Origin of the sequence: Methylobacterium sp. E-041 (genome assembly GCF_022829665.1) — a bacterium.
In the GTDB taxonomy this organism is placed as follows: Bacteria; Pseudomonadota; Alphaproteobacteria; order Rhizobiales; family Beijerinckiaceae; genus Methylobacterium.
The window spans coordinates 110,852-168,522 of sequence record NZ_JAKSYQ010000292.1 but is presented as its reverse complement, the minus strand read 5'-3'; the positions used below and the strand labels follow the sequence as shown (position 1 = coordinate 168,522).

Below are 57,671 nucleotides of genomic sequence, written 5' to 3'. Positions count from 1 at the left end.
TCGAAAAAGGCCCGGCCGCCCTTGCGGTCCGGGCTTTTTTTGTTCGTGAAAGGATTTCGGACGACGCCGCGTGCGCCGTCCTCGTATCGGACCGGAACGCGCTCAGGCGGCGCGGGCGGCTTCCGTCGCATGCTCGGCCTGGACCAGCACGTCGAGGGCGCGCCACGGCTTCTGCATGAACACCGCCTGCGCCGGCATCCTCGCATCGCCGCCGGCATCGTAGCCCGAGGTCACCACCACCCGCACGTCCGGCCAGCGGCGCTCGACGGTGCGGGCGAGCGCGAGCCCATCCATGGCGCCCGGCAGGCGGATGTCGGCGAAGAGCAGCGCGACGGTGACGTCGTCGCGCTCCAGGATCGAGATCGCGGCCTCCGCGCTGTCGCAGGCGATCACCCCGAGGTCGGTCTCCTCGAGCACGGCGGCGGCGAGGTTGCGGACCGCGGCATCGTCCTCGACGACAAGGGCGACCGGACAAGGGGAGGGGGCGCGGTCCATGGGACCTCCTTCACGAGATGTTGCGGATGCGGGTTCGATGCCTGACCGGCGACGCGACCTCATGCGTGGGGCGCTGATTCCCGGATGAGCCATGCTGCGCCGTCCGAAGCCGGGTAACAAGAGTCCGAATTCGTCTCAAGCGCATGCCTGCGTTGCGACCGGTTTGGCGAGGATCCGTTCAGGAGCGCACAAACTCCGTGCATGCTGCAGTGCGTTAGCGAACTGTTCATCATCGACAACGAAATGTTACGGTTCGGCGACGGCGCGGCACCGAGCTTGCCCGAGGGCAGACTAGGTGAGGTTCGCGCCAGCGCGATCAGCAAGAGGTTGGCCCCAGCCATGTGCCGCTTCCTGGCCTATAGCGGTGAGCCGGTTTTCCTGTCGGACCTCGTCTGCGCGCCGACGCACTCGCTCGTGCATCAATCGTTGCACGCCGAGCAGGGGAAGACCGAGACCAACGGCGACGGCTTCGGCCTCGGCTGGTACGGCGAACGACCGGAGCCGGGCGTCTATCGCGACATCTCGCCCGCCTGGTCGGACGAGAACCTCGTCAACCTGTGCGGGCAGGTCCGCGCGCGGACCTTCTTCGCGCACGTGCGCGCCTCCACCGGGACGGCGACCGCGCGGACCAACTGCCACCCCTTCGTGAACGGCCGGCACCTGTTCATGCACAACGGTCAGATCGGCGGATACCTGCGGATCAAGCGACGCCTCGAGGCGCTGATCCCGGACGCCCTGTACGACGGGCGTCGCGGCAGCACCGACTCCGAGGCCCTTTTCCTGCTCGCCCTCTCCAACGGCCTTGCCGAGGACCCGATCGGCGCCATGGCCGAGACCTTGGCCACCGTGCGCGACCTGATGAAGGCGGCCGGCATCACCGAGCCGCTGCGCTTCACCGCGCTGCTGACCGACGGCGACGAGCTCATCGCCTATCGGTGGGCCTGCGATGCGCGGCCCCCGAGCCTGTACTATCGCCAGACCGAGGCCGGCCTGGTCGTGGTCTCCGAGCCGATCGACGGCGCCAAGGACGGCTGGCAGGTCGTGCCGAAGGGCGGCACGCTGCGCGCGCGCCGCGGCGGACCCGTCACGGTGAAGGGCCCGGAGCCGGTCAAGCGCAGCATCGCCGCCTGAGCCGGACATCCCGGCCGGTTCGTTCCCGCCGGCGCCTTGCCCCCGGCGGCGTCGAGCGCGACATTGCCTCGGTCGCCGGCCCATCGCGGCCGGCCGGGCAGGGATCGCAGGGCCGACATGTATCCGGACGTGACGCTTCACATCGCCGGCGCCTGGGTCGCCGGTTCGGGCGGCGAGACGCTGCCGGTGCTCAACCCCGCCACCGGCGAGACCATCGGGCGATGCGCCGTCGCCACCCGGGACGACCTCGACCGGGCGCTCGAGGCCGCCGCGCGCGGCTTCGCGCAGTGGCGCAAGGTCTCGGCCTTCGATCGCGGCAAGGTGCTGCGCCGGGCCGCCGACCTGCTGCGGGAGCGCGCCGACGCCATCGCCCGGATCATGACGCTGGAGCAGGGCAAGCCCCTCGCCGAGGCGCGCATCGAGACGATGGCCGCGGCAGACGTCACCGACTGGTTCGCCGAGGAAGGCAAGCGCGCCTACGGCCGGGTGATCCCGCCCCGCGGCGACGGGGTGCTGCAGTTCGTGGTGCGCGAGCCGGTCGGGCCGGTGGCCTGCTTCACCCCGTGGAACTTCCCGATCAACCAGGCCGTCCGCAAGATCGCCGCCGCGCTCTGCACCGGCAATCCGGTGATCCTCAAGGGCCCCGAGGACACGCCGGCGAGCTGCGCCGAGCTGGTGCGCGCCTACCTCGATGCCGGCGTGCCGGGCGATTGCCTCGCGCTGGTCTACGGCGATCCGGCGACGATCTCGTCGTACCTGATCCCGCATCCGGTGATCCGGAAGATCTCGTTCACCGGCTCGACCGTGGTCGGCAAGCAGCTCGCGGCCCTGGCCGGCCAGCACATGAAGCGGGCGACGATGGAGCTCGGCGGCCACGCGCCGGCGATCGTCTTCGGCGATGCCGACGTCGAGAAGGCGGTGGCGGTTCTCGGCGCCAACAAGTTCCGCAACGCCGGCCAAGTCTGCGTCGCGCCGACCCGCTTTCTCGTCCACGATTCGGTGTTCGACCGCTTCGTCGACGGCTTCACCGACCTCGCCTCCAACCTGAAGGTCGGCGACGGCCTCGATCCCGAGACGAAGATGGGGCCCCTGATCCACGGGCGGCGCCTGGAGGCGATGGAAGCGCTGGTCGCCGATGCCAATGCGCAGGGCGCCACGCTGCGCACCGGCGGCAAGCGCATCGGCAACCGCGGCAACTTCTTCGAGCCGACGGTGCTGACCGACCTGCCGCTCACGTCCCGGATCATGAACGAGGAGCCGTTCGGCCCCGTCGCGGCGATCCAGCGCTTCTCCGACGACGCGGAAGCCTACGCGGAGGCCAACCGCCTGCCCTACGGCTTGGCGGCCTACGCCTACACCCGCTCGTCGGAGCGGGCGACGCGGGTGTCGAGCATGGTCGAGAGCGGCATGGTCTCGATCAACCACCACGGCATCGCCCTGCCGGAGACGCCCTTCGGCGGGGTGAAGGAATCCGGCTACGGCAGCGAGGGCGGCTCCGAAGCGCTGGACGGCTACCTCGCGACCAAGTTCGTCACGCAGGCGAATTTCTAGGCCTCGAAGGCAGGTTCACCGCGTCTTCTCTCCCCCCTCCGCGGGGGAGGGAAGGGCGCGCTGATGCCCTCAATAATGCGGCGGTGGGGGCTCGGCGCCGCCGGCAGCCGTGCGAGCGCCCGCCTCCTCGACGCGCTCGATCAGCGATTCCACCTGCCGCCGCAGCCGGTCGATCAGCCGCCACTGCTCGGTGACGGTGCGGTTGAGGTCGTCGATGGTCGCGTCCTGCTCGGTGAGGCGCATCTCGAGATGGTCGATGCGGGCGGACTCGCTCATCGCAGGGCCTCCGGCGGATGGTCGGGCCGCTCGGCCAGCGCCGGCCCCAGCGCGATGCGGCCGTCGAAGACGAAGCAGTCGCCGGTCCAGCGGCTCTCGGCCTCCGGCACGGTCTCGAGGTATTTCAGGATGCCACCCTGGAGCAGATGGACGTGCGCGAACCCGCGCGCCTTGAGGTAGGCGCCGGCCTTCTCGCAGCGGATGCCGCCGGTGCAGAACAGCGCCACTTCCGCACCGGGATCGAGCGTCTCCGCGAACGCGCGAAACTCGCCGAAGCGCGATAGCCCCGGATCGACCGCGCCCGCGAACGTGCCGAGCGCCACCTCGAACCGGTTGCGGGTGTCGACCGCCACCACCCCTGGCCGGTCGAGCAGCGCGTTCCAGTCCTCGGGGGCGACGTAGGTCCCGACCCCGTCGGCCGGGTCGGTGGCGCCGCCGTCGAAGGTCACGATCTCCGGCTTGCGCTTCACCTTCATCCGCGCGAACGGCGGTGCCTCGGCCGTCGACAGCTTGCATTCGAGCCGATCGAGGCGGCCGCCGAACAGGTCGGGCCCGTTCAGGGCGGCGAGGAACGCCGCGATCGCCTCGGCCGAGCCTGCCACCGTGCCGTTGATGCCTTCGTGCGCCAGCAGGAGCGTGCCGGTCAGGCCGAGGTCTTTGCACAAGCCCTCGATCACCGGCGCGAGCGTTGCGGCATCGGGGAGGGGGACGAACTGGTAGAGGGTGGCGACGGTTTGGGGCATGGCGGCGGTGTACCAGGGCCTACCTATCCAGGGAATTCATGCGAGGTTCGGCCCTCCAGCCCGCGACCTCATCCTGAGGCGCCGGAGCGGAGCGGAGGCCTCGAAGGAGCTTCCAGCCGGCCGCGTGATCCCTGGAGGGCTCCTTCGAGGCCCGCTGACGCGGGCACCTCAGGATGAGGTGGGTGGTTCGGCTCGAGTTCGTGTTGCGGGGCGTTTGGCCAAGTCCTGCAGAACGGTCCAATCGCTGCGGATCAGCGCTTCCTTCTTGGCCCGCGTCCAACCCTTGAGGCGCCGTTCCATCGCGATCGCATCGGTGATCCGGTCGAACGACTCCGACCAAACCAGCTCGACCGGTCGCCTCCGGCTCGTATAACCCGGATAGGTCCCGGCCTGATGCTCGCCGATCCGGCGATCGAGCGATTCTCCGCGCGCGGAACCGACATAGTAACTGCCGTCAGCGCATCGCAGGATGTAGACGAAGGCGCTCATCGCACACCCAATTCGAACCAACGCTGTTTGGATGATCGGGCAAAGCCGTCGATCCGGCCATCCCCCTCATCCTAAGGTGCTCGCGTCAGCGAGCCTCGAAGGAGGCCTCCAGAACCCTCGACGCCTCAGGATGCGGTGGTTTGACGGAGGTCTGAAGCTCGATCACTTGACGACCGGGTGAGCCCCCGCTCAATGCGCCTCCTCCCAGTTCTCCGCTGCCCGCGCCTCGACCACCAGCGGCACGTGGAGCGTGAGCGCCGGGGCCGGGGCCTCTTCCATGATGCGCTTGATCACCGGGATCGCGCGATCCACCTCGGCCTCGTTCGTCTCGAACACCAGCTCGTCGTGCACCTGCAGCAGCATGCGGACGTTCAGGCGCTCGGCGGTGAGCGCCGCCTCCATCCGGGTCATCGCCCGGCGGATGATGTCGGCGGCGGTGCCCTGGATCGGGGCGTTGATCGCCTGCCGCTCGACGCTGGCGCGCTCGGACGGGTTGTTGGAGCGGATCTGCGGGTAGTGGCAGACGCGGCCGAACAGGGTCGTGACGTAGCCCTTGTCGCGGCAGGCGCGCTTGGTGGTGTCGATGTAGTCGCGGATGCCCGGGAAGCGCTCGAAATACTGCTTGATGAACAGGCTCGCCTCCTCGCGGCCGATGCCGAGGCGGTCGGCGAGCCCGAAGGCCGAGATGCCGTAGATGATGCCGAAGTTGATGGTCTTGGCCCGCCGCCGCAGGTCCGGCGTCATCTCGGAGAGCGGCACGCCGAACATGGCGCTCGCGGTCGCTGCATGGATGTCGATGCCGTCGGCGAAGGCCTGCCGCAGCTGCGGGATGTCGGCCATGTGGGCGAGCAGGCGCAGCTCGATCTGGCTGTAGTCGGCCGAGATCAGGCGGTTGCCGGGGTCGGCGACGAAGGCGCGGCGGATGCGGCGGCCCTCCTCGGTGCGGATCGGGATGTTCTGCAGGTTCGGGTCCGACGAGGACAGCCGTCCGGTAGTGGTGGCGGCGAGCGAGAACGAGGTGTGGACCCGGTTGGTGTCGCGGTCGGCGTGCTCTTGCAGCGAGTCGGTGTAGGTCGACTTCAGCTTGGCGAGCTGGCGCCAGTTGAGAATCTTCTTCGGAAGGTCGTGCCCGGCCTGGGCCAGCTCCTCGAGCAGGGTCGCTGGCGTCGCCCATTGGCCGGACGGCGTCTTCTTGGCGCCGGGCAGGCCCATCTTGCCGAACAGGATGTCGCCGATCTGCTTCGGTGAGGAAACCTGGAAGCGCTCGCCGGCATCCTCCTGGATCTCCTCCTCGAGACGCGCCAGGATCTGCGAGAAGTCGCCGGACAGCCGCGAGAGCATGTTGCGGTCGACGCGGATGCCGTGCTGCTCCATCCGGGCGATCACCGCGATCAGGGGCCGTTCCAGGGTCTCGTAGACGGCGAGCCGCCGCTCGGCGACGAGGCGGGGCTTCATCATCCGCCACAGCCGCAGCGTCACGTCGGCATCCTCGGCCGCGTAGGCGGTGGCCCTGTCGAGCGGCACCCGGTCGAAGGTGACCTTGGCCTTGCCGGTGCCGGCCACGTCCGAGAAGGTGATCGGCTGGTGGCCGAGATGGCGCTTGGCGAGTTCGTCCATGCCGTGCCCGCCCTTGCCGGCATCGAGCACGTAGGAGATCAGCATGGTGTCGTCGCACGGCGCCACGGTGATGCCGTAGCGCTGGAACACGAGCCAATCGTATTTCAGGTTCTGCGCCACCTTGAGCACGCTCGGGGTCTCGAGCAGCGGCCTCAGCCGACTGAGCGCGGCGTCGCGGTCGATCTGCGAAGGCAGCGGCTCCACGAGATCGGACGCCGTCGCCCCGCCGCCGAACAGGTCGTCGGCGTTCGGCGCGGCCTCGACCGCGCGGACATGGGCGAGGGGGATGTAGGCGGCGCGCCCCGGCGCGACGCAGAGCGACACGCCGACGAGGTTGGCGTGGTGCGCATCGAGCGAGTCGGTCTCGGTGTCGACTGCGATCACACCGACCTCGTGCGCTTCGGCGATCCAGGCATCGAGATGCTCGAGCGAGAGGATCGTCTCGTAGGCGCTGGTGTCGAACGGCTTGCTCGCCTCCGCCGCGCGCGCCGCGACGAGGTTCGACGGCGTCGGATCGGACGGGCCGCGGGCTTTGGGCGCGGCGTCCGGCAGGCCGAGATCGGCGAAGGGGTCGATCTCGGCGCCGTCCCCGGCCGCGGCCGCGGCGTCGGAGAAGGGGGCGTCGTCGCCCGGGACATGGCCCGGGAGCAGGCGCGGATCGGGCTTCACCGCTTCCGGGTCGACATGCAGCATCGCGGCGATGCGCCGGGTCAGCGTGTTGAACTCCATCGCCTTGAGGAAGCCGACGAGCTTTTCCGGGTCGGGCTTGGGCAGGCGTAGGTCGTCGAGCGCCACCGGCACGTCGACGTCCTCGACCAGGGCCACGAGCCGGCGCGAGAGCCGCGCCTGCTCGATGCCGGCGAGCAGCATCTCGCGGCGCTTGGGTTGCTTGATCTCGCCCGCCCGCTCCAGCAGCTGCTCGAGGCTGCCGTATTCCTTGATCAAGGCCGCCGCGGTCTTCAGGCCGATGCCGGGAACGCCGGGCACGTTGTCGGAGGTGTCGCCGATCAGCGCCAGCGCGTCGCCGATCTGGTTCGGCTGCAGGCCTTCCCACTTGGCGACGATCGCCGCCTCGTCGAGGTTGCGCTCGGGGCGGTGGCCCGGCTTGCCCTTGGAGCCGGATTCGAAATCGTAGAACCGAACCAGCGGCCCGACGAGCTGCATCAGGTCCTTGTCGGACGACACGATGATGACGCCGGCGCCCCGCGCCTCGGCCTGCCGGGCATAGGTGGCGATCAGGTCGTCGGCCTCGTAGCGCTCCATCTCGATCGCATGCAGGCCGAAGGCCCGCACCGCGTCGCGCATCAGTGGCATCTGCCGCTTCAGGTCGTCCGGCGCGTCGGGGCGGTGGCCCTTGTAGTCGGAGTAGAGCTCCTTGCGGAACGAGCCCTCCGACTTGTCGAAGACGATGCCGAGATGGGTCGGGCAGATGCCGGCCGCGCCCTCCTGAACGAACTGCGCGATCTTGGTGCAGAACAGCCGCACCGCACCGGTCGGCAGCCCGTCCGAGGGACGGAAGTTGAACTTTTCCGGCTGGTTTATCGCCTGGAAGTAGGCCCGGAAGATGAACGACGACCCGTCCACCAGGATCACTTGATCGCCGGGGCCGACGGGGGAGGCGGTTTCGTTTTCAGCGCTCATCGGCCGCTCGTAGCTGGAACGGAGCGGCGCGTCATCCGGACGTGCCTGGTGCGTCGGCACGCTGAAGCTCCGCCACGCACATGGCCAGCAGTTCGGGCAGACGCTCCTGCACGGTCCGCCAGATCTGGAGCGGCGACACGTTCGCATATTCGTGCCGGTAGATATTCCCGGCGCTTGAAACCTGCTGCCAGGGGATATGCGGATGCCGGTCTTTCGTCGCTGTATCGACGCGCCGACTGGCTTCCGAAATAATCTCGAGACAGCGGGTCACAGCATAGATGGTCCGTCGATCCTGCTCGAATTCCGCAGCGCCCATTCCACCAATGAAGTCGAAGGCGGCCTCGACGTTCTCACGAATGCCGAGGCATGCCTCGCGGCCACGCCTAGAAAGCATGGACGGCCTCTCGTTCTGCTTCAGGCTTGACATGCGCCTTGAGCATTTTGCGATTGGACACGTCCACGGATATCGGAAACAGGTCGCCGATGAAGTGAATCACCCCGACATAATCGAAGACATCGCGCACGGCGGCCTCGTCGATCTCGATCATCACGTCGAGGTCGCTGCCTGCATGGTTTTCTCCCCGCGCGACCGAGCCGAACACCGCGGCATGCCGCACGCCGAGGCGTTGCAGCTCCGGCTCATGCGCACGCAGGATATCGATGGCGGCGTCGCGATCCATGGACCGACCCTACTGCGGATCCGACCTTCGCGGAACGCGCCTCAGGTCGCAGCCCCCACCGTATCCGCCATCTTCGCCCGCCGCGTGCCGAGCGGCTGCGGCGCCCCGACCGTGGTGTCGTGGACGGTCTGATGCTCCATCTCGGCATTCACCTCCGCGCCGAGCAGCACGATCACCGTCGAGATCCAGATCCAGGTCATGAACCCGATCACGGCGCCGAGCGAGCCGTAGGTGTCGTTGTACTTGCCGAAGTTCGCCACGTACCACGAGAAGCCGAGGGAGCCGGCGAGCCAGGCGAAGGCGGCAATCGCGCTGCCCCACGTCACCCAGCGCCAGCGCGGCGCGTCGCGGCAGGGGCCGTAGCGGTAGAGCAGGGCGAGGCCGCCGAGGACGGCGACGAACAGGGCGGGCCAGCGCAGCAGCGCCAGGTACCACGCGTCCGCCGACAGGCCGACCGTGTTGAACACCACCGGCAACACCACGATCGCCCCGAGCGCCAGGATGATGAACAGCAGCGCGCCCGCGGTGAAGGCGAGGGACCGCAGGTTCAGCCAGACGAAGTTTCGCGTCTCGCGCTCCTCGTAGACGATGTTGAGCGCGTCGAAGACCGCCTTCATGCCGCCGTTGGCGCTCCAGACCGAGAGCAGGATGCCGGTGAAAAACGTGACGCCGAGGGTCGTGTCGCCCTTGGCCGCGATGCGCTTGACCTGCTCGCCGACGATGTCAATCGCGCCGGAGGGCATCACCCCCTGGAGGCTGGCGAGGTGGTCGTTGATCGTGGCGACGTCGGCGAAGAGGCCGTAGCAGGACACCAGCGCCGCCACGGCCGGGAAGATCGCGAGCAGCACGTAGAAGGTGACGCCGGCCGCGACCGAGACCAGGCGATTCTCCTTCAGGTCGCGGAACACGCGCAGCCCGACATCCTTCCAGCCGCTTTTGGGTATCTCGGAGGGGGTGCTCGCCTGCCGGCCGCGGTCCGACTCGGTTTGCGCCACCGCCCGGGCGTCGCCGCCGGAATGCGAGGGCGAGGGCGCGCGGGGACCGTCCGGGGCCGGCGCGGGCCGGTCTCCGCCGCGCCGATACGGTAGCGCGGCGATGCCGACGAGGGTGGCGGCGAGCGCCAGCGTCCACACGGCGGAATGGCGCTCGTCCAGTCCGTCTGCGCTATGGTTTCGGTCGGTCATCAATGGTCCCGTCGCGATGGCCGTCTACGAGACGGCGCGTCGCGACGACAACCGGTGGTCGCAAGGAGTGGTTTCCTCGGACGACGGGCGAATTCTCAGGCTGCCCCGTGCTATTTCACCTGAACACTGTCCACGACCTCGCGAAATTTGGCGAGCGTGCCCTCGCGCTGGTCCTCGCGCACCACCCCGAGGGCGCGGAGATAGCCGTCCGGCGCGAAGCGGATCGTCTGGGAGACGACGACCGGCGTGTTCGTCGGCATGTCGGTGGCGCGCGCCACGATCTCGTGCCAATCGGTTCCGTTCGAGCGGTAGCTCTGCGAGCGCTCGATCACGAAATCCTTCATGGTCTGGTTGGAGTACAGCGCGGCCTTGGCGAAGCCGTCGCGCTGCTCGGCCGTCGGCGGCTGCTGCACCGCCTGAGCCAGAACCAGGATCGGCTGCTCAAGGTTGCTCATCTGGTCCTTCGGCCCCTGCGTCAGCAGCACCGAGTTGCCGGCGAGCACGCGCAGCGGGCGGAACCCCGCCGGATCGGCGATGCGGAAGGGCAGCGCGTCGACCTGCTGCGCCAGCGTCAGCGCCGGCCGGATCGTCACGCCGGTGACGAGGCTGCGCATGGTCTTCTCGGTCTCGGCATCGGGCAGCGCCTGCCCGATGATCAGGCCGGTGACGGTCGGATCGCCGACGAGCAGCAGCCACTTGCGGACCGTCGGCGTGGCGCTGCCCGGTTCGCCCGGCTGCGAGCCGGTGAACAGCATGCCGTCGGCCTCGCCGATCTTCACCGGCTCGCGGGTCTCGACGGCGAAGCCCTGGTTCTTCAGGTTGGCGTCGGTGAAGGTCTGCACGAGGTCGGCGAAGGCAGTCGCCGGCAGCTCGACCACCGAGAGCGTCGCCCCGCCCTCCTTGCGCTCGAAGCCGGAGAAGCGGCGCGAGGGCGACATGTCGGAGGGCGGCTCGAACCCGAAGCGCGAGCCCGCGGGATAGACCGGCTCGGCGGTCGACGCCGGCCCCGCATCGAAGCCGAGCACCAGGGCGAGCAGCGCGAGGGCGGACAGACGGGGGCGCAGGCGCATCGAACCAGGATCTCCACAATCCGGAACGGCGCCGGACCGGATGCGATGCGTCGGCCCGCGGCCGGGTCCTGTCAAGCGGACGCGTTCACGCGTCTGCCCGGATGCCGGACCTGCGGGCCTTGGCGCGAACTTCGAACCAGTCGCCTGTCTGCATGAGTCCGCATCAACCAGGGCCCTTCGCGTTCAAGGCGCCCTCGTCACCCGCCGCAAGGTCAGGTTGCAGCGGCCGCCCGGGGGCAGGAAGGGCGGGTCCGGGTCTTCCGCCACCGACAGCAGGTCGCCGCCCGCGACGATGCGGTCGACGCCGTGGTGGATGAGGCGGGAGGGGCCGCCGATCACCAGGGCGTCGCCGGCCGTCAGGCGGATCGAGCGGGTCGGGTCGGAGCGCTTCGGGCCGCCGTAGCGGAACACCGCCGCCGCGCCCAGCGACAGGGACACGACCGGGGCCGTCAGGTCGTCCTCGTCGCGGTCCTGGTGCAGGCCCATGCGGGCGCCCGTCGCGTAGAGGTTGATCAGGCAGGCCTCGGGCGGGCGGGGATGATCGGCGAGCGCGTCCCAGGCGGCGCGTGCGGTCGCGGGCATCGCCGGCCAGGGGTCGCCGGTCTCGGGATGATCCGGCTGGTAGCGGTATCCGGCGACGTCCGAGACCCAGCCGAGCGGGCCGGCATTCGACATCCGCACCGAGAACGGTTTTCCCGTGCGCGGCATCCGCGGCGTGAACGGCGGCGCGGCCGCCAGCACGGTCGCGATCTCGTCGGAGAGGCGCCGCCGGGCGGCCGCATCGAGCCAGCCGGGATGGTGGATCAGGCCCGGCGCGAGTTCGACCGCCACGCGCTGCGCGTCACGCGTCGTCGATGTCGCGTTCCAGCACCGTCTTCGAGGCGACGGTGGTGTCGGCCTTGAGGCGGTAGACGAGCGGCACGCCGGTGGCGATCTCCAGGCCGGCGATGGTCGTGGTGTTGAGCCGGTCGAGCACCATCACCAGGGCGCGGAGCGAGTTGCCGTGGGCGGCCACGAGCACCCGATCGCCGGCCATCACGCGGGGCAGGATCGTCTCGATATAGTAGGGCAGCACCCGGGCGGCGGTGTCCTTCAGGCTCTCGCCGCCGGGCGGCGGGATATCGTAGGAGCGGCGCCACTGGTGCACCTGCTCGGCCCCCCAGCGCGCCTTGGCGTCTTCCTTGTTGAGGCCGGACAGGTCGCCGTAATCGCGCTCGTTCAACGCCTCCGAGCGGATCGTCTCGATCTCGGACAGGCCCATCTCCCCGAGCATCAGCTTGCAGGTCCGCTGCGCCCGCCCGAGGTTCGAGGTGAACGCCACGTCGAAGCCGTAGCCCTCGCTCTTCAGCCAGCGCCCGGCCTTGTGCGCCTCGTCGACGCCGCGCTCGGTGAGGTCCGGGTTGCGCCAGCCGGTGAAGAGGTTCTTGAGGTTCCACTCGCTCTGGCCGTGGCGAGCGAGGACGAGCAAGCGGTCCATCGGGGTCCGGTCTTTCTGGGGAGGCGCCCGATTGGGCAGGTCGCTGCGGCTCCTACCAGAGCCGGGCCGAGGCCCCAAGCGCGGGCCGGCCACCCGCGCCCGTCCGTGGTCGAGCGTAGCCTTACAGGCCGAGCACGTCTGTCATGCTGTAGAGGCCCGGCGGCTTCGGATGCGCCCAGAGCGCCGCCTTCACCGCTCCGGCCGCGAACAGGCTGCGATCTTCGGCGTGGTGCGAGAGGGTGATGCGCTCGCCGGCGCCGGCGAACATCACCGAATGATCGCCGACGACGCTGCCGCCGCGCAGCGTCGCGAAGCCGATGTCGCCGGCCCGGCGCGCGCCGGTATGGCCGTCCCGGGTCGAGACGCGGACGTCGGCGAGGTCGACGCCGCGGCCTGCCGCGGCGGCCTCCCCGAGCAGCAGGGCGGTGCCGGAGGGCGCGTCCACCTTCATGCGGTGGTGCATCTCGGCGATCTCGATGTCGAATTCCGGCCCCAGGGCGGCGGCGACCCGCTGCACCAGGGCGGCGAGCAGGTTGACCCCGAGCGACATGTTGCCGGAGCGCACGATGCGAGCGTGGTAGGCGGCGGCCCGGAGCTTGGCGAGGTCGTCCTCCGACAGGCCGGTGGTGCCGACCACGTGGACGATGCGGGCCTGCGCCGCGAGCTCGGCGAACTGCACCGTCGCCGCCGGGACGGTGAAATCGAGCACGCCGTCGCTGGCCGCGAACGCCGTCAGCGGGTCGTCGGTGACGGGCACGCCGAGCGGGTGGAGGCCGGCGAGCGTCCCGGCATCGTGGCCGATCGCGTCCGAGTCTTCGCGCTCGATCGCGGCCGAGAGCGTGCAGCCCTCGGCTTCCGCCACCGCGCGGATCAGCATTCGCCCCATGCGCCCGTCGGCGCCCACCACCACCAGCCGCATCGTCTTCGCCGTCCTTCGATCCGAGGATCACGGGTATAGGCTCGGTGCCGGCCTGCCAACCCGCACCTGCCGACCCGAACGTGCCCGTGCGCCGGAACACCCCCGGGTGCCATCGCGTACGGAATTCGATGCGCGATTCCGCTAGGTTGTTCAGGAACGCCCGTCCCGACGCCGACGCCAGGAGACCACCGACCCGTGCCGCATGCGACCGAGCTGATCGCCATCATCGCCCTGGGCCTCGTGATCGCCTTCGTGTTCGGCATGCTGGCGCAACGCCTGCGGCTGCCGCCGCTGGTCGGCTACCTCGTGGCCGGCATCGCCATCGGGCCGTTCACGCCGGGCTTCGTCGGCGACCAGAAGCTCGCCGGCCAGCTCGCCGAGATCGGCGTCATCCTGCTGATGTTCGGCGTCGGCCTGCACTTCTCGATCAAGGACCTGATGGCGGTGCGCACGATCGCGCTGCCCGGCGCCGTGGTGCAGATCGCGGTGGCGACCGCGATGGGCGGCGGCCTGGCGCTCGCCTGGGGGTGGGGCCTCGGCGCCGGCTTGGTGTTCGGCCTCGCGCTGGCGGTGGCGAGCACGGTGGTGCTGCTGCGGGCGCTGGAGGAGCGCAACCTGCTCGACAGCGACAAGGGCCGCATCGCGGTCGGCTGGCTCATCGTCGAGGATCTCGCGATGGTCCTCGCCTTGGTGCTGCTGCCGGCGCTGGCGCCCTCGCTCGGCGGGAGCGCCGGTACCGGCGACCATGCCACGGGCAACACCCTCGCGCAGGCGCTCTCCGGCTATCTCGGCGACAGCATCTGGCTCACCCTCGGGCTGACGCTCGCCAAGGTCGGCGTCTTCACCACCCTGATGCTGGTCGCAGGCCGCCGCATGGTGCCGTGGCTGCTCGACCAGGCGGCCCGCACGGGATCGCGCGAGCTGTTCACCCTCGCCGTGCTCGCGCTCGCGCTCGGCATCGCCTTCGGCTCGGCGGAGCTGTTCGGCGTGTCCTTCGCTCTCGGCGCCTTCTTCGCCGGCATGGTGCTCGCCGAGTCCGACCTGAGCCATCAGGCCGCAGCCGATTCCCTGCCGCTGCAGGACGCGTTCGCGGTGCTGTTCTTCGTCTCGGTCGGCATGCTGTTCGACCCCGGCATCCTCGTGCGCGAGCCGCTCTCGGTGCTGGCGGTGCTCGGCGTGATCCTGCTCGGCAAGTCGATCGCCGCGGTGGCGATCGTGCTGGCGTTCAAGCATCCGGTCGGCACCGCGCTCACCATCGCCGCGAGCCTGGCGCAGATCGGCGAGTTCTCCTTCATCCTCGTCGGGCTCGGCCTGTCGCTGAAGCTGCTGCCGGAGGAGGGGCGCGACCTCATCCTCGGCGGGGCGCTGCTGTCGATCACGCTGAACCCGTTGTTCTTCGTGCTCGCCGCGCGGGTGGAGCGCTACCTCGCCGACAGGCCCGACTTCGCGCGCCGGTTCGAGCGCCACGGCGCCGATGCGATCGCCGTCGCCGAGCCCGCTAAGCCCCATCGCGGCCACGCGATCATCGTCGGCTACGGCCGGGTCGGCAGCGGGATCGGCAAGGCGCTCGACGCCTGGGACCTGCCCTTCGTCGTGGTCGATCGCGACCGCCGGCGGGTGCTCGACCTGCGCGCCTCGGGCCTGGAGGTGGTGTTCGGCGATGCGCTGGCGCCGGGCATCCTCGCCGCCGCCGACATCGCGCAGGCCCGCCTCCTGGTGATCGCGACGCCGGATTCGCACCATGCGCGCCGGCTGGTCGAGATCGCCCGGGAGGCGAACCCGCGGATCGACACCCTGATCCGCACCCACAGCGACGCCGAGCGCCGCCGGATGGAGGAGGAGAAGGTCGGGCTGGTGCTGATGGCTGAGCGCGAGCTCGCCTTCGGCATGACCTTCTATGCCCTGCGCAGCCTCGGCCTGACCGAGGGTGAGGCCCGCCTCTTCGTCGATGCGAGCCGCGCCGACAGCCGCGCCGAGGCGCCGACGGAGGCCGAGATCGACCCATCGCCGGAACTCCGGCCGCACAAGGAGGAGCCGGCGGCGGGGTGAGCGCCGGCCGCGTCGTCCTAGGCCGTCAGCGCGCGCCCCAATTCCGCGACCCGACGCAGGTCGTCGACGAAGGTCGCGTAGGCCTCCTCCTTCGCCTCGTCCGGCAGGCGCAGCAGGTAGGAGGGGTGGACGGTGATGAAGCCCTGGAAGCGGTCGTCGAGGCGCTCGAACCGGAACGGGCCGCGGGCACGGGTGATCGGGATCTGCTTGCCCGTCAGCGCCAGCACGGCGGTCGCGCCGAGCGCGACGACGAGCTTCGGGGCGACGAAGTCCAGCTCGCGATCGAGCCACCAGCGGTAGTGGCTGACCTCGCCCGCGGTCGGCTTCTGGTGAATGCGGCGCTTGCCGCGCTCCTCGAACTTGAAGTGCTTGACGGCGTTCGTGAGGTAGCTCGCCGCTCGGTCGAGACCCGCTTCCGCCATCGCCCGCGACAGCAGCTGGCCGGCGGGCCCGACGAAGGGGCGGCCCTGCCGGTCCTCCTGGTCGCCCGGCTGCTCGCCGACGAAGGCGATGGTCGAGCCGATGCGGCCCTCGCCGAGCACGGCCTGCGTCGCGCCCGGCACCAGCGGCTCGGAACGCTTGATGATCGCGTTCAGCGCCTCGAGGGTCTTCGGCGCCTGGTCGGACATCGCCGCCACCGCCTTGGCCGGATCGCGCTTGATCGTCATCTGGGGGGCCCTTTCGATCATCTGCGTGGTTCGGGTCGCGGCCGCGCGGACGAGGCCGGGGATGGCGGCGGTCTCCGGCATGTTGTGCCAGTACTTCTTCGGCATCTCCGCCCGCATCGCCTTGAGATTGGTACGGGCCGGGTTGAACGTGCTCTCGTAATAGTCCCGCCAGCCGGCCTCGAAGCCATCGCCCTCCGGCAGCTGCGCCTTGTCGCCCGGCGGTCCGAAGGTCAGCGCCGTGCGGTCCCAATGCGCCGAGCCGTCCGGCGTCAGGATCGTCCAATCCATGGCGCGGAACCGGTCGACGAAGAACGGAGCCGCGGCCTCAAGGATGTGGTTGTCCGGCTCGAACCACGCGACGAAGCGTTCGCCCGTATCGGTTTCGATACGGCGAAAGCGCAGGAACGCGTGCATCTTGTGCAGGTCGCGGGCGATCGCCTTGCGCATCCCGTTGAGGCGGTGGACCAGCGGGTCGCTCGCCACCTCCGGCAGGTGGCGCTCGCCGCGGAGTACGCGCCAGACCAGGGTGTGGAGCAGCGCGTAGCGCTCGGGATCGCGGTGGGGCACCACCATCGGGATCAGCCCGGCCACGGGCTTCGGCAGCGCGACCGGGGGCGCGTCGGGCTCGTCGCTGGCGGACGTGCCGAACAAGCCGGGCGCATCGCCCGCCGACCACGTGACGCGATCGGGCGGAACCCCATCGGCGACCAGCCGGCGCAGGGCGGTGCGGAAGCCATCGAGATCGGCACCGGGGCGCAGGTGGATCGTGCGATGCGCGCTGTCTGTCCCTCCCCCCTCTGCGGGGGAAGGTGGCCCGCGCAGCGGGTCGGGAGAGGGGAGCGGCATTTCCGGATACGGCGCTCCCCTCTCCCGACCCTCGCTAACGCGAGGCTCACCCTCCCCCGCACAGGGGGGAGGGGAGTGGCGCCGCGCATCCATCAGAACAGGCTCAGCTGCTGCGCCGGCTCCACCAGACGGCTGCGCAGATCGAGCCGATCGGTGAGCCCACCCGGCGTGTAGTCGGCCGCGATCAGGAACGGGCGGGCGCGCTTCAGTGCCGAGGACAGCCGCGCCACGTCGTCGAGGCGCAGGCGCGTGTGGCGGCGCGCGCGGATGATCTTGTCGACCGCCCGCGCCCCGAGGCCGGGGACGCGCAGCAGCATCTCGCGGTCGCCGGTGTTCACGTCCACGGGGAAGCGGTGGCGGTTCTTCAGTGCCCAGGCGAGCTTTGGGTCGATGTCGAGGGAGAACATCCCGTCGTCGGCCGCATCGGCGACGTCGTCGGCGGAGAAGTCGTAGTACCGTATCAGCCAGTCGGCCTGGTAGAGCCGATGCTCGCGCTGGAGCGGCGGCGCCTTCAGCGGAAGGATGCCGGAGCCTTCCGGGATCGGGCTGAAGGCCGAGTAGTACACTCGCTTGAGCCCGACGCTGCCGTAGAGATGCGCGCTCTTGCGGATCAGCGCCTCGTCGGTGGTCGCGTCGGCCCCGACGATCACCTGCGTCGACTGCCCGGCCGGCGAGAAGCGCCGCCGCTCGGCCTTGGCCTCGACGATGCGCTCGGCCACCTGCGCTATCGCCCCGAGGATCGTCGCACCGTCCTTCTCGGGGGCGAGCTTCTGCAGGCTCGCCTCGGTCGGCAGCTCGACGTTGATCGAGAGGCGGTCGGCGTAGAGGCCGGCTTCCTCGATCAGCCATGGGCTCGCCTCGGGAATCGACTTGAGGTGGATGTAGCCGCGGAACCCGTGGTCGCGCCGCAGCGACTTCGCCACCCGCGTCAGCAGCTCCATCGTGTAGTCGGGCGACTTGATGATGCCGGAGGAGAGGAACAACCCTTCGATGTAGTTGCGCTTGTAGAACTCCACCGTGAGCGTCACGACATCCTGCACCGAGAAGCGTGCCCGCTCGACGTTCGAGGAGCGGCGATTGATGCAGTAGGCGCAATCGAACAGGCAGTAGTTCGTCAGCAGGATCTTCAGCAGCGAGATGCAACGCCCGTCCGGAGTGTAGGCGTGGCAGATCCCCGATCCGGTGGTCGAGCCGAGCTCGTCCTTGCCGGCCTTGCGCTTCGGCGCGCCGGACGACGAGCACGAGGCGTCGTACTTGGCGGCATCGGCGAGGATGCGCAGTTTCTTGGCGAGCGTTTCATCCATCGAACAAACAATGAACCCGGGGAGCGTGAATACAAGGCGTCGGCCGGCGTTGCCCCCGGGCGGCGATGCCGCACCCCGCCTGCCTTTCGCGGGGCGCGGCTCCGAAGACCGATCAGCCCTGCTTGAGGGTGGCCTTCAGGGTGATCTCGCAGTCCAGAACCTTCGAGATCGGGCAGCCGATCTCGGCGGCATGCGCCAGCGCGTCGAACTTGGCCTGGTCGATGCCCGGGATCGCCGCGGTCAGCGTCAGCGCGGACTTCGTCACCTTGAAGCCGGCACCGTCCTTCTCGAGCGTCACGACCGCCTCGGTGGTCATCTCGGTCGCGGCCAGCCCGGCTTCCTGCAGCTGGAACGCCAGCGCCATGGTGAAGCAGCCGGAATGCGCCGCCGCGATCAGCTCTTCCGGATTGGTCCCGGGCTTGTCCTCGAAGCGCGTGTTGAAGCCGTAGGGCTGCTGCGAGAGCACGCCGGACTGGGTCGTGATCGTGCCCTTGCCGTCCTTGCCGTTGCCCTGCCAGACAGCGTGCGCCTTGCGGTTGATCATCGAAGCTCTCCAGGGTTCGCGGTGCCGCGCACGACCGTGCGCGACGTCACCGTCGATGACCGGCCAAGTGGCGCAGGCTCCGGCGAGTTCCAGGCTCAGGCCCCGTCGGGCACCTCCTCGGCGTCGACGGTGCGGCGCGCGAGATCGTAGCCGAAGCCGGCCCGCGCCAGCGCCGCCAGATCCCGGTCGCGGTGGAGAGCGCGGATGTCCGGGCGGCGGAACGGCCCGAGCCGCCGCCGCTTGGCGTAGGCGAAGGCGGCCTTCTCCTCGATCGCCGCCGAATCCGCCTCGGGCACGGCCTCGCGCTCGGCCTCCATCGCGGTCTCGACCGCATCGCGCGACAGGCCCTTGGCCCACAGCTTGGCCGAGGCGCCGCGGGAAGAGGTGCCGCGCCGGCGCAAAGTCGCGAGCCGCGCAGTCGCGAAGCGCGCGTCGTCGACCAGCCCGGCGGAGACCGCCCGCGCCACCGTCGCCTCGATCATCTCGAAGAAGGCGCTCGCCTCCTCGCCGCGGGCCCGGGCGCGCTTCTCGACCCGCCGCCGCAGCGTCCGGCGCAGCATCTCCACCGAGGCGCTGTAGCACTCGAGGTAGTGCAACGCCGCCCGCTCGAGATAGGCGGCCGTGACGGGCGGCGCGGGCCTTGCACCGCGGGCCGCACCGGAGTCTGCAACGGTTGCGCGTTTCACGGGTTCTTCACGATCCGGACAGGTTTCGGTTTCATGGATCAGCCATGGAACCCAGGCAACGCGGCAGGATCGGTCATGGTCTCCTCCCCGCAGCATCGGCCATCCTGTTGAGACGCGAGTGGCTCCTCGTGCTGCTCGCTCTCGGGCTCGCCGCCACCGCGGCGGCGGTGGTCTACCTGTCCCGTCCGACCACGCTGACCGTAGCGGTCGGGCCGCAGGACGGCCCCGAGGCCGCGCTGATGGAGGCCTACGCCAACGCCCTGTCCCGCGCCCGCGAGGACGTACGCCTGAAGGTGGTGCGCTACGCCGACGTGCGCGACAGCGCGGCCGCGCTCCAGGCCAACAAGGCCGACCTCGCGGTGGTGCGGCCGGACGTGCTGCTGCCCGAGAACGGCCTGACGCTCGCCATCCTGCACGACGAGGCCCTGATCGTCGCCGCCTCGGAGGCCGGCGAGATCGATGATTTTCCCGACCTTGCACGCCGGCGCCTCGGCATCGTCGTGCGCCACAGCGCCGACATCCCGTTCATCACCAACCTGCTGACCTTCTACGACTTCGTCCCCGCCGCCGCCGACATCCCGGACGGCGAGGAAGCCCCGCCGGGGCAGGTCGTGCTGGTTCCGCTCAAGCCATCCGAGGTCACCGCCGCGATCGCCGAGAAGCGGGTCGACGCGGTGGCGATCATCGCCAGCCCGACCTCGAAGGCCGCGGGCGCCATGGTCCACGCCGTCGAGATCGGCCTTCCCGACAAGAAGGTCGGCCTCGTCTCGGTGCCCGACGGCGACGCGATCCTGCAGCGCTATCCCGAGCTGCAATCCGTCACGATCCCGGCCGGAACCTTCGGCGGGCGCCCGAAGCGTCCGGCCGAGGAGGTCAAGACCGTCGGCGCCTCGTATCGCCTGATGGCGCGGGGCACCGTGAGCCGGGTCGCCGTCGCCTCCGCGACGCAGCACCTGTTCGAGTGGCGCTCGCGCCTCGCGGCGGCCGCGCCGATCGTCAGGCTGATGAAGGCGCCCGACTTCGACACCACGGTCGCCGCCACCTCGGCGCGCCTGCCCAACCACCCCGGCGCGGTGGACTACTTCGAGCGCGAGCAGCAGACGTTCCTTGACCGATACGAGGACTACATCTACCTGCTCGCCTTCTTCGGCGGAACGATCGGCTCCGCCGTCGCCTGGCTCGGCCAGCGCCTCGCCCGCAAGCGGCGCGAGCGGGTCGACATCGTGCTCGACCGCCTGCTCGACGTGATGCGCGAGGTCCGGGCCGCGCCGACGATGGCCGAACTCGACGCCCTGGCGATCGAGGTGGACGATCTCGTCGCCGACGTGGTGCGCTACGCCCGCGAGCGCTCGATCGACGCGCGCACGGTCAGCGCCCTGATCCTGGCGGTGGACGGGGTCCACGCGGCGATCAACGACGGCCGACGCGGGCTTTCCGCCGGGGCCGAGCATCGCCCCGGCGGCCGCACGCGGGCCGCCCGGTCGCTCGCCCTCAACCTCTCGGCCGCCGAATAGGCGAGCCCGGGACGCGGCGTCGCCCTATCCCTCGATGATCTCGCGGATGCGGCTGGCCAGCACCTCGACCGGGAACGGCTTGGTGATCATCTGCATGCCCGGGTCGAGGCCGCCGTTGCCGAAGATCGCGTTCTCGGCATAGCCGGTGATGAAGAGGATCTTCAGCCCGGGCCGCACCAGCCGGGCGCGGTCGGCGAGCTGGCGCCCGTTGAGGCCGGGCAGGCCGACGTCGCTGACCATCAGGTCGATCCGCGCACGCGATTCCGCGATGCGCAGGCCGGCCGGCCCGTCGGCGGCCTCGAGGGCGTGGTAGCCGAGCTCGCCCAGCACCTCGACGATGAGGTCGCGCACCACCGGGTCGTCCTCGACGACGAGCACCGTCTCGCCGCGCTCGGCGCGCAGGGCCGTGGCGATCCCGGGACCGGTGCCCTCGGCCGCCGCCTCGCCGCGGTAGCGCGGCAGGTAGATCTTGATCGTCGTGCCCGATCCCAGCTCGGAGTAGATCTTGGCGTGCCCCTCCGACTGCTTGGCGAAGCCGTAGATCATCGACAGGCCGAGGCCGGTGCCCTGGCCCAGCGGCTTCGTGGTGAAGAACGGGTCGAAGGCCTTGGCGGCCACGTCCGCGCTCATGCCGGTGCCGGTATCGGTCACGCAGACGCAGATGTACTGGCCCGGTTCCACCTCCGGATGCAGCCGCGCGTAGGCCCGATCGAGGTGGGTGTTGCAGGTCTCGATCACGAGGCGGCCGCCGTCCGGCATCGCGTCCCGGGCGTTGATCGCGAGGTTGAGCAGCGCGTTCTCGAGCTGGTGCGGGTCGCAGAGCGTGAGCCACAGGCCGCCGGCGGTGACGATCTCCAGGTTGACCTGCTCCGTCAGCGTCCGGCGCAGCATGTCCTCCATGCCGGCGATCAGACCGTTGGCGTCGGTGGGCTTCGGCTCCAGCGGCTGGCGGCGGGCGAAGGCCAGTAGGCGGTGGGTCAACGCGGCGGCGCGGTTGGCCGAGGACAAAGCCGCGGTGGCGTACTTCTCGATCTGCTCGGTCCGGCCCTGCTTGATCCGGGTCTGCATCAGGTCGAGCGAGCCGACGATGCCGGTGAGCAGGTTGTTGAAGTCGTGGGCGATGCCGCCGGTGAGCTGGCCGACCGCCTCCATCTTCTGCGCTTGGCGCAGCAGCTCCTCGACCGCACGCTGCTCGGTGATGTCGCGGCCGACGATGTAGAACAGGTCGCCTTCCGGCACCGCGTTCCAGGAGATGGTGAGGCGTTCGCCGTCTTTCCGGATGACGTGGTCGACGAAGCCGTCGACGGTCTCGCCGCGGGCGAGCTGCGCGACGACCTCGGCGGTCTCGGCATGGTCGGCGGTGTCGATGATCGTCGCGAACGGCTCGCCGAGGAGTTCCTCGCGGCTCCAGCCGAGCACCCGCGTCCAGGCCGGGTTGACCGCCTTGAGGTAGCCGTCGAGCCCGGCCGTGCCCATCAGGTCGGTTGTGGTCTCCCAGAGCCGGTTGCGCTCGCGGGTGCGGGATTCGACCTCCCGCGTCAGCGCTGCCTCGATCCGCGTCCGGTCGGTGATGTCCTGCACGAAGGCGTAGAAGCCGTCGACGGCGCCGTCGCCATCCCGCCGCGGGATGTAGCGGATGTCCGCGACGCGCTCGCGCCCGTCGGGATGCGGCCACTCCATCTCGAAGCGGACATCCTCCCCGCCGAGCGCCGCGGCGAAGGCCGGCTCACGCCGCGCGAAGCCGTCCTCGTCCACGAGGTCGCGGACGGTACGGCCGATCACTTCGGAAAGCGGGCGCGAGAACCACGTCTCGTAGGCGGCGTTCGCGAAGCGGTAGGTCAGCGTCGGATCGATGAAGGCGATCAGGCTCGGGAGCGCGTCGGCCACCAGGCGAAGCTCGCGCGCAGCCGCGCGGACCGCGTCCTCGGCGTCGCGACGCTCGGTGATGTCGAAGGTCACGCCCGGGAACTGAACGGGGCGGCCGTCCGCATCGAGCACGCACTGCCCTTGCGCCGCGACCCAGCGCACGCCGTCCGGCTGGACGAGCCGGTACTCGGCCGCGAAGTCGCCGCCCGTCCGCATCGCCGCCGCGATCCGCTCCTGCACGGCGGGCAGGTCGTCGGGATGGATGCCGCCGAAGAACTCGGCGATCGGCGCGCCGGCAACGGCCCGGTCGGGATCGACGCCGTAGAGGCGGGCGAAGCGGGCATCCGCGGTGACGCGGTCGGCCGCGACGTCCCAGTCCCAGGTGCCGATGCCGTCGCCGGCCGACAGCGCGAGGTCGAGCCGGCTGCGGCTGTCCTCGCGGTCCTTTTCCGCCAGGATCTGCGCCGTGGTCTCCCGCGTGATGCAGATCATGCCTGCGACCGCGCCGTCGTCGTGGTGGACCGGCGAGTACGAGAAGGTCCACCAGGTCCGCTCGGGCTGCCCGCGGCGGTGCATCGTCAGCGGCAGGTCGCGCACCGACACGCCTTCGCCCGCGAGCGCCCGGGCGCAGAGCGGCCCGATCTCCGGCCACAGGTCCGCCCACAGCTCCGGAAACCGCACGCCGAGCGCACGGGAGACGCGATCGCCCAGCACCTCGCGATAGGCGTCGTTGAAGAAGCTGACGAGGTCCGGCCCCCAGGCCAGGAACATCGGCACCGGGCAGGCGAGCATCGTCGCGAGCGTGGTGCGGAGCGCCACCGGCCATTCCGCCAGCGGGCCGAGCACCGAGCCGGACCAATCCTTCATCAGGATCTCGCGGCCGGTCTCGCCGCCCTCGGCGAGGAAGCGGAACTTCGGGTCCTCGATGCCGATCGTCACCGGGTCGGTCTCGGCACGGTCCGGTCGCGATCCGGACGTCGGCCGAGGCGGCGTTCCTGGCGGGCGGTGGCTGTCGAAACGTCGGTCCGGAACATCGCAGGAGGGATGTCGGCAAGTCCGATGGGTGTCAACGCGGGTCCGGCGGGTCCTGCTCTCAGGCGGCGACCCGCCCTTCGAGCGGGAAAACCTTCGCCGGGTTCATCAGCCAGTGCGGGTCGAAGACGTTGCGCACTCGCATCTGCTGCTCCAGGTCGGCCTGCGTGTACTGAAAGCGCATCAGCTCGCGCTTCTCGATGCCGACGCCGTGCTCGCCGGTCAGGCATCCGCCGACCTCGACGCAGAGCTTGAGGATCTCGTCGCCCGCGGTCTCGGCCTTCTGCAGCTCGCCGGGCTTGTTGATGTCGAACAGGATCAGCGGGTGCAGGTTGCCGTCGCCGGCATGGAACACGTTGGCGACGCGAAGCCCCTGCGCCTTGCAGATCGCGCCGATGCGCTCCAGCACCACGGAGAGCTGCCCGGTCGGGATCGTGCCGTCCATGCAGATGTAGTCGGAGATGCGCCCCGTGGCGCCGAAGGCCGACTTGCGGCCCTTCCAGATCGCGGCGGATTCGGCCTCCGACTTCGAGACCCGGATGCTCGTCGGGCGGAAATCCTGCGCGATCGCCGCGATGCGGGCGAGCATCGCCTCGCACTCGGTGTCCGAGCCCTCGACCTCGATGATCAGCATCGCCTCGGCGTCGCGCGGGTAGCCGGCCTGCGCGAAATCCTCGGTGATCAGGATCGCCTCGCGGTCCATGTACTCGATCGCAACCGGGATGATGCCGGCGGCGATGATCGCCGCGGTGCAGGCGCCGGCATCCTCGACCGACGAGAAGCCGACGAGCGCCGGGCGCGCGCCCTCGGCGGCGCGCAGGATCCGGACGGTCGCCTCGGTGACGATGCCGAGCTGCCCCTCCGAGCCGCAGATCAGCCCGAGCAGGTCGTAGCCGCCGGCATCGAGATGGTCGCCGCCGATCTCGACCACGGTGCCGTCGTTCATCACCAGCGTCACGCCCATCAGGTTGTTGGTGGTGACGCCGTACTTGAGGCAGTGCGCCCCGCCGGAATTCATCGCGATGTTGCCGGCGATGGTGCAGGCAAGCTGGCTCGACGGGTCGGGCGCGTAGAAGAAGCCCTCGTGGCCGACCGCGCCCGAGATCGCTAGGTTGGTGATCCCGCTCTGGACGCGGGCGATGCGGTTCTCGAAATCGAGGGCGAGCACCTGGGTCATCTTCCCCACGCCGAGGATGATCGCATCCTCCTGCGCGATGGCGCCGCCGGCCAGCGACGTGCCGGCGCCGCGCGGCACCACGCGGACGCCGTGGGCGTGGCAATAGGCCATCACCGCGGAGACCTCGGCGGTGGTGGAGGGCAGGACCACCGCCAGCGGCATCTTGCGGTAGGCGGTGAGCCCGTCGGTCTCGAAGGCGCGGCGCTCGTCCTCCGTGGTCACCAGGGCCTCGGGGCCGACCAGCGGCCGCAGGCCGGCGACGATCGCGTCGCGGCGGGCGACGACGCCGGCATCGGGCTCGGGGAAGCGGATGGACATGGCGAAACCTCCGGATTTCGTCGATCCGATCGTCACCGCGTCAGGCCCTTCAGCCGCCGCTCAGGAGCGTGGGCCTAGACGGGTTCCGCGGCGGTGCGGGGACCGTTTGGAGATCAGTCTATCGCACTCCCGGCGGGTCCGCACCGTCGGGCGAAGGGGCGGCTCGAAGGCGACTGAGAGGCTACTGCAACGTTTGGTCGCACCGGCACATCGGCGTGAACGGCGTTTGCACCTTCGACCTGTTCCAATCGACCAAGCTCTGCCATAAGCCTGACGGCCATAGCCGTCATAATGGAGGAAATCCCGATGCGTCATGTCATCCTCGGCGCCGCCCTTGCCCTGCTCTTGCCGATCGCCGCTCAGGCGGAAGGCGATGCGGCCGCCGGCGAGAAGGCGTTCGCACCTTGCAAGTCCTGCCACAACTTCGAGAAGAACGGCGTCGGCCCGAACCTCAAGGGCATCGTCGGCGAGAAGGCCGGCGAGGGCCGCGACGGCTACGCCTTCTCCGCGGCGCTGAAGAACTCGGGCATCACCTGGGACGAGGCGAACCTCAAGGAGTGGCTGGTCGACCCGAAGAAGAAGGTCCCCGGCACCAAGATGGTCTTCCCGGGCATCAAGGACGAGAAGAAGGTCGAGGACATCATCGCCTACCTCAAGTCCAAGACCTGAGCGTTCGACGACCCGGCCATTCAGGTCAGGCCGAAGGCCGTTCCCGCTCACGCGGGGACGGCTTTTTTTCTTTGCGGTCGCCGAGTTTCGCAGGAGTCGACATTGCCGGCCCGATCAGGCGTCGGTGCCGTCGTGCAGGCCGGTGCGGAGGGTGACGAGATGGTCGAGCAGGGCGCGGCGCCCCTCGACGTCGAGGCCGGTCATGCCGCCGGCCTGATCGGGAATGCAGGCCAGCGGCTTGCGCAGGGCCCGGCCGGAATCGGTCAGGAAGATGCTGACCTGGCGCTCGTCCGCACGGTCGCGGGCGCGCCGGACCCGGCCCGACGCCTCGAGCCGCTTCAGCAACGGCGTGAGCGTCCCGGAATCGAGGAACAGCCGCGTCCCGATCTCCTTCACCGACAACCCTTCCTCCTCCCACAGGACGAGAAGCACGAGGTATTGCGGGTAGGTGAGGTCGTGCTGGCCCAGCAGCGTGCGATAGGCGCGGCCGAAGGCATGCGCCGCGGCGTAGACGGCGAAGCAAAGCTGGTTGTCGAGGCGCTGCGAGTCCGCGGACGCCTCCGGGACGATTGCGGGCTTCCTCGGCGCTCGCCGCTGCGAGCCTTGCCGAACGGACATGGGCTTTTCGACTCCGGTTGACGACGCTGGTCAAATCCCAGCACGAATTCGGTCAGGCGTAGGCACAGATCTGACGCAGTATCTCGGTCGGGCAATATCTTAGCCAGCACGGAGCGATTGCACAATCTATGCGATCATCCTGCGGCCTTTCGAGACGGACTACCCTTTCCAATCCTTAAGCGCGGCGAAGGGGCTGCCCGAGCGATCCGGCGGCGGCGGATTGAGAATCGGCTCGACCTGGGCGATCGCGTCGGCGAGCGAGAAGGCCGAGCCGGCGGGCAGCTTGCCGCCGGCGGCGTCCTTGTGGCCGCCGCCGCGGAACTTGCGCGCGGCATCCAGGGCGGTCTCGTCGTTCGAGCGGAACGACAGGGAGCCCGTGCGCTGGACGTTGCACACCCGCTTGGCGCCGCCGCGATCCATGATCAGGTCCGAGACGCGCTGGAAGGTGCCCGAATCGAGGCCGAACGAGAGCAGGGTCCCGTCCGAGAGGGGGCGGAACAGCACGTCCGAGCGCGCGAGCACGCGGGCGATCCGCATCCGCGTGGTCAGGTTGCGGTCGTCGTCGGCCTCCCCATCGAGGAGCCGATCGAGGACCTGCCGGCGCAGCGCGGCGACCCGGGTCTCGATCTCGGCGGGCGCCAGGCCTTCGTCGATCAGCCCCGAGACCGCGCGGAGCAGCGCCACGACGAAGCGGTCGTGCCAGGGGTGGCCGACCGGCACGAGGTTGCCGACGTTGTCCCAGAACACCTCGTCGAGCATCAGCCCGCCGGCGAAGGTCGGGCGCTCCTTCTTCCACAGGTCGAGGGCGTCCACGGCCTCGACCAGGGCGGTGAGATCCTCGCCGTCGCGCGTCGCGTAGAGGCTGCGGTTGGCGTGCGCCATCCGCGTGGCGCAGCAGGTCTCGTCGATCAGGACGACGACGTCCGGGTCGTCCAGCTCGAAGCGCTTCGGCGAGGCCGCCTCGTCCACCGGCTCGACCCCGTGCTGGCGCAGCTGGTCGATCGACGAGGCGTGATGGTCGAGGACGATCAGGCGGTGGCGGGCATCCTCGCCCCGCTTGCGGTTCATCGCGACGAAGCTCTTGAGGAACTTCACCGCCACCGGCTCGAGCCCGAGATCGGTCATGATCAGCGTCTCGGAGGCTTCCGCCTTCGACAGGCGCTTCAGCTCCTCCTCGACCACCGGGCCGACATCGGAGTAGCGGGGCACGTGGACGATCCGCGCGACGTCGACGTGGTTGCCGACGATCGCCACGGCGCCGTAGCCGTCGAGGTCGTGATGGGTGATCTGGGTGACGGTCACGGGGCGGTCCTCGGGAGCGATCTCGCCGCCTTATGCGGCACGGCGCGGCCCGGGGCGAGCCCTGCCGAGGCGTGCCTCAATGATACGGGTCGGCGGCGTCCCGAAGCCCGTCGCCCAGGAAGTTGAACGCCAGCACCGTCACCAGCACGGGCACCACCGGCAGCAGCAGCCAGGGGTAGAGCTGCACCGCCGAGAGGTTCTGGGCGTCGTTGAGCAGCACGCCCCAGCTCGTCACCGGCGGCCGAAGGCCGAGGCCGAGGAACGACAAGGCGGTCTCGCCCAGGATCATCGTCGGGATCGAGAGCGTCGCCGAGGCGATCAAGTGGCTCATGAAGTTCGGGATCAGGTGCCGGCCGATGACGCGGGCGGGCGAGGCGCCCATCAGCTCCGCCGCCTGCACGAAATCCTCCTCGCGCAGCGCCAGCAGCTTGCCGCGCACGGCGCGCGCGAGGCCCGGCCAATCGAGCAGCCCGAGGATGATGGTGATGCCGAAGAACACCCAGAGCGGGCTCCAGCTCGGCGGCAGCGCCGCCGACAGGGCGAGCCAGAGCGGGAGCTCGGGCAGCGAGCGCACCACCTCGATCAGCCGCTGCACCGCCGCGTCGACGAAGCCGCCGAAGTAGCCGGCGATGCCGCCGAGCAGGAGCCCGAGCGCGAACGAGATCGCGACGCCGACGAGGCCGATCACCAGCGAGACCCGCGCGCCGTAGATCGTGCGCGAGAGCAGGTCGCGGCCGAGCCGGTCGGTGCCCAGCAGATAGAGCGTCCCGCCCTCGGACGGGCAGACGAGGTGCCGGTCGCCCCGGCTGAGCCCGAGATGGGTGTAGGCTTCGCCGCGGCAGAAGAAGCGCAGCGGCTGCGGCGTGGCGGCGTCGGTGACGTAGCCGCGGCGGAAGGTCTCCATGTCGAGCTCGGCCCGGTACGGATAGACGAACGGCCCGACGAACCGCCCCTCGTGGAACAGGTGCACCGCTTGCGGCGGCGCGAACAGGTAGTCGCCGTTGCGCCTCGCCTGCTCGTAGGGGGCCAGGAACTCGACGAAGGGCACGGCGGCGTAGAGCGCCAGGAGCACGAGCGCCGAGGCGACGGCGATGCGGTGGCCGAGGAACTTCCGGAAGATCAGCCGCCAAGCCGAGGCGTAGGCCGTGCCGGAATCACGTCCGCCGCCGGCCTCCGGATCGAACGGCGCCGGGTCGACGAAGTGAGGTGCCACGGGTGCCGTCTCGGGCACCATCAGCGTGCCCCCATGCGGATGCGCGGATCGAGCCAGACCAGGATGAGGTCCGAGATCAGCATGCCGACGAGCGTCAGCAGCGCGACGAACATCAGGATGAAGCCGGCCATGAACTGGTCCTGGCTCTTCAGCGCGTCGAGCAGCAGCGGGCCGACGGTCGGCAGGCTCAGCACCAGCGAGACGAGCACCGATCCGGAGACGAGGTGCGGCAGCAGGTTGCCGATGTCGGCGACGAACGGGTTCAGCGACATCCGGAACGGATACTTGAGCAGCGCCCGCAGCGGCGGCAGGCCCTTGGCCCGCGCGGTCACGGTGTAGGGCTTCGCGAGCTCGTCGAGCAGGTTCGCCCGCATCCGCCGGATCATCGCCGCCGTGCCGCCGAGCCCGATCACGAGCGTCGGCACCGCGAGGTGGGCCAGCAGCGACTGGACCTTCGGCCAGTCCCAGGGCTTGCCGGTGAAGGATGCGTCGTAGAGGCCGCCGATCGACAGGCCGAACCAGATGTTGGCGTAGAACAGCAGGATCAGTGCCAGCAGGAACCCGGGCACGGCGAGGCCGACATAGCCAAGCACGGTGACGACCGCGTCGCCCGCGGTATGGCGATGCGTCGCCGAGTAGATCGCGATCGGGATCGCGACCAAATGGACGAAGACCAGGGCCGCGAGGTTGACCACCAGCGTCAGCCAGAGCGCATCGCCCACCACCTCGGAAACGGGGCGATCGTACTCGAACGACCAGCCCCAATCGCCCTGCAGCAGCCCGGAGAAGCCCGCCGGGCCGGGCATCAGCCCGATCCAGATCAGGTACTGCTCGTAGACCGGCCGGTCGAGGCCGTATTGCCGGATCAGCAGCTCGGCCTTGGCGACGGACACCGCCTCGCCCATGGAGCGCAGCTCCATGATCCGGTTCGTCAGGAAGTCGCCCGGCGGCAGCTTGATGATCGCGAAGACGAGGGCGGAGATCACCAGCAGCGTCACCGCCATGGTGAGGACGCGGCGCAGCACGGCGATCGTCATAGCTGGGCCTGGCGTTCGGCCGGGCGGTCCCAGAACACCTCGTCGAGGCGCTGGACGCCGATCATCGCCGTCGGCTCGAAGGCGTACAGCGCCTTGGCCGGCAGGTTTGCGAGGTGGCTCGATGCGACCACCGGCTGCAGCGCGCCCCCGACCGTGCCGATGACCCAGGTGTTCTCGGCGTGGTTCATCAGCATCTCGCGCCAGATCGCCGCCTGCCTGCCTGCGTCGTCGGTGTCGCGCCACTGGCGGTCGAGGTCGATCAGGCGGTGGACGGCCTCGACGTCGCACGCCTCGCCACTCGCCCCGTGCGTCTCGACGTGAAGGCTCCAGCGCGGCCAGGAATAATGGTCGCTCTGCGCCGGGCTCAGCTCGGTCGGCGGCATGATCGCCGTCGGCACTGCGAGGTCGAGCCCCTGCGCCGCCACCATCACCGTCATCCCGGCCACCGAGCGACGGCGCAGGTTCGTGCGTTCCTGCGGCTTGACCACGAGCTTGATCCCGACCTCGCGCCAGAACTCGCCGATCAGCAGCAGCCCGTCGAGCACCATGGAGACCTCGCCGTCGCTCTCGACGACGAGCTCGAGCAGCCGGCCGTCCGGCATCAGGCGGATGCCGGAGGGGTCGCGCCTGTCGAGGCCGGCGGCGTCGAGCAGTCTTTCGGCCGCCGCCGGTTCGTAGCCCGCATGCAGCGTGCGCATCTCGGGCGCGTAGAGCGGGCTCTCGGGGATCAGCGTGTCGTTGCCCTCGGTGCCGAGGCCGAACAGCAGGGTGTTGTTGAGGGTGCGGCGATCGATGGCGAGCGACAGCGCGTGGCGCCAGCGCACGTCGCGGTTGAGGGCGCGCCAGCCGGGATCGAGGGTCGTCAGGTTCGGGTAGAGCGCGATCTCGGAGCCGCGCGCGAGCGGCCACAGGTTGGTGCGGTAGCCGTGCGCGCGCTCGCCCTCCTTGAGGCTCGGGATGTCGGCCATCGTCAGGCCGCGGAACATCAAGTCGGCCTCGCCGGCATTGGTCTTGGCGACGAGCAGCCCGCTCGAGGCGACGTCCATGACGATGCGGTCGAGATAGGGGAGCTGCGTGCCGGCCGTGTCGACGCGGTGGTAGTAGGGGTTGCGCTCGAACACGAAGCGCGTCGCCGGCGCGCGGGTGCGGGGCCGCCACCCCTGCAGGGTCGGGGCGTCGGGATTGTTCAGCTCGTAGTTGTCGTCCATCCGGTTGTGCAGCGCCGCCCAGCCGCGGAGCTTCTGCGCCTTGGCCGCGGCCTCGGCCTTCTCGCGCCCGACGTATCGCGGATGGACCGGCTTCAGGTAATGCGCCGGGCGGTAGATCAGCGGGTCGCGCGGCGCGGCGAGGGCCGGCAGGAAGCGCGGGTTCGGCCGATCCCAGGTGAAGCGCACGGTGACCGGATCGACGATCTCGACGGTCGGCGGCTTGCCGTCGACCAGCAGGAAATCGGGCGGGCCGCCGGGGCTCAGATCCCTGTCGTTGGCGACGTCTTCCCAGTAGTAGCGGAAATCCTCCGTGGTGAAGGGCTCGCCGTCGGACCAGCGATGGCCCTTGCGCAGGGTGAAGGTGAAGCGCCCGCCCTCGACCGCGACGGCCGCCAGCACGTCGGGCTTCAACACGAGGTCCGCATCGTAGCCGACGAGGCGTGTGTAGCCGTAGACCGAGAGGTAGCGCACGTCCCGCGCCTTGGCGATCAGGGTGCGGATCGTCCCGCCGCTGGTGCCGAGCTTGCGCGCGGCGGCGGCGGGATCGACGACGAGCGGGGTTTCGGGCGGCCCTGTCCGAGGGGTATCCGCGCGGGCGAAACGCGGAGCGGCGAAAACCGTCGAGGCAGTCGCGACGCCGATCAACAATGCACGGCGCGAAATCCCGGCATCCGATGTGCGCGCCGCCTCGGCGCGCGTCTCCCTCCCCCCCTTGCGGGAAAGGGTACCTTGCGCAGCAGGGGGGGAGGGGGAGCCCGCGCTTTCGTCGTTCCGAAGCCCGATCAAGCGGCTATTCCTCGCTTCGGCGGATGCAGCGCCACGTAGGTCAGCCGGGCCGGCGAGTAGCCGGTGGCGCGGTGCAGGTCGTCGAAGGCGTGCGCGCGGGCGATGCCGGCTGCGGCCTCGCGGGCGAGCGGGTCGTCGGCCGGCTGCTCGAAGCTGCGGCCGTTGCGCTGCCAGCGGATCGGCTCGGCCCGGTCGCGCCGAGGCTCGTCGCGCCCAGCCTCGTCACGCAAGGTCTCGATCATCGCGATGGTGGGATGCGCCGGGCCGCCATGGGCATGGATGCGATGGCCGGCGGCGTCGTCGTCGAACAGAAGGCGGGTGAGGCCCAGGCGCCTCGCCTCGATCACCCGCCGCCCCTGCGAGACGTGGTCGTCGAAGAACGCGACCGTCGTCGCCGCATCGAGCTGCGACCAGTCGGCCGTCGACCAGTCGGCGGTGCTGTAATGCGCTCTCGGGTCGCAATAATGCAGGTTCGACAGGTCCGGGTCGTGGCAATGGATCGTCGCGTCCGGGCAGGCCTGCCGGATCACCCAGGTGGTGAGCCCGCGGAAGACCCCGGACTCGATGACCGTGGCCGGCGCCAGCGCGCGCATCGCCACGTAGAGCTGGAGCGCCCCGTTGAATCCGCTGCCGCCGCGGCGCTGGCGCACCGGCGCCGTCGGGATCAGCGTCCAGAACCGCCGCACCGCCGCGGGCACGTCGAGGCCGGTCGCGATGCCCGACGCGGCGAGGTCGCGCTGCAGGCTGTCGGCCGCGGAGCCGAGCAACTGGTCGACCTCGCGCGGCGAGGTCGGGCGGTGCGACCAGTCGGGGGCGGCGGGCACGAGGTCGTAGCCGAGCCGGTCGAAGAACGGCGCCAGCACGCGGCGGCGGAGCCGTTCCAGCGTGCGGGAGGGGCGGGGCGTGCTCATGCGGCCCGCCGCGCATCGGCTGCGCCGTGGCGGACGTGGTAGCCCGGCTCGATCTCGACCATATGGCCGGCCTCGTCGGGCGCCAGCCGGTAGGGCTCCGGCCAGCACCCCGGGTCGGAATGGTCGCCGGTGACCGCCGAGAAATCGAGCGGGTGGTCGAGGCTCGGGTCGGGCACCGCGGCGAGCAGCGCGCGGGTATAGGGATGGACCGGGTTGCGGAACAGGGCGGCCTTCGGGGCCTGCCCCACGATTCGCCCCCGGCACATCACCGCGATGGTATCCGCCATGTAGTCGATCACCGCGAGGTTGTGAGAGACGATGAGGTAGGTCAGGCCGAGCGCGGACTGCAAGTCCTTCAGCAGGTTCAGGATCTGGGCCTGCACCGAGACGTCGAGCGCCGAGACGGGCTCGTCGAGCACCAGCACCTTCGGATCGAGGGCGAGCGCCCGGGCGATGCCGATGCGCTGGCGCTGGCCGCCGGAGAAGGCGTGCGGATAGCGCCCGAGCGCGCCGGCTTCGAGGCCGACCATCGCCATCAGCGCCTCGGCCCGCGCCCGGCGCTCGCGCCCGCCGATCCCGTGGATCTCCATCGGCTCGGTGAGGATCTGGCGCACGGTCATCCGCGGATCGAGCGAGGCGTAGGGGTCCTGGAACACGAACTGCACGGCGCGGCGGTAGGCGAACAGGTCGGCGCCGGCGAGGGCGTGGACGTCGCGCGGGCCGGTGCCGTCGTCGAACAGCACGCGGCCGGCATCGGGGGCGAGCGCGCGCATCACCATCTTCGAAACGGTGGTCTTGCCCGATCCGGATTCGCCGACGAGCCCGAGCGTCCTGCCGGGCACGAGGTCGAGCGACACGTCGGAGACCGCCCGCACGACCCGCGGCGGCCCGCCGAACCGCCCCGAGCGCAGGGTGAAGACCTTCGAGACCCCTTCGATGCGCAGGATCGGCCCGTCGATCGCCGCCGGCCTGCGTGCCGGCGGGATCACCGCCTTGGCCGGGCGGATCGGCGTCAAGCGCTCGCCCGGCGCCATGTCGAAGCGCGGCACGGCGTGGAGCAGCGCCTTGAGGTAGGGGTGGCCGGGGTCGCGCATGACCGCGCCGCGCGGGCCGGACTCGACGAGGCGGCCGCGATAGAGCACCGCCACGTCGTGGGCGACGTTGGCGACGACGCCGAGGTCGTGGGTGATCAGCAGGATCGCCATGCCGGTCTCGTCCTGCAGCCGGGTCAGCAGCGCGAGGATCTGGGCCTGGGTCGTCACGTCGAGGGCCGTCGTCGGCTCGTCGGCGACGAGCAGGGCGGGCTTGAGGATCAGCGCCATCGCGATCATCGCCCGCTGGCGCAGGCCACCGGAGAGCTCGAACGGATAGGTGTGCAGCGCCCGCGCCGGATCGGGGAAGCCGACGCGGGCGAAGGCGTCCCTGGCCTGCGCGTCGGCCTCGGCCCGGGTGGCGTTGCCGTGGATGCGCAGCGCCTCGCCGACCTGGTCGCCGATGGTGTGGAGCGGCGACAGGCAGGTCATCGGCTCCTGGAAGATCATCGCGATGCCGGCGCCGCGGATCGCGCGCATCGCCGGGCCGTCGGGGGGCAGCGCGGCGATGTCGGTTGCCCCGCGGCCGGTGTCGAACAGGATGCGGCCGGCGCTGATCGTGGCCACCCGGGGCAGGATGCGCAGGATTGCCTGTGCGGTCACCGACTTGCCCGAGCCGGATTCGCCGACGAGCGCCAGGGTCCGCCCGCGCATCACGTCGAGCGACAGGCCGTGCAGGGCGCGGAACGGCGCACCGTGTCCGCCAAAATCGACCTGCAGGTTCTGGATGGACAGGAGCGGGCTCAAGCGATCCTCGCAGGCGCGTCGGCCGGGCAAGTCCACCACGCCGGCACCGCCCCGTCCACCGCCGGCGGCCGGAACAGATGCCGCGGGTCGCAGAGCGTTACCGCCGGATGCCGGAACAGGATCGCGAACAGGGCGCCGAGGAAGTCCCAGATCGCTTCGTCGTGGGCGAGGTGGTGGGTGAGCAGCCCGACCGGCCGATCGTTTCCCTCCGCGATGGTCCGGCACAGGGTGTCGATCAGCCGTGCGGGATCGACGAGCGAGCGCGTGCCGCGCCAGTCGATCGGGTCGATCGCGACGTCGGCCCGCATCAGGCCGGGCACCGCCGCTCCGGGCACCGACGACAGCCCGCGATAGCCCAGCGCCGGAAGGGCGGCGGCGATTTCGGGGGCGAGGCGGTTCCACGGCGGCACGAACACCGGCAGGAGCCGGTCCGCCGGAAGCCGCGCGCGGGCGAGGCGCAGGCCTTCCGCGGCGTCCGCGATCGCGAGCGGCAGGGGACGGTCGGCGCCGAACTCCGATGGTTTGCTGCCGGGTGCGGCGTGATCGGTGTGGGCCAGTCCGTGCACGGCGAGGCTGACGCGTGGCGCGTCGGCGAGACGCTCGCCGAGGGACGGCTCGATGCCTGCCGGGATCGCCGCGACGAGCAGCGGGGACGCGAAGGTGTCCGCGAGGTCGAGCAGGCGGTCCAGGGCGGGCGTCGCGGCGACGGCATCGTCGTCCCGCCACCAGATCGGCACGCGGCGGCCGCGCGCGCCGGACTCGTCGAGGACGGCGCGCAGGCGGTCGAGCGGGGTCTTCTCCGCACGGGCGCTCCGTTTCTTCGCGGCGAGGAGCGTTTCGACGATGGCGACCGTGCGCCGTGCGCCGTCGAGCGCGATGCCGTGATCTGCCGGGATCGGCGCTCCGGCTGCAGACGCGATGGCGTCGAGCAGCGTCGCCGCGGAAAGTGCGTCCTCGGGCACGATCCGGGCCAGGCCGCGGGCGGCGAGGTGCTGGGCACGCAGGCTCTGCTCGGTCTCGGCGCCTGCCGCGAACGGCACCAGCACGGCGGGCGTCCGGGTGGCGAGGAGATCCACCGCGGTGTTGTAGCCGCAGGCGCTCACCGACACCGCAGCCCGCGCCAGAAGCGCGCGATAATTCGGCTGCGCCCGCGTCAGGACGCCGTCGGCCAGCCTCGCGCGCATGGCATCGATCTCGGCCTGCGCGATGCCGTGGCCGGCAAGGATGCGCCAGCCGAGGTCCGGCCTCCGCCGCGCCGCGTCCGCGGCGGCGCGGCAGAGGCCGAGCCCGGCCGCGCTCGACCCGGCCGAGACCAGGACGCCCGCGCGGGCATCCGCATCCTCGATCGGCGCCGCGTCCTCGTCGACGTAGCCGGTGTATCGCAGCTTGGCGCGCAGATCCTCGTCCACCGGCCAGGAGGCGTCGAGGGCGACGAGATCGGGGTCGCCGTGCACCAGCACCGCGTCGTAGATCCCGGCCACGCGCGCATGCGCGATGCGGATCTTCCGCGGCTTCTCCGGCGCGACGAGCACGTCGCGGATCGAGGCGAGGATCAGCGGTCGCGGGCGCCGCTCGGATGCCGCTTCGACGAGGTCGAGGAATTCGGCTTCGAGCGCTCGGCGGCCGAACGGGAACAGCTCGGTGATCACCACGTCCGGAGCCGTCTCGGCCAGCGCCTGCCGAAGCAGCGCCCGGCGTGCCGCGAGCAGGTCGGCGCCGGCCGCGTGCCCGTCCGCGCCAAGAAGCCGCGCGAAGGCGGTGCCGACGATGTGCAGCGGCGGCAGTTGCACGAGGCGCAGGCCGTCGAGCCGCACCATCGGCGCAGGGCCGCCGCCCGAGACCAGGGTCACCGCATGGCCCGAGGCGGCGAAGGCGCGGCCGATCGCGGCGGCGCGGGTCAGGTGACCGGCGCCGAGAAGATGCGTGACGGCGATCAGCACCCGCATGCGCAGGCCTCCGCCGCTCGCTCGGGCGCCGATGCCGGACGCGGCGGCGCGATTCCCGCCGAGGCGGCGAGCCGCCCGCCGATCAGGTCGATGCCGGCATCGAGCGAGAAATCCCGCAGCAGGCGCGCGCGGGCGGCGTCCGCGAAGCGTCGGCGCCGAACCGGATCGCCGGCGAGCCGCAGGATCGCCGCGGACAACGCCGCGGGATCGCCCGGCGCGACCAGGCATCCCTCGACGCCGTCGGTGACGAATTCCGGCGTGCCCGCGAAAGCGGTCGCGAGGATCGGCAGCCCCTGCGAGGCGGCCTCCATCAGCACGTTGGGCAGGCCGTCGCGGTCGCCGGACGGCGCAGGCTTGGTCGGCAGCACGAAAAGGTCGGCCGCCCGCATCGCCGCGATCACCGCCGGCTGGGCCAGGGCGCCCCGGAAGGCGACGCGGCCGCCGAGCCCGCGATCCGCGATGCGGGCTTTCAGGTCCTCCCGAAGCTCGCCGCCGCCGATCAGGTCGAGGCGCCAATGCAGGTCCGGCGGAAGGGCCGCGAGCGCGTCGATCAGGTCGTCGTGCCCCTTCTTGGCGACGAGCCGGCCGACGTTGAGGATCCGAATCGGATCCTGCGCATCCGTGCCGTCGCGTGGCGGTCGGAGGGGCGGCGCCGGAAAGCGGGCGAGATCGAGGCCGTGATAGGCCAGCGCGACGGAGCCGGCTTCCGCTGCCGCCCGACCCGCCGACACCGCCCGCAGGCGGCCGAGGCCGTCGCGGGTGCAGGTCACCCCCCAGGCCGCGTCGGAGAGCTTGTCGGACAGCTCGCGGTCCGGCGTCGTCCAGATGTCCTTGGCGTGCGCGGAAAAGCTCCAGCTTCGCTCCGTCAGGAGCGCGGCGTAGCGCGCGACGCTGGCCGGCGTGTGGAGGAAATGCGCGTGCAGGTGCCGGACCGCCTCGGGCAGCTCCCGCGCCAGCACCAGAGCCTGCCCGAGGCGGCGGATGCGCGAAGCGGTCGGGTCGTGGAGAAGGTCCGTGGCGAATTGCCGGGCCAGCGCGACGAAGCGCCGGCGGCGGAGGCCCCAGGCCAGCCCGCGCAGCACCCGCAGGGGCGCCTCGTGCAGGTATTCGGGGAGGTAGGCCACCGGCGCCGCGATCGCGTCGTGCATCGGATGGCGGCTCGCGTCGGTCGGGCGGCGCAGCGACCAGATCGCCAGTGCGAGGCCGCGGCCCTCGAGCGCCAGGATCTCCTGCGCGATGAAGGTCTCCGACAATCGCGGATAGCCCTTCAGCACGATCGCGATGCGCGCCTCGCTCACGGCCTGTCACCGAGGGCGAGGACGGGTGCGCCAGCGTTCAGCACGCGGACGCGCTCGGCGATCCGGTCGAGGCCGCCGAGCAGGTCGGGGATCCGCGCGCGCGACGGAGGCGCCTGGTCCGGCAGGGCCCGGAGCGCCGCCGCCATGCGCATGGGGTCGCGCCCGTCCGCGCCCAGCACGGTGCGGGCGAGGCCGAGGCCTTCGGCGGCCACCGCGCGGATCTCCTGCTCGCGCCGCGGCGTGGTGCGCGGCACCAGCACCGCCCGCTTGTCGAAGGACAGGATCTCGCAGAACGTGTTGTAGCCGCCCATCGCCACGACGCCCGACGCCTTCTCCATCAGGAGCTCGATCTCGCTGTCGAAGGTGATCGCGGAGAGCCGGCCCGGCAGCCGCGCGATCCGGCCCAGGAATGCCGCCCGGCTCTTCGAGGCGAGGAAGGGTCCGAAGGCGATCAGCGCGGGAAGCGGGATCGCGGGATCGGCCTCGTAGGCCGAGATCACCCAGTCGATCAGCCCGTCGCCGTCGCCGCCGCCGCCGGGGGTGACCAGGATGAACGGCTCGGCCGCGACGCCGGGCTCGGCCCGGTCCGGTCGGGGGCGCGGCGCGGCGCGGTGGAGATAGCCGGTGTAGGTCGTCCGGTCCGAGAATTCCGCACCCACGGGAAGCGCGTCCAGCGGCCGGTGGATGCGCGCGAGGCCGTAGATCCAGATCTCGTCGTAGAACCGGCGGACCGCCTCCGAAGCGCCCTTTCGCTCCCATTCCGGCACGAGGCGGTCGGGGTCGTCGAGGACGTCGCGCAGGCCCAGCACCACACGGCAGCCGCGGGCGCGCAGGTGCTCCAGGGTCGGAAGCATCTCGCCGTGGAAGCCCGTCGGCTCCTTATCGACGATCACCAGGTTCGGCCGGAAGTCGCGGGCGGTGCGCAGGACGATGTCGGCGCGCCGGGCGACCGTCTCCTGCAGCGACGCCTGCGGGTCGAGCCCGGCATAGCTGCCGTCGGCGCGCTTGGTGACGCCGGGCACGCGCACGGAGGAGACGCCGCGGGCGAAGGCGAAGCGGGCGACCACCGTCGAGCCGGAGACGATCATCGCCTCGACCTCGCCGGTGCCGGCCAGCGCGTTCGCGATGGTGCGCGAGCGGCGCAGGTGCCCGAGCCCGAACGTGTCGTGGCTGTAGATCAGGACGCGGCTCGGGCGCATCACGGTCTCATCCTCGAACGCCCCCTCGCGCCGCCGCCATCCGCGCCCCGGCACGCGCAGCGCGTGCAGGCGCAGCGTCGCAGCCGGTCTGCGGTCGCACAAGCCGGGCCGCCATGACAATGCCTCGCGTGGGACGACACCGCATTCCGGAGTGACGGAGGCCCGAGGCTGTGAGTCCGCGCACGCTCGGGCTTCGCCTTTTCGTTGCACGATGACATGCGTGTGACGCGCGGGCTCGCGAGAGGGTATGGGAGCCGGAACGGGGGGCGGGGACGGGCGATGCGGGATCTGGAGCCGACGCTGTTCGGCTATATCTGGCGACATTCGAAGCGCGACCAGTTCGCGATCTGCGCCGTCGTGCTCGCATCGCTGCCGTTCTACTTCGCCTCGCTCGACCTGCCCAAGCGCATCGTCAACGACGCCATCTCCGGCAAGGCGTTCAAGGGCGGGCGCGAGACCGTCGACTTCCTCGACCTCATCATCCACTGGCCCGGCTGGCTCGGCGGCGAGCAGGAGGTGCTGTTCTCCGGCTTCGAGGTCGACCGCACCGGGCTGCTGTTCGGGCTCTCCGGGCTGTTCCTCACCCTCGTGCTGATCAACGGCGCGTTCAAGTTCTGGATCAACCTCAGCAAGGGCGTGCTCGGCGAGCGCATGCTGCGGCGCCTGCGCTTCGAGCTGTTCTCGCTGATGCTCCGCTTCACCCCGGACACGACGCGCGAGGTGAAGTCGTCGGAGACGGCGACCATCATCCGCGACGAAGTCGAGCCGATCGGCGCCTTCATCGGCGACGCGATCGTGGTGCCGTGCTTCCTCGGCACGCAGGCGGCGACCGCGCTGATCTTCATCCTGATGCAGAACCTGTGGCTCGGGCTCGTCGCCGGCTCGATCGTCCTCGTGCAGATCGTTGTGATCCCGCGCCTGCGCCGCGAGATCATCCGCTTGAGCCGGAAGCGCCAGATCGCGTCGCGGAGCTTCGCCGGCCGGGTCGGCGAGGTGCTGGACGGGCTCGAGGCGGTCACCGTCAACGACACCGGGCGTTGGGAGCGTGCCGAGATCGGCGGCCGGCTGTTCAGCCTCTACGACCTGCGCCTGCGGATCTACCGGCGCAAGTTCCTGGTGAAGTACCTGAACAACCTGCTCGCGCAGGTGACGCCCTTCCTCTTCTACGCGATCGGCGGCCTGTTCGCGCTGCGCGGCGAGCTCGACATCGGCCAGCTCGTGGCCGTGCTGGCCGCCTATCGCGATCTGCCGCCGCCGCTCAAGGAGCTGATCGACTGGGACCAGCAGCGCCTCGACGTCGAGGTGAAGTACGAGACCGTCGCCGCCCACTTCGCGCCGCACCGGCTGCGGCCGTCCGAGCCGGAGGGCCAGGGCTTGGTCCGGCCCCTCGGCGGCCCGCTCGAGCTGGACGGCGTCAGCCTCAAGGATCCCCTCGGCGGCCCGGCGCTCGAGCTCGGGGCCGTCAGCCTGCCGATGCCGGTGCAGGCCGCGATCCTCGCCCCCGCGGGCGGCCTCGGCCACGTGGTCGCGCGGCTCGTCGCCGGGCTGCAGGCGCCGCAGGGCGGAACGGTGCGGATCGGCGGCGCGGACGTCGCCACGCTGCCGCAGGCCCGCCGGGCCCGCGCGCTCGCCTATGCCGGGCCGGAGCCGGTTCTGTTTCCCGGCACGATCCGCGACAACCTCGCCTACGGCCTGCGCCGGCGCCCGGTGATCCGCGACGACGCCGGCAGCCCGGAGCGTGCGCGGCGCCGGCGCGCGGAGGCGCGGCGGACCGGAAACCCGGTCGAGGATGCGAGCGATCCTTGGATCGACTACGCCGCCCTGGGCCTGGCGGACGCCGCCGCCCTCGACGCGCGGATGCTCGACCTGCTGCAGCGCCTCGGGATGGGCGACGACCTCTACCGCTTCGGCCTCAGCGCCTACAGCCTGGTGCACCACGAGTCCGAGCCTGGGCGCCGGGTCGTCGCCGCGCGCCGGCACTTGCAGCAGCACTTCGCGGCCGCGGGCATGGCCGACCTCGTGATCCCGTTCGATCCGCGCCGCTACAACGAGCAGGCGACGATCGCGGAGAACCTCCTGTTCGGCGTGCCGACCGTTCCGGAACTGACCGGGCGCAACCTCGCGTCCGAACCGCGCTTCCGCGCTGCCCTCGACAAGCTGTTCCTGCTCGACGATCTCGCCCGGATGGGCGTGGCGATCGCCCGGAACCTGGTCGACATCTTCCGCGACGTGCCGCCGGGCCATCCGCTGTTCCGCAGGTTTTCGCTGATCGCGCCGGACGAGCTGCCGGTCTTCGAGCAGCGGCTCTCGGCCCTCGGTGCCGACGAGGCGCCGCCGGCGGCCGACAACGAGGCGTTCCTCGCCCTCGCCCTGGCCTACGTCGAGCCGCGCCAGCGGCTCGGCCTCCTCGATGCGCCTTATCGGGCGCGGCTGGTGGCGGCGCGCTACACGGTCCGCGAGGCGCTTCGACGGGAGGACGGCACCGAGGACGTCGAGCCCTACGATCCCGAGCGAATCAACCGGCACAGCTCGATCCTCGATGCGCTGCTCTTCGGGCGGATCAACACCGCGCGGATGCACGGCGAAGCCGAGATCCAACGCCAGGTCCGCCTCGTCGTGCAGGAGTTCGACCTGGAACGCCGCATCCGCCTGCGCGGGCTGGATTTCCCCGTCGGCAACCGCGGCCGCCTGCTCACCCCGCGCCAGCAGGCGCTCGTCGACCTCGCCCGCGCGATCCTGCGGCGGCCGGAGATCCTGGTGGTCGACGGAACGATCCCGCATCTCGACGGCGGCGCATCGGCCCTGATCGCGGCCGTCACCAGCGGCGGGCCGCAGATCAGCCTCGTCGCGGTCGCGGCGACGGAAGCCGAGGCGGCGCCGTTCCCGGTTCGTCTGCGCTTCGACACGACCGGTTCGGTCCGCGTCGAGACCGCGCCGGAGCCGGAGGTCTCGGTGCCGACCGCGCGTTCGGCCTGAGGCGGCGCGTGAAACGCCGGCTTTCTGCCTGGAATTTCCGTGTTGGAAACCGATTCTGCACTGTCGTCTCGACAAAATGCCGAAGAAGCGTCATGGAATACGGTACGCGTCCGCGCGTTCCTGTCCAAATCCAAGAGAATCATACGCCGCATGTTGCGCAGCCGTGTGCGACGGTCCTTTACCGTCGAGGTCAAGTCGAAGAACCGCCACTCCCTGTCCTGGCCGGATGATCCTACCCCGGCGCCCCTGAACTGGGCCGCGCTCGATCCGGCGCCCGAGACGCCGTCGCCGTTCGATACGGTCTGGCCCGACCAGGCCGCCGCCCCCGCGCCGCCGGTGCCGGCGGAGAAGCCTCGGCGAATCCTGCAGAGCCTGATCGTGGCGGAGCCCGAGCCCGAGGTGGCTGAACCCGTGATCGAGCGCGCGCTTCGGCTTCCGCGCGTGAAGCGGGTGAAGCCTCCGCAGATGCGGTCCGAAAGCCCGCGCGCCGAAGCCGGCCGTTCGGATCAGGCACGATCCGAAATGGTGCGCCCCGATGCGATCTGGTCGTTCGCCGACATCGCGGACGCGTCCTCGGAGCCGGCCGTCGCTGCCCCGGCGATCCCGGCTCCGCCGGTGACCGCCGTCGCTCCGGTCGCCGCAGCGCCTGTCGTGATGCGCAGGCCGACGAAGTCGCGATCGACCGAACCCGCCCTCGCGCCGGGCCAGCGCTGGAAGCGGCGCCTGCCGCGCTCCTGCCGCTAGCCGACGTTCGTGCGAGCCGGGCGCCGGCTCGCTCCATGCGACGGCACCCGTCGCACGAACGTCCTGTGATCCGGGGATCCTGGTTGCGGCCAGGCGCGGGGCGTCAAGCCGCCCGGCGCACGGCGTAGCGATAGCGGCGCCCCTCCGCGTCGAGCAGCTCGCTGTCGGAGGTCTCGCGCCAGACCACGTCGTCCTCGGGCCGCGCCGCATCGGTCAGCTCGGTGCCGCGCACGATGCTGAGCGCGATGCCGAAACCGTAATTGGTCGCCGTCGCCTCGGTGATGGCCGAGCCGATGTCGGCCTCGTCCGGCAGGCAGGCGAACAGGACGCCGTCGGCGATGGCGAGCGTGTAGGTTCCCATGGCGCGCTCCGCGGTTTTCGAAGCGCCGGACCGTATGAGCTGTTTCCGGCCGTGGAAGGGCGAGGGGTGGGATGCTGCAATGCGGCGGTCGGCGGTTGCCCGCGGGAGCCGCATCGATCCCCCGAACGCAGGTGCGGAATGTCACGCCGCCGGCTTCGGCCGCGCACGCGATCGTGTAGACCGTCCTCGCCCGACCCCATGATCGCCGAACGCCGCGCACGCCCATGACGGACCCGCTTCTCGACCGGCTCACCGACATCCTCGGACCCGACGGCCTCGTCGTCGGCAACGAGCTCGCGAGCCGACCCGCGAGCTGGACCCGTGCCGACGAGCCTTGCGCCGCGGCCGCGCTCGTCCGCCCCCGCAGCACCGAGCACGTCTCGGCGGTGCTCGCCGCCTGCCACGCGGCGGGGCGCGCCGTCGTCCCGCGCGGCGGCGCCACCGGCCTCGTCGACGGCATCCTCTGCGCGCCCGGGGACATCGCCCTGTCGCTCGAGCGCATGACCGGGATCGAGGCGCTCGATCCCTTGGCGATGACGATGGTGGTCCGCACCGGCACCACGCTCGAGGCGGTGCAGGCGGCAGCGGAAGTGGCGGACCTGTTCTTTCCCCTCGATCTCGGAGCCCGCGGCTCGGCGACGATCGGCGGCACGATCAGCACCAATGCCGGCGGCCTGCGGGTGCTGCGCTACGGGATGATGCGCGAGATGGTGCTCGGCCTCGAAGCGGTGCTCGCCGACGGCACGATCGTCTCGTCGATGCGGCCGCTGATCAAGAACAACACCGGGCTCGACTTGAAGCAGCTCTTCGTCGGCACGGAGGGGACGCTCGGCGTCGTCACCCGCGCGGTGCTGCGCCTGCGCCCGGCGCCGGCCGGCTACGCCACCGCGCTCGTCGCCTGCGCCGACGTGAACGCCGCCGCCGCCATTCTCGCCCGCGCGCAGCGGGCGTTCCAGGGCCGGGTGTCGTCCTTCGAGGGCATGTGGCCCGACTTCTACCGGACGATGACCGCGCCCGGCCGCTTCACCCCGCCGCTCCCCCGGGAGCACCCGTACTACGCGCTGATCGAGGTCGAGTGCGTGCCCGAGGAGGAACCGCGCTTCTTGAGCCTGCTCGAGACCCTGATGGCCGAGGCGGTCGTGCACGATGCCATGGTCTCGGCGTCCGAGGAGCAGCGCCGCGCGCTGTGGCGCATCCGCGACCGCGTCGAGATGCTGGTCGAGGCCGGGCTCGGCCGCCCGTTCGACGTCAGCGTCCCGCTTTCGGCCATGGCCGGCTACGTCGCCGAGGCGCGCGCGCGGATCGCCGCGATCCACCCGGACGCGGCCAGCGTCGCCTACGGGCATGTCGGCGACAACAACATCCACTGGAACACCGCGCGCCTGCCGGACCCCGCCCTCGAAGCAGAGGTCGAGGCGGCGATCTACGAGCCGCTCGCCGCGCTTCAAGGCTCGGTCTCGGCCGAGCACGGCATCGGGCTAGAGAAGCGCGGCAAGCTCGGGCTCTCGCGCTCGACCGCCGAGATCGCGACGATGCGCGCGGTCAAGCGCGCGCTCGACCCGAGGAACATCCTCAATCCCGGCAAGATTCTCGCGAACCCCGCCGGGTGACGGGCCTCAGAACCCGACGCGGTCGCCGCCCTTCAGCGACAGCATCTCGCGGGCATCGTCCGGCGTCGCGACCTCGAGCCCCAGCCCTTCGATGATCCGGCGGACCTGGGCGACCTGCTCGGCGTTCGACTGCGCGAGCCGGCCCGGGCCTGCCCAGAGGCTGTCCTCGAGCCCGACGCGGACGTTGCAGCCCATCGCCGCCGCCATCGCCGCGATGTTCATCTGATTGCGACCGGCGCCCAGCACCGACCAGCGGTACTGGTCACCGAACAGCCGATCGGCGGTACGCTTCATGTGCATCACGTCGTCCGGGTGCGAGCCGATGCCGCCCTGCAACCCGAACACGGTCTGGATGAACAGCGGCGCCTTCACCAGGCCGCGGTCGAAGAAGTATTTGAGATTGTAGAGGTGGGCGGTGTCGTAGCACTCGAACTCGAATCGTGTGTCGTTGCCGGCGCAGGTGGTGAGGATGTGCTCGATCTGCCCGAACGAGTTGCGGAAGATGATGTCCTTGTTGGCCAGATACGTCCGCTCCCATTCGTGCTCGAGATCCTTGAAGCGGTCGAGCATCCCGAACAGGCCGAAGTTCATCGAGCCGAGGTTGAGCGAGGCGACCTCCGGCTTGAAGGTCGCGGCCGGGCGCACGCGCTCCTCGATGGTCATCGTCGGCGCGCCGCCGGTGGTGATGTTCACCACGCAGCTCGAGCGCTGCTTGATGACGGGCAGGAACTTGGCGAAGGCCTCCGGCGTCTGGTCGGGCTCGCCGGTTTGCGGGTTGCGGGCGTGCAGGTGGACGATGGCCGCGCCCGCCTCCGCCGCGCCGATTGCGGCGTCGGCGATCTCCTCCGGCGTCACCGGCAGGTAGGGCGACATGCTCGGCGTATGGATCGCGCCGGTGACGGCGCAGGTGATGATGACTTTTCGCGCGCGCGCCATGGCAGCGTCCGTCCCTGTCTGTTCGCGGACCGCTTCGGGCCCTTCGCTGCGATGGTAGCGCTGCCGCCCCGTGCGGGCCAAGCCTCGCTGAGCAAGCCTCGCTGAGCAAGCCTCGCCGAGCCGAGCGAGGGGATCGGCCCGCACTCAAGCCGGGCGCGATCCGGCCGCCGGCCGTCTCAGCCGGCGCCAGCCCATCGCCATGCCCGAGCCCGCGATCACCGATCCGGCTGCGAGCAGCAGCAGCATGACCCCGTCCCAGGCGGGCCGGTGGCGCAGGAGGATGCCGAGATCGAAGGTGTGCAGCAGGTCGAAGCCCCAGCGCTCGACGCGGCCCGACCGGTCGAGCCGGTTCAGGATCTCGCCGGTCTCGGGATCGATGTGGAACCACGTCGCCGCCGGGTCGTCGAACACCACCCGGAGCACCGGCAGGCGCCGGGCGCGATGGTGCGAGGTCCAGTAGAAGTCCTCGCGCTCGAGCCGAGAGGTCGTCATCGATCGAGCCTCCGGGACCAGGCGACGCGCGGCGGCGTCCAGCCGGTCGGGCGCGACCGGCGCCGTTCCGCAGCAGGCGATCTCCCGTCCGTCGCGGCAGGCGATCACCGCGAGCGGCGCACCGCCGAGCCAGGTGAACCGCACCTCCGCCGCGTCCGTGCAGGCGCGCTGGCGGATCGCGGCGCGGTCGAGCCCGGTGCGGGCGCCGGGTGCGTCGGCGTAGCGTTCGAGCATCGCCTGCGACGGGCTGGAGGAGGAGAACCAGCGGTTCGGGTTCATCGAGAGCCAGCCGCTGACGATGAAGCTCAGCAGCGCGAGCCCGCCGATCAGGCCGCCGAGATGATGCCAGCGCGCGAGGCCGCGATAGGGCGTCACCGCGCCGGAGCGATAGCGTCGGACGATCCGCAGCCGCAGGAGCCCGAGCACGAACCCGGTGACGGCCCCGACCATCGCGATCCCCGAGACCCACACAATCACCGTGCGCCACAGCGCGGCCTGCGCCCGCAGCGGCGCGACGTAGAGCCAGTGCGGGACGGCGCCGAACCAGTTCCAGAACCGCTCGTGCGCCGTGGTGTCGAGCACCACGGCACCGGTCGGCTGCGAGACGTAGAGCTCGGTGCCGTCCGCATCGCCGAGCGCGATGCGGTGGAGCGGGCGCACTGCATCGTAGCGCTGATGCACCGTCCACAGATCGTAGGCGAGCGTGTCGCGGTAGGCCGGGCGCAGGCTGCGCGGATCGTGGCCGGCGATGGCGAGGGCCTCGTCCGGTGACGCGGGGCCGATCGCCCGGCCGTCGACCGCGGAGACGGCGCGGCGGGACCCGTCCCAACGCGCGACCCGGTAGACCGGCTCGGCCCCCCGCATCGACAGGCTCAGCGCCCGGGGAAAGCCGGGCTCGTCGGCCAATGCCGCGTCCGGCGAGACCCGCACCGCGTCCCAGGCGATCGCGGGCAGCCCGGCTCGGCGCTCGGGCTCGGTCAGCGACGGGTAGGCGACGTACATCATCACCACGCCGCTCACGAACCACGTCGCGAAGAACAGCCCCGTGACGATGCCGAGCCAGCGATGGCCGAGATGCAGCCACCGCTTCCCCGTCTTGCCGAGCTTAGCGAGCTTGGCGAGCATGCGCGCCGCGGAGGCCATCTCAGAACGCCGTCGTGAAGGCGACCTCGAACGAGCGCGGGCGCCCGAGGAGCCAGTTTGTGCCGACCCCGTCCACCGCGTTTCCGCTGATCGCGTAGACCTTGTCGAACAGGTTGAAGACGCGGAAGGACAGGCGCGAGGCCGGCGTGACCTGATGGTCGAGGCCGAGGTTGACCAGCCCGTAGGCCGGGCGTCGCGCGGTGTTGCCGAAATCGCTGAACACCTCGCCGACGTACTGGAACCCGACCCGTGCTTCCCAGGTCGGCGCGAAGGCGTAGTTGAGCCAGAGGTTGGCGACCCGCTCGGGCACGTCGATCGGCCGGTTGCCGGCGTACGAAATCGTCGCGCCGTTCACGGCCTGGTCGAAGGAATCGTACTGCGCGTGCAGCAGGGCGAGGTTCGCGTCGACCCGCCAGAGCGGCGTGACCTGCAGCGAGAGCGCCGCCTCGACCCCGTAGGAGGATTGCCGGCCGACCTGCGTCGAGACGTTCGGCTGGCCCGGCACCGCCGAGATCAGGTTGTCCTTGACGATGCGGTAGCCGGCGAGCGTCCACTCGCCTCGGCCGTCCCAGAATACGCCCTTGGCGCCGAGCTCGACCTGCTCGCCGGTGGAGAGCTTGAAGCCGGCCAGCGATTGCGACAGCGTGATCAGGCTGTTCACCGGGTCCGTGGCGGTGGCGACCTGCGCATAGAGCGCGGTGTCCGGCGTCGGGTTGAACACCAGCCCGAAGCGGTAGCCGAGGCCCTGGAAGGACTTCTCGAACTGCGCGTTGCTCATCAGGTTCTCGCGCTGCAGGGTCGAGGCATCGAACCGGACGCCGGACAGGAACGAGAGCTGGTCGGTGAGGATCAGCCGGTCCTCGGCGAAGACCGAGGCCTGGTCGGTGCTCGTCGCGTAGGCCGGGCTGGCGCGGCCGTTCAGCGGGAACGAGCCCGGGTCGTAATCCGTCAGCGGAACGCTGGTGACGAGGCCCGATCCGACGGTCGAGAAGTTGTTGATGTGCCGGAAGTCGATGTGGTTCACGTCGAAGCCGGCCAGGAACTCGTTGCGGAAGCCGAACAGCGTGCCCTTGAACGCGGCGTCGAACCGGTTCCCGACCTGTTCCTGCTGGTGGTAGATTTCGGTGTAGTCGCTCCGGTCGACCAATCGCGTCGATCGGTTGAAGCTGTAGGTCTCGACGTCGAGCCAGTGGCGCCGGCTCTGCAGCCGGTAGGCGGTGTTGCGCACCGTGATGTCGGCGGTGGGCGTCCACTCCGTCTTGAGCTGGGTCCAGTTGTCCGCCCAGGTGATCTTGGCGTCGCGGACGTTGTAGTTCTTGAACCGGATGAAATCCGGGATGCGCCCGTCGACCAGCGGCGTGCCCCAGTAGCGCGCCGGCTCCTGATAGCCGAGGTCGTGGCTCAGGGTGAAGGCGAGGTCGGGCGTGGCCTGGAGCAGGATCGCGCCCGAGACCGCGAGGTTGCGGAAGTCGCCGTCCGGGCTGATCCAGCCGCCGGCGCGGTTGCCGCTGACGTTAAGGCGATAGGCCACCGCGTCGCCGATCGGGCCGCCGGAATCGAGGGCGAGCCGCGCGATGCCGTCCGATCCGACGCCGGCCCGCACCACGTTGATGGGCGTGAAGGTCGGCTTCTTCGTCACCACGTTGATGACGCCGCCGATCGCCCCGTCGCCGTAGAGCACGGAGGCCGGCCCGCGCAGCACCTCGATGCGCTCGACGTTCCAGGTGTCGAACGGGAAGGTCACCGTGTTGGCGCCGACGAACAGCCGCGTGCCGTCGTAGAGCTGCTGGATCGAGTTCGGCCCCGAGAACCCGCGGCTGGTGAAGGCGCCGTTGCCGTTGCCCGGCGAGGCGATGGTGGTGATGCCGGTGGCGTTCTGCGTCACGGCGTCCGCGATCGTGTCCTGGCCGCGCAGCCGCGCGGTCTCGCCGGAGATGACGTCGACGCTGCCGGGGGTCTCCAGCGGCGTGAGGCCGAGGCGGCTCGCGCCGCGGTCGGGCGTGCGCAGGTTGAGGCCGACCGGCGCGGTGCGGCTCAAGCCGACGCCGTCGCCCGCGACCGTGAGGGTGTCGAGCACGACGCTCGCCGATTCGCCGGCGACCGGCTGGGCGCCGGCCTCTCGCGGCGGAGCGAGGATGACGAGCGCCGTGCCGGCGAGGAGCGGGCAGCGCATCGCGCGCCCGAGGGAACGAGCGGTTTGCAGAAGAACGAGCATGGATCGGATTCGGCTCTATCGGCGCGACGCGACGGCCTGCCCGACCCTCGATCTACATCGAATGTAACAATGTTACAATTAGGCGATCGGCCGAACGCGGCTCGGCCGCCGGCGCACGGATGCCGGGCGGCTTCCTGTGCGTCGTTCGGCGCGGGTCTCGCGGTCGGCAAGGGCATGGAAGGGACGTGCGGACGCGTGTGGTGGCACGTCACCGCGAACGAGGCCGCCCCGCATGCGCCGCGCGGGCCCATGCGTCTCGACACCCGTCGAGGCACCCCGCCCGACGCGTTTCGCGTGTGACCACGACTGACGGCAGGTCTCCTGGCTCGCGGGTCGCTGCCCCTCATCGTCTTCCCAGGCGCCGTGACCCAGTGACGTGTTGATGGAGGCTCGCCGCTTACAGTTGCGGGGGCAGCCGCGGCATCGGAAAGGCTTCTCGGAGCCTCGTCCTCACCGCGTTCCCTTTTGATCCCCGAGGGGAACCGTCCCCGCCAAGTGGCTTCCGCGGTCCCGAAGAGTCAACGGCCGGAATCACGCTCCTGTGAAGTGTGACCCGGCGGCGACAGCGACGGCGCGCACGGTGGCGCTAGGTCGAGACATGCGATCCGTCCTGCGCCGACGCCTCGACGACGACGCTCGGCGGCAAGGTTCCTCCGGCGCCGCCGAGGACGGAGCCGAGGTCGCCCGGCAGGGCGGTCTCCGCGGTCAGCTCCGCCGGCTCGCCGCCGGCCGCGTGCTCGTCCGCCACCAGGGCGACCGCGCCCAGTGCGATCAGGCCGAGGCTCGCCGCGTGCCGGGCGATGGCGGTGCTGTCGGCGGCGATGACGAGGTGGCTCCCGGCGGCCGCGACGACCTGCGCCAGCGCCTCGATCTCGCGTATGCGGTCGGCGTCCCGCGACACGTTGCGGATGTAGACCGCCTTCACCCGGCCGGGATGGTCGGCGACGATCCGGCCGTAGACCTCCGGATCGTGCTGCCCGCTGTCGCCGATCAGCACGAAGGGCAGGTCGCGATACAGCGACAGCATGTGGACGATCAGGGCGCGCTTGTGATCCTCCGCCCGGCGGGGGAGGGGGTGCTTCCACGACAGGCCCCATTCGCGCAGGAACAGGATCGGGCCCACCGGGATGCCGTGGATCGTGAAGAACTCCGACAGCATCTCGTACAGGCCCCACGGCGCGCGCGAGACGTAGAGCATCGGGTTGGCCTCGATGCCGTCCGGGCCGACGTAGAGGGCCCGGTAGAGCGCGGCGACGCCGGGGAAGGCGACGCGGTTCTCGGCATCCTCCACGAACAGCCGCCACAGCATCTTGGCCTTGTTGGCGACGCCCGTGCGCATCACCGTGTCGTCGATGTCGCTGACGACGACGCAGCCGGTGGCGCCCGGCGGCACGAACACCTGCCCCCGCGCCCGCACCGGCAGCTCCGCCTCGAGCGTGAGGTCGACGTCGTGCCAGCCATGGTCGCCCGCGGGCAACGCCTCCGGGCTGAGATGGACGCGGAAGTAGCCGTCGCGGTCGGTCTGGACCCGCGCCTGCGCGCCGCCGAAGCGGGCGGTGACGGCGGCGTCCTTCAGCGCCCGCCGCGCGATCCGCCGGGTGATGTCCCGCAGCTGCGCGCGCAGGCTCTCGTCGCCCGGTGCCGTACCGGGGTGGGACTGGCGGAAGATGCGGCCGATCAGGAAGATCTCGTCGGCGGAGCCGTAGCCGCGATAGGGCTCAATGACGATGCCGCCGCGCCCCTGCGCCCGGCGGACCGGGCGGGCGACGAGCTTCAGCGCCCGGACCGCGCCCTTCCTCCAACGCCGCAAACGCACTCCCATCGCCGATCGCCCGCTTCCGTCGCCTGAGCCGGTCAACGCCGCAAGCGGCGGATCGGAGCCCTCACGGCTGCACCTCCGGTGCGCCGTCGGGGCCGGAGGGCTCGTCCATCAGCGGATGCAGGTCGCGGACCATGCTCTTCAGGCGGTCGTCGAGGACGTGCGTGTAGATCTGCGTCGTCGAGATGTCGGCGTGGCCGAGCAGCTCCTGCACGATCCGCAGGTCGGCGCCGTTGTGCAGCAGATGGCTGGCGAAGGCGTGGCGCAGCACGTGCGGGCTGACCTTGTCGGCGCGCAGGCTCGCGGCCTCCGCCGCCGCCTTCAGGTCGCGGGCGAAGGCCTGCCGGGTGAGATGGCCGCTCTCGCTGTCGGCGGGAAACAGCCACGGCGCGTCGCTCGGCGAGGCGGCGAGGTGCCGGCGCATCGCGTCGCGCGCCAGCTCGGTGAGTGGCACGAGCCGTTCGCGCCCACCCTTTCCTCGCACCACGAGGTAGCGCTCGCGGGTCGAGGCGGCCGAGCGCGGAAGCGCGATCAGCTCGGAGACGCGCAGGCCCGTGGCGTAGAGCAGCTCGAGCAGGCACAGCATCCGCTGCGCCCGTCGCGCCTGGCCCGGCGCCTCGGCCTCGACCGCCGCATCGACCTGCGCGCGCGCCGTCGCGAGCAGCCGGTCGACTTCGGCGACCGACAGCACCTTCGGCAGCGCGCGGCCGCGGCGCGGGCCGGTGAGCGGCGCGCTCGGATCGGATTCGGCCAGCCCTTCTGCGTAGAGGAACTTGTGGAAGCCGCGGATGCAGGAGAGCCGCCGGGCGGCGGAGGCCGGCTTCAGGCCACGCGGCTCGAGGGAGGCGACGTAGGCGCGGAGGTCCGCCGCCTCGATCTCGGCGAGGTCGAGGCCCTCGTCGGCGAGGTGACCGAAGTAGTCGTCGAGATCGCGCCGGTAGGCTTCGAGGGTGTTCTTCGCCGCTCCGCGCTCGGCGGCCAGCATGTCGAGGTAGGCCGCGATCTCGGGCGGCGTCCGCCGCTCGGCCTCGGGCGGACGCTCCTCCCTCACCGGCCGCCCGGCTGGAGCTTCGAGGCGGGGATGGTCACGCTCATTTCCCGCGGCGTCGGCGTCACGAAGGTCGCGAGCGCGAACATGCCGGCGAAGACGAGGCCGGCCAGGATCGCGAGGGTGGCGAAGAAACGGAATAGGGTCGGCACAGCGGTCGAACCTCGGGGCACGCGGACGCGATGGAGCAGGGCGCAGCGGGGACTTAAGTTTTGCGCCGCGGCGACCCGGGTTGCACCATGCCGCCGCCGCGCTGGCAAGGCCCGGAAGGCCACATCCTGCGCCCGTCTCGCCGCGACGATGGGCCGGCGCATCGGGCCGGCTCCACGCCGTCTCCGGGCCCTTTCCGAGATTTCAGGGGGCGGCGGCCGCGGGCCCGACCGCATGGGTGATAACCCCGCAGACTTGGTATAAGACCCGGGACACCGCCGCACCCGCTCCCAGCCCCGTCGCCGACCCGCCCTTTGCCGTCCATGCCGAGCCCCGCCCGATGACCACGCCCGAGCCGATGGGCGATCCGATCGAAGCGCGCCTGCGCCGGGCCCTCGGCTCGCGCTCGATCGTGCTCGTGGGCCTGATGGGAGCGGGCAAGAGCACCGTCGGCCGCCGCCTCGCGAGCCGGCTCGGCCTGATCTTCAAGGACGCCGACATCGAGATCGAGGCGGCCGCCGGCCTGACCATCCCCGACATCTTCGCGATCTACGGCGAGCCGAGCTTTCGCGACGGCGAGGAGCGCGTGATCTCGCGCCTGCTGCGGGCGGGGCCTCTGGTCCTGGCCACCGGCGGCGGCGCGTTCATGCGCGAGTCGACCCGCGCGCGGATCGCGGAATCGGGCGTGTCGGTCTGGCTCAAGGCCGAGCTCGACGTGCTGATGCGGCGGGTGCGCAAGCGCGGCAACCGCCCGCTGCTCCAGACCGAGGATCCCGAGCGGACCATGCGCGACCTGATGGACCTGCGCCATCCGGTCTATGCCGCCTCCGACGTGACCGCGCTGTCCCGCGACGTCGCCCACGACCGCGTCGTGCAGGACGTGCTCGAAGCCCTCGACGCCTACCTCAACCCGCCGGACGAGAGCCGCGCGGTCGCCGCGCAGTGAAGCTGTCATGACCGAGCCCCTCGCCGTCCACGTCCCCCTCGACCAGGGCCGCGACTACGACATCCTGATCGGGCGCGGCCTCATCGCTAGCGCCGGCGCGCGCGTGGCGGCGCTGGGCGGCAAGGCGGCGGTGATCGTCAGCGACGAGACCGTCGCGGCGCTCTACGGCGACGCCCTGCGGAGGAGCCTGGAGGAAGCGGGCCTGCGCTCCGCACTCGTCGCGGTGGCGCCGGGCGAGGCCTCGAAATCCTACGCGACCTACGCGTCGGTCTGCGACGGCCTGCTCGCCCACAAGGTCGAGCGCGGCGACCTCGTGGTCGCCCTCGGCGGCGGCGTCGTCGGCGATCTCGCGGGCTTCGCCGCGGCGACCCTGCGGCGCGGCGTGCGCTTCGTGCAGGTGCCGACGAGCCTGCTCGCCCAGGTCGATTCCTCGGTCGGCGGCAAGACCGGGATCAATTCGCCGCTCGGCAAGAACCTGATCGGCGCCTTCCACCAGCCTCGCCTCGTGCTCGCCGACACCGCGACCCTCGACACGCTCTCGGAGCGCGAGATGCGGGCGGGCTACGCCGAGGTCGCCAAGTACGGGCTGATCGGCGATGCCGGCTTCTTCGACTGGTGCGAGGCCCATTGGCGCGGGATCTTCTCCGGCGGGCCGGAGCGCGACGAGGCGGTGGCGATCTGCTGCCGCGCCAAGGCCGGGGTCGTCGTCCGCGACGAGCGCGAGGACGGCGAGCGCGCCCTCTTGAATCTCGGCCACACCTTCGGCCACGCGCTGGAACGCCTCACCGGCTACGAGTCGGCCCGCCTCGTCCACGGCGAGGGCGTCGCGATCGGGCTGGCGCTGGCGTTCCGCTTCTCGGCCCGTCTCGGCCTGTGCGCGGGCCAGGATGCGGGCCGCGTCGCCAACCACCTCGCGCTCGCCGGCCTGCCGACCACCCTCCAGGCCGTGCCCGGCGGCTGCGGCGACGCCGACGCGCTGCTCGACGCGATGGCGCAGGACAAGAAGGTGAAGGATGGCGCGCTGACCTTCATCCTCGCTCGCGGCATCGGCCGGAGCTTCATCGCGCCGGGAATCGAGCGGGACGCGGTGCGCGCCTTCCTGCAGGACGAGCTGCGGGCCGGCTGAGCCCGACCCGCATTAACCGCGGCGGAACCTCGCGGCCCTATCGTCGCCGCGCTGGCGCTCGGCCAGGATTCGGGTCGGACCATGGGCGCGTCGCAGGGTGTCAGCGCGTCGGAGCGCTTCGCGGCCAGCCTGCGGGAACGTCTCGCCCACGATGCCGGCCTGCTCCGCTTCGCGCGCCTGGCCGCCGCATTCCTGGTTCCGACGATCCTAGCGCTGGCCTACCTCGCCTTCGGCACCGGACCCGATCCGCGCCACAACTGGCTCGGCGACGTGATGGGCAGCGATCTTGCCCAGGTCTGGGTAGTCGGCCGGACGGCGCTGGGCGGACGCGCGACGGAGGCCTACGACCTGCCGGTGCACCTTCAGAACCTCGCTGCGGCCTTCGGGCCGGAATGCCGGTTCGCGTGGCATTACCCGCCGGTGTTCCTTCTGGCGGCGTCCCCCCTTGCGTTGCTGAGCCCGCAAGGGGCCTTCCTCGTCTGGATCACCCTCTCGCTCGCGATCTTCGCCGCTGCGCTCCACCGTGCGACCGGGCGGCGCGACGCGGTGCTGATCGGGCTCGCGCACCCGCTGGTGCTCTGCAATCTCGCGTACGGCCAGAACGGCCTCGTCACCGCTGGATTGCTGACGCTCGGAGCGATGCTGGTCGACCGGCGGCCCTGGCTCGCCGGGCTCTGCTTCGGGCTCGTCGCCTACAAGCCGCAACTCGCAGCGCTGGCGCCGTTCCTGCTGCTCATGACGGGCCGCCGACAGGCGCTCGCCGCCTGCCTCGCCACGGCGCTGGCCCTGTGCCTCGCCTCGGTCGTCCTGTTCGGGCTCGCGCCCTGGCAGGCCTTCGTCGCGAGCCTGTCGGAGACCAACCGGATCATCCTGCAGGAGGCCGGCGCCGGCCTCGATCTCAACGCCAGCGCCTTCGGCGCGGTCCGGCTGGCCGGCGGCTCGTTCGCGGCGGCCTGGACGCTGCAGATCGGCGCGAGCCTCGCGGCGCTCGCGGTCGCCTGGCGGGTCTGGGCCGGCAACGGCGACCTCGGCCTGCGCGCCGCGACGCTGCTCGCCGCGGCTCCGATGGTCTCGCCCTACGTGCCGGTCTACGACCTCGTCCCTCTGGTTCCGGCGACGATCCTCCTCGCGATCGCCGCCCACCGCGCCGGCGGCCTGCACGACCGTGAGCGGGCGTTGATGCTCGCCGCCCCCTTCGTCGCGCTGCTGCGCCTGGCGATGGCGGCGACGAGCCTCCCCTTCGGCTTCCTCCTCGGCCTCACGACGCTCGCCTGCATCGCCGCGCGGGCGCTGCCGCGCCCCGTGCCGCGCCTGGGACCGGCGGTGCCGGCCAAATCCTGACCCTGCGCGCCCGGCGATAGGGCAATCCGGCGCCGAATCCCCTATGAGGGATGTCGCCGTCGCGCCTCGATCCCGAGCCTGCCGCGACGGCATGAGCTCGAAAACCCGGCGCGATGGAAACCCACACCGACCTCTGGCTGGCCGCGAGCATCGTCGTGATCTCGCTGCTGCTCTCGGCCTTCTTCGCGGGCGCGGAGACAGCCTTCACCGCCGCGTCCCGCGCGCGGATGCATTCCCTGGAGGAGGCGGGGGATGCGCGGGCGGGCATCGTCAACCGCATCCTGGCGATCCGCGAGCGCTTCATCGGCGCAATGCTGATCGGCTACAACATCGTCGCGATCGGCGCCTCCGCCTTCATGACGAGCGTGCTGACCGCGGTCTTCGGCAAGAGCGGCGTCATCTACGCCACCGTCGGCATGTCGGTGCTGGTGATCGTCTTCGCTGAGGTGCTGCCAAAGACGCTCGCGATCTCGAAGCCCGACAAGGCGGCCCTGATGATGGCCCGCCCCGTCGCCTTCGCGGTCGCGGTGATGGGCCCGGCGGCGCTCGCGATCGAGAGCCTGGTGCGGCTGATGCTGCGCCCGTTCGGCGTCACGATCGGCGACCACCAGTCGATCCTGTCGCCGACCGAGGAGATCCGCGGGCAGGTCGCGCTGCTGCACCGCGAGGGCGGGGTGGCCAAGGCCGAGCGCGACATGCTCGGCGGCCTGCTCGACCTCAACGACCTCTCGGTCTCCGAGGTGATGGTCCACCGCACCAAGATGCGGATCATCAACGCCGACCTGCCCTCCGAGGAGATCGTGCGCGAGGTGCTGGCCTCGCCCTACACACGGATGCCGCTGTGGCGCGGCACCACGGAGAACGTCGTCGGCGTGCTGCATGCCAAGGACCTGCTCCGGGCCCTCGACGCGGCCGGCGGCGACGCGTCCGGCCTCAAGGTCGAGGCGCTGGCGCTCGAGACCTGGTTCGTGCCGGACACCACCAGCCTGCGCGACCAGCTCAAGGCCTTCCTCTCGAAGAAGACCCACTTCGCCCTCGTCGTCGACGAGTACGGCGAGGTGATGGGCCTCATCACCCTGGAGGACATCCTCGAGGAGATCGTCGGCGACATCGCCGACGAGCACGACGTCACCGTCTCGGGCGTGCGGCCGCAGGGCGACGGCTCGGTCAACGCCGACGGCGGCGTGCCGATCCGCGACCTCAACCGGGCGATGGACTGGAACCTGCCGGACGAGGAGGCGACGACCATCGCCGGGCTCGTCATCCACGAGGCGCGCGCCATCCCCGACCAGGGAACCGCCTTCAACTTCCACGGCTTCCGCTTCCAGGTCCTGCGCAAGGCGAAGAATCGCATCACGACCCTGCGGATCACGCCGCTGGAGCCGACGGGGAGCAAGCGTGGCGACGGATGAAGGATTTGGCCCGTCATCCCGATAACCTATGTTATGGATTTTTGATATCA

Annotated in this window: 47 protein-coding genes and 1 riboswitch; of the genes, 12 read left to right on the top strand and 35 right to left on the bottom strand. The window is 71.0% G+C overall.

Translation table 11 applies throughout. The features are described from left to right. Window positions 1-102: 102 nt before the first annotated feature. Window positions 103-495, bottom strand: a complete 393-nt coding sequence (locus MKK70_RS27760) for a response regulator (RefSeq protein ID WP_147725038.1) — start codon at window positions 493-495, stop codon at window positions 103-105. Window positions 496-834: 339 nt separating this feature from the next. Here MKK70_RS27760 and MKK70_RS27755 point away from each other — a divergent pair, with 339 nt between their 5' ends. Beyond that, window positions 835-1,626 carry a class II glutamine amidotransferase gene (locus MKK70_RS27755; RefSeq protein ID WP_147858564.1) on the top strand — a complete coding sequence of 264 codons (792 nt, stop codon included), beginning with the start codon at window positions 835-837 and terminating at the stop codon, window positions 1,624-1,626. 117 nt (window positions 1,627-1,743) lie between these two features. After that, window positions 1,744-3,177, top strand: coding sequence for an NAD-dependent succinate-semialdehyde dehydrogenase (locus MKK70_RS27750; RefSeq protein ID WP_243951166.1), 1,434 nt, complete (start codon window positions 1,744-1,746; stop codon window positions 3,175-3,177). A gap of 69 nt (window positions 3,178-3,246) precedes the next feature. On the opposite strand, the gene MKK70_RS27745 is transcribed toward MKK70_RS27750, so the two are convergent. From MKK70_RS27745 to dapB, 11 genes are all read right to left on the bottom strand, one after another. Continuing rightward, window positions 3,247-3,453 (bottom strand): SlyX family protein, encoded by a 207-nt coding sequence (locus MKK70_RS27745; RefSeq protein WP_147725031.1) that lies wholly within the window; start codon window positions 3,451-3,453, stop codon window positions 3,247-3,249. Then, window positions 3,450-4,196, bottom strand: a complete 747-nt coding sequence (locus MKK70_RS27740; protein WP_243951165.1) for a rhodanese-like domain-containing protein — start codon at window positions 4,194-4,196, stop codon at window positions 3,450-3,452. The genes MKK70_RS27745 and MKK70_RS27740 overlap by 4 nt, the downstream gene beginning before the upstream one ends. Before the next feature lie 168 nt (window positions 4,197-4,364). Then, complete coding sequence (locus MKK70_RS27735) at window positions 4,365-4,685, bottom strand: GIY-YIG nuclease family protein (protein ID WP_243951163.1); 321 nt, start codon at window positions 4,683-4,685, stop codon at window positions 4,365-4,367. A 189-nt stretch (window positions 4,686-4,874) separates the two neighbouring features. Beyond that, window positions 4,875-7,943 (bottom strand): DNA polymerase I, encoded by a 3,069-nt coding sequence (polA, locus tag MKK70_RS27730; RefSeq protein ID WP_243951161.1) that lies wholly within the window; start codon window positions 7,941-7,943, stop codon window positions 4,875-4,877. Window positions 7,944-7,974: 31 nt separating this feature from the next. Next, entirely contained in the window at window positions 7,975-8,370 is a 396-nt protein-coding gene (locus tag MKK70_RS27725) for a DUF86 domain-containing protein (RefSeq protein ID WP_243951160.1), read from the bottom strand. After that, window positions 8,327-8,623: a nucleotidyltransferase family protein gene (locus MKK70_RS27720; RefSeq protein WP_147858569.1), complete on the bottom strand. Its 297-nt coding sequence runs from the start codon at window positions 8,621-8,623 to the stop codon at window positions 8,327-8,329. Before MKK70_RS27720 ends, MKK70_RS27725 begins: the two co-directional genes overlap by 44 nt. A gap of 41 nt (window positions 8,624-8,664) precedes the next feature. Beyond that, entirely contained in the window at window positions 8,665-9,807 is a 1,143-nt protein-coding gene (locus tag MKK70_RS27715; protein ID WP_147725025.1) for a YihY/virulence factor BrkB family protein, read from the bottom strand. 110 nt (window positions 9,808-9,917) lie between these two features. After that, the gene (locus MKK70_RS27710; protein WP_243951158.1) at window positions 9,918-10,877 is read right to left on the bottom strand and encodes a hypothetical protein; all 960 of its coding nucleotides are present in this window, start codon (window positions 10,875-10,877) and stop codon (window positions 9,918-9,920) included. A gap of 183 nt (window positions 10,878-11,060) precedes the next feature. Beyond that, the gene (locus tag MKK70_RS27705) at window positions 11,061-11,708 is read right to left on the bottom strand and encodes an alpha-ketoglutarate-dependent dioxygenase AlkB (protein WP_147725021.1); all 648 of its coding nucleotides are present in this window, start codon (window positions 11,706-11,708) and stop codon (window positions 11,061-11,063) included. Between the two features lie 10 nt (window positions 11,709-11,718). Continuing rightward, a complete protein-coding gene (locus tag MKK70_RS27700; RefSeq protein ID WP_147725019.1) occupies window positions 11,719-12,354 on the bottom strand; it encodes a 2,3-bisphosphoglycerate-dependent phosphoglycerate mutase in 636 nt (211 codons plus the stop codon). Between the two features lie 121 nt (window positions 12,355-12,475). Then, entirely contained in the window at window positions 12,476-13,273 is a 798-nt protein-coding gene (gene dapB, locus MKK70_RS27695) for a 4-hydroxy-tetrahydrodipicolinate reductase (protein WP_243951156.1), read from the bottom strand. Window positions 13,274-13,468: 195 nt separating this feature from the next. Between dapB and ybaL the strand changes: the two genes are divergently transcribed. After that, window positions 13,469-15,322: a YbaL family putative K(+) efflux transporter gene (gene ybaL, locus MKK70_RS27690; RefSeq protein WP_243951154.1), complete on the top strand. Its 1,854-nt coding sequence runs from the start codon at window positions 13,469-13,471 to the stop codon at window positions 15,320-15,322. A 17-nt stretch (window positions 15,323-15,339) separates the two neighbouring features. Here ybaL and MKK70_RS27685 read toward each other — a convergent pair whose 3' ends face one another. From MKK70_RS27685 to MKK70_RS27670, 4 genes are all read right to left on the bottom strand, one after another. After that, complete coding sequence (locus tag MKK70_RS27685; protein ID WP_243951152.1) at window positions 15,340-16,836, bottom strand: UdgX family uracil-DNA binding protein; 1,497 nt, start codon at window positions 16,834-16,836, stop codon at window positions 15,340-15,342. Window positions 16,837-16,928: 92 nt separating this feature from the next. Continuing rightward, window positions 16,929-18,140, bottom strand: a complete 1,212-nt coding sequence (locus tag MKK70_RS27680; RefSeq protein WP_243951151.1) for a putative DNA modification/repair radical SAM protein — start codon at window positions 18,138-18,140, stop codon at window positions 16,929-16,931. Window positions 18,141-18,252: 112 nt separating this feature from the next. After that, window positions 18,253-18,684: an OsmC family protein gene (locus MKK70_RS27675; protein ID WP_147725009.1), complete on the bottom strand. Its 432-nt coding sequence runs from the start codon at window positions 18,682-18,684 to the stop codon at window positions 18,253-18,255. Between the two features lie 95 nt (window positions 18,685-18,779). After that, window positions 18,780-19,370, bottom strand: a complete 591-nt coding sequence (locus MKK70_RS27670; protein ID WP_243951149.1) for a regulatory protein RecX — start codon at window positions 19,368-19,370, stop codon at window positions 18,780-18,782. 107 nt (window positions 19,371-19,477) lie between these two features. On the opposite strand from MKK70_RS27670, the gene MKK70_RS27665 reads away from it, so the two are divergent. Next, window positions 19,478-20,884, top strand: coding sequence for a TAXI family TRAP transporter solute-binding subunit (locus MKK70_RS27665; protein ID WP_147725005.1), 1,407 nt, complete (start codon window positions 19,478-19,480; stop codon window positions 20,882-20,884). A gap of 24 nt (window positions 20,885-20,908) precedes the next feature. Here the strand turns inward: MKK70_RS27665 and MKK70_RS27660 are convergent, their stop codons facing one another. After that, window positions 20,909-23,689: a PAS domain-containing protein gene (locus MKK70_RS27660; RefSeq protein ID WP_409568333.1), complete on the bottom strand. Its 2,781-nt coding sequence runs from the start codon at window positions 23,687-23,689 to the stop codon at window positions 20,909-20,911. Window positions 23,690-23,843: 154 nt separating this feature from the next. After that, window positions 23,844-25,277, bottom strand: coding sequence for an FAD-linked oxidase C-terminal domain-containing protein (locus MKK70_RS27655; protein WP_147841226.1), 1,434 nt, complete (start codon window positions 25,275-25,277; stop codon window positions 23,844-23,846). A 306-nt stretch (window positions 25,278-25,583) separates the two neighbouring features. Between MKK70_RS27655 and MKK70_RS27650 the strand changes: the two genes are divergently transcribed. After that, window positions 25,584-25,946, top strand: coding sequence for a c-type cytochrome (locus MKK70_RS27650; RefSeq protein ID WP_147725000.1), 363 nt, complete (start codon window positions 25,584-25,586; stop codon window positions 25,944-25,946). 114 nt (window positions 25,947-26,060) lie between these two features. Here the strand turns inward: MKK70_RS27650 and MKK70_RS27645 are convergent, their stop codons facing one another. From MKK70_RS27645 to MKK70_RS27600, 10 genes are all read right to left on the bottom strand, one after another. After that, window positions 26,061-26,564 carry a MarR family winged helix-turn-helix transcriptional regulator gene (locus MKK70_RS27645; protein WP_147724998.1) on the bottom strand — a complete coding sequence of 168 codons (504 nt, stop codon included), beginning with the start codon at window positions 26,562-26,564 and terminating at the stop codon, window positions 26,061-26,063. Between the two features lie 159 nt (window positions 26,565-26,723). After that, the gene (locus MKK70_RS27640; RefSeq protein WP_243951147.1) at window positions 26,724-27,866 is read right to left on the bottom strand and encodes a dimethylmenaquinone methyltransferase; all 1,143 of its coding nucleotides are present in this window, start codon (window positions 27,864-27,866) and stop codon (window positions 26,724-26,726) included. 76 nt (window positions 27,867-27,942) lie between these two features. Continuing rightward, window positions 27,943-29,100 carry an ABC transporter permease gene (locus MKK70_RS27635; RefSeq protein WP_279603822.1) on the bottom strand — a complete coding sequence of 386 codons (1,158 nt, stop codon included), beginning with the start codon at window positions 29,098-29,100 and terminating at the stop codon, window positions 27,943-27,945. After that, complete coding sequence (locus MKK70_RS27630) at window positions 29,100-30,116, bottom strand: ABC transporter permease (protein WP_243951146.1); 1,017 nt, start codon at window positions 30,114-30,116, stop codon at window positions 29,100-29,102. The genes MKK70_RS27635 and MKK70_RS27630 overlap by 1 nt, the downstream gene beginning before the upstream one ends. Next, on the bottom strand, window positions 30,113-31,969 hold the full coding sequence (locus MKK70_RS27625) for an ABC transporter substrate-binding protein (RefSeq protein ID WP_243951144.1): 1,857 nt from the start codon (window positions 31,967-31,969) through the stop codon (window positions 30,113-30,115). Before MKK70_RS27625 ends, MKK70_RS27630 begins: the two co-directional genes overlap by 4 nt. 137 nt (window positions 31,970-32,106) lie before the next feature. Then, a complete protein-coding gene (locus MKK70_RS27620) occupies window positions 32,107-33,021 on the bottom strand; it encodes a hypothetical protein (protein ID WP_243951142.1) in 915 nt (304 codons plus the stop codon). Further along, a complete protein-coding gene (locus MKK70_RS27615) occupies window positions 33,018-34,859 on the bottom strand; it encodes an ABC transporter ATP-binding protein (protein ID WP_243951140.1) in 1,842 nt (613 codons plus the stop codon). The genes MKK70_RS27620 and MKK70_RS27615 overlap by 4 nt, the downstream gene beginning before the upstream one ends. Beyond that, window positions 34,856-36,805 carry a glycosyltransferase gene (locus tag MKK70_RS27610; RefSeq protein WP_243951139.1) on the bottom strand — a complete coding sequence of 650 codons (1,950 nt, stop codon included), beginning with the start codon at window positions 36,803-36,805 and terminating at the stop codon, window positions 34,856-34,858. The genes MKK70_RS27615 and MKK70_RS27610 overlap by 4 nt, the downstream gene beginning before the upstream one ends. Beyond that, window positions 36,793-38,103, bottom strand: coding sequence for a glycosyltransferase (locus MKK70_RS27605; protein WP_243951137.1), 1,311 nt, complete (start codon window positions 38,101-38,103; stop codon window positions 36,793-36,795). The genes MKK70_RS27610 and MKK70_RS27605 overlap by 13 nt, the downstream gene beginning before the upstream one ends. Beyond that, window positions 38,100-39,404: a glycosyltransferase gene (locus tag MKK70_RS27600; RefSeq protein WP_313899121.1), complete on the bottom strand. Its 1,305-nt coding sequence runs from the start codon at window positions 39,402-39,404 to the stop codon at window positions 38,100-38,102. Before MKK70_RS27600 ends, MKK70_RS27605 begins: the two co-directional genes overlap by 4 nt. Before the next feature lie 177 nt (window positions 39,405-39,581). On the opposite strand from MKK70_RS27600, the gene MKK70_RS27595 reads away from it, so the two are divergent. Together MKK70_RS27595 and MKK70_RS27590 are read left to right on the top strand one after the other, a co-directional pair. Beyond that, on the top strand, window positions 39,582-42,278 hold the full coding sequence (locus MKK70_RS27595; RefSeq protein ID WP_243936307.1) for an ABC transporter ATP-binding protein: 2,697 nt from the start codon (window positions 39,582-39,584) through the stop codon (window positions 42,276-42,278). Window positions 42,279-42,320: 42 nt separating this feature from the next. Then, window positions 42,321-43,022: a hypothetical protein gene (locus MKK70_RS27590; protein WP_243951134.1), complete on the top strand. Its 702-nt coding sequence runs from the start codon at window positions 42,321-42,323 to the stop codon at window positions 43,020-43,022. Between the two features lie 103 nt (window positions 43,023-43,125). Here the strand turns inward: MKK70_RS27590 and MKK70_RS27585 are convergent, their stop codons facing one another. After that, window positions 43,126-43,383 (bottom strand): hypothetical protein, encoded by a 258-nt coding sequence (locus MKK70_RS27585; protein WP_147729370.1) that lies wholly within the window; start codon window positions 43,381-43,383, stop codon window positions 43,126-43,128. Between the two features lie 224 nt (window positions 43,384-43,607). On the opposite strand from MKK70_RS27585, the gene MKK70_RS27580 reads away from it, so the two are divergent. Further along, a complete protein-coding gene (locus MKK70_RS27580; protein WP_243951133.1) occupies window positions 43,608-44,993 on the top strand; it encodes an FAD-binding oxidoreductase in 1,386 nt (461 codons plus the stop codon). Between the two features lie 6 nt (window positions 44,994-44,999). Here the strand turns inward: MKK70_RS27580 and MKK70_RS27575 are convergent, their stop codons facing one another. The 6 genes from MKK70_RS27575 to MKK70_RS30920 all read right to left on the bottom strand — a co-directional run bounded on the left by MKK70_RS27575 (window position 45,000) and on the right by MKK70_RS30920 (window position 52,798). Next, the gene (locus MKK70_RS27575) at window positions 45,000-45,929 is read right to left on the bottom strand and encodes a 3-keto-5-aminohexanoate cleavage protein (RefSeq protein WP_243951131.1); all 930 of its coding nucleotides are present in this window, start codon (window positions 45,927-45,929) and stop codon (window positions 45,000-45,002) included. 144 nt (window positions 45,930-46,073) lie between these two features. Then, window positions 46,074-47,564, bottom strand: a complete 1,491-nt coding sequence (locus tag MKK70_RS27570; protein ID WP_243951129.1) for a PepSY domain-containing protein — start codon at window positions 47,562-47,564, stop codon at window positions 46,074-46,076. Between the two features lies 1 nt (window position 47,565). Beyond that, the gene (locus tag MKK70_RS27565; protein ID WP_243951195.1) at window positions 47,566-49,737 is read right to left on the bottom strand and encodes a TonB-dependent receptor; all 2,172 of its coding nucleotides are present in this window, start codon (window positions 49,735-49,737) and stop codon (window positions 47,566-47,568) included. A gap of 335 nt (window positions 49,738-50,072) precedes the next feature. Next, window positions 50,073-50,281: riboswitch (cobalamin riboswitch) on the bottom strand. A gap of 84 nt (window positions 50,282-50,365) precedes the next feature. Then, the gene (locus MKK70_RS27560; RefSeq protein WP_243951127.1) at window positions 50,366-51,601 is read right to left on the bottom strand and encodes an App1 family protein; all 1,236 of its coding nucleotides are present in this window, start codon (window positions 51,599-51,601) and stop codon (window positions 50,366-50,368) included. A gap of 61 nt (window positions 51,602-51,662) precedes the next feature. Further along, window positions 51,663-52,649: a site-specific tyrosine recombinase XerD gene (locus MKK70_RS27555; protein ID WP_281408255.1), complete on the bottom strand. Its 987-nt coding sequence runs from the start codon at window positions 52,647-52,649 to the stop codon at window positions 51,663-51,665. Beyond that, window positions 52,646-52,798 carry a histidine kinase gene (locus MKK70_RS30920; protein WP_147730042.1) on the bottom strand — a complete coding sequence of 51 codons (153 nt, stop codon included), beginning with the start codon at window positions 52,796-52,798 and terminating at the stop codon, window positions 52,646-52,648. Before MKK70_RS30920 ends, MKK70_RS27555 begins: the two co-directional genes overlap by 4 nt. A gap of 338 nt (window positions 52,799-53,136) precedes the next feature. Between MKK70_RS30920 and MKK70_RS27545 the strand changes: the two genes are divergently transcribed. The 4 genes from MKK70_RS27545 to MKK70_RS27530 all read left to right on the top strand — a co-directional run bounded on the left by MKK70_RS27545 (window position 53,137) and on the right by MKK70_RS27530 (window position 57,621). Continuing rightward, a complete protein-coding gene (locus MKK70_RS27545; RefSeq protein WP_147727186.1) occupies window positions 53,137-53,742 on the top strand; it encodes a shikimate kinase in 606 nt (201 codons plus the stop codon). A gap of 7 nt (window positions 53,743-53,749) precedes the next feature. After that, on the top strand, window positions 53,750-54,868 hold the full coding sequence (gene aroB / locus MKK70_RS27540; protein ID WP_243951125.1) for a 3-dehydroquinate synthase: 1,119 nt from the start codon (window positions 53,750-53,752) through the stop codon (window positions 54,866-54,868). An 81-nt stretch (window positions 54,869-54,949) separates the two neighbouring features. Next, window positions 54,950-56,209, top strand: a complete 1,260-nt coding sequence (locus MKK70_RS27535; protein WP_243951123.1) for a glycosyltransferase family 87 protein — start codon at window positions 54,950-54,952, stop codon at window positions 56,207-56,209. Window positions 56,210-56,322: 113 nt separating this feature from the next. Continuing rightward, entirely contained in the window at window positions 56,323-57,621 is a 1,299-nt protein-coding gene (locus tag MKK70_RS27530) for an HlyC/CorC family transporter (protein ID WP_147841603.1), read from the top strand. Window positions 57,622-57,671: the final 50 nt, after the last annotated feature.

Coding starts and splice junctions, on each gene's coding strand:
- MKK70_RS27575 (WP_243951131.1), bottom strand. CDS start 45,929: ATGGCGCGCGCGCGAAAAGTCATCATCACCTGCGCCGTCACCGGCGCG.
- MKK70_RS27635 (WP_279603822.1), bottom strand. CDS start 29,100: ATGGTGCCCGAGACGGCACCCGTGGCACCTCACTTCGTCGACCCGGCG.
- MKK70_RS27565 (WP_243951195.1), bottom strand. CDS start 49,737: ATGCGCTGCCCGCTCCTCGCCGGCACGGCGCTCGTCATCCTCGCTCCG.
- polA (WP_243951161.1), bottom strand. CDS start 7,943: ATGAGCGCTGAAAACGAAACCGCCTCCCCCGTCGGCCCCGGCGATCAA.
- MKK70_RS27530 (WP_147841603.1), top strand. CDS start 56,323: ATGGAAACCCACACCGACCTCTGGCTGGCCGCGAGCATCGTCGTGATC.
- MKK70_RS27680 (WP_243951151.1), bottom strand. CDS start 18,140: ATGGATGAAACGCTCGCCAAGAAACTGCGCATCCTCGCCGATGCCGCC.
- MKK70_RS27685 (WP_243951152.1), bottom strand. CDS start 16,836: ATGCCGCTCCCCTCTCCCGACCCGCTGCGCGGGCCACCTTCCCCCGCA.
- MKK70_RS27745 (WP_147725031.1), bottom strand. CDS start 3,453: ATGAGCGAGTCCGCCCGCATCGACCATCTCGAGATGCGCCTCACCGAG.
- MKK70_RS27675 (WP_147725009.1), bottom strand. CDS start 18,684: ATGATCAACCGCAAGGCGCACGCTGTCTGGCAGGGCAACGGCAAGGAC.
- MKK70_RS27595 (WP_243936307.1), top strand. CDS start 39,582: ATGCGGGATCTGGAGCCGACGCTGTTCGGCTATATCTGGCGACATTCG.
- MKK70_RS27750 (WP_243951166.1), top strand. CDS start 1,744: ATGTATCCGGACGTGACGCTTCACATCGCCGGCGCCTGGGTCGCCGGT.
- MKK70_RS27535 (WP_243951123.1), top strand. CDS start 54,950: ATGGGCGCGTCGCAGGGTGTCAGCGCGTCGGAGCGCTTCGCGGCCAGC.
- MKK70_RS27700 (WP_147725019.1), bottom strand. CDS start 12,354: ATGGACCGCTTGCTCGTCCTCGCTCGCCACGGCCAGAGCGAGTGGAAC.
- MKK70_RS27715 (WP_147725025.1), bottom strand. CDS start 9,807: ATGACCGACCGAAACCATAGCGCAGACGGACTGGACGAGCGCCATTCC.
- MKK70_RS27585 (WP_147729370.1), bottom strand. CDS start 43,383: ATGGGAACCTACACGCTCGCCATCGCCGACGGCGTCCTGTTCGCCTGC.
- MKK70_RS27760 (WP_147725038.1), bottom strand. CDS start 495: ATGGACCGCGCCCCCTCCCCTTGTCCGGTCGCCCTTGTCGTCGAGGAC.
- MKK70_RS27570 (WP_243951129.1), bottom strand. CDS start 47,564: ATGGCCTCCGCGGCGCGCATGCTCGCCAAGCTCGCTAAGCTCGGCAAG.
- MKK70_RS27580 (WP_243951133.1), top strand. CDS start 43,608: ATGACGGACCCGCTTCTCGACCGGCTCACCGACATCCTCGGACCCGAC.
- MKK70_RS27620 (WP_243951142.1), bottom strand. CDS start 33,021: ATGAGCACGCCCCGCCCCTCCCGCACGCTGGAACGGCTCCGCCGCCGC.
- MKK70_RS27655 (WP_147841226.1), bottom strand. CDS start 25,277: ATGTCCATCCGCTTCCCCGAGCCCGATGCCGGCGTCGTCGCCCGCCGC.
- MKK70_RS27560 (WP_243951127.1), bottom strand. CDS start 51,601: ATGGGAGTGCGTTTGCGGCGTTGGAGGAAGGGCGCGGTCCGGGCGCTG.
- MKK70_RS27740 (WP_243951165.1), bottom strand. CDS start 4,196: ATGCCCCAAACCGTCGCCACCCTCTACCAGTTCGTCCCCCTCCCCGAT.
- MKK70_RS27755 (WP_147858564.1), top strand. CDS start 835: ATGTGCCGCTTCCTGGCCTATAGCGGTGAGCCGGTTTTCCTGTCGGAC.
- MKK70_RS27710 (WP_243951158.1), bottom strand. CDS start 10,877: ATGCGCCTGCGCCCCCGTCTGTCCGCCCTCGCGCTGCTCGCCCTGGTG.
- MKK70_RS27720 (WP_147858569.1), bottom strand. CDS start 8,623: ATGGATCGCGACGCCGCCATCGATATCCTGCGTGCGCATGAGCCGGAG.
- dapB (WP_243951156.1), bottom strand. CDS start 13,273: ATGCGGCTGGTGGTGGTGGGCGCCGACGGGCGCATGGGGCGAATGCTG.
- MKK70_RS27650 (WP_147725000.1), top strand. CDS start 25,584: ATGCGTCATGTCATCCTCGGCGCCGCCCTTGCCCTGCTCTTGCCGATC.
- MKK70_RS27645 (WP_147724998.1), bottom strand. CDS start 26,564: ATGTCCGTTCGGCAAGGCTCGCAGCGGCGAGCGCCGAGGAAGCCCGCA.
- aroB (WP_243951125.1), top strand. CDS start 53,750: ATGACCGAGCCCCTCGCCGTCCACGTCCCCCTCGACCAGGGCCGCGAC.
- MKK70_RS27725 (WP_243951160.1), bottom strand. CDS start 8,370: ATGTCAAGCCTGAAGCAGAACGAGAGGCCGTCCATGCTTTCTAGGCGT.
- MKK70_RS27735 (WP_243951163.1), bottom strand. CDS start 4,685: ATGAGCGCCTTCGTCTACATCCTGCGATGCGCTGACGGCAGTTACTAT.
- MKK70_RS27610 (WP_243951139.1), bottom strand. CDS start 36,805: ATGCGGGTGCTGATCGCCGTCACGCATCTTCTCGGCGCCGGTCACCTG.
- MKK70_RS27630 (WP_243951146.1), bottom strand. CDS start 30,116: ATGACGATCGCCGTGCTGCGCCGCGTCCTCACCATGGCGGTGACGCTG.
- MKK70_RS27545 (WP_147727186.1), top strand. CDS start 53,137: ATGACCACGCCCGAGCCGATGGGCGATCCGATCGAAGCGCGCCTGCGC.